Below are 57,671 nucleotides of genomic sequence, written 5' to 3' on the forward strand. Positions count from 1 at the left end.
TCTACCGCCACCTGCCCCGCCCTCAAATCACCGCTGAACAGCTCACACAAGCCGCTTGACGATCTATAGGAGCTTCCACAAAAATCCATCTCGCCTGCGACGACGGCAAAGGACGCCCGCTCGCCGTCCTCCTACGCCGGGCCAACGTCACGACAGCATCTGCGCCCGCTCTCTGCTGGAACGGATCCGCGTCCCCCGCATCGGCCTGGGCCGACCGCACTGCAAGCCCGACCGGGTCGTTGCAGAGAAGGCCTACAGCTCCCGCGGCTTCCGCGCCTACCTGCGTACCACGTTCTGGTCGTCCACGGCCCTGACCGCTACGCCGTCATCACGGAAATCGCCGCCCGCGACGGCCGCGTACTGCTGTTCCTCGACACAAGCACGCCGTCGACCGGCTCACCCGGCGTCTGCGGGCCAGCGGGGTGCACGCCGGGGCCCTGCACAGCGGCAAGTCCCAGCCACAGCGCACACGGACCCTGGCGCAGTTCAGGAACAGCCAGATCACCGTTCTGGTGGCGACCAATGTCGTGGCCCGTGGCCTGCACGTCGACGACCTCAATCTCGTGGTCAACGTCGACCCGCCCACCGATGCCAAGGACTATGTGTACCGGGCGGGCCGCACCGCCCGCGCCGGTGAGTCCGGCAGCGTGGTCACGCTCGTGCTGGCGGGCCAGCGCCGCGCGACGAGCCGCATGATGGCCGGGGCCGGCATCGAGCCGACCGTCACCAAGGTGCGCTCGGGCGAGGCGGCGCTGAGCCGGATCACCGGCGCCAAGACTCCCTCCGGGATCCGGCTCGACGGCGAGCCCGCCCTCCCCCGACCCAAGAACACCAACGCTCCCTTCCGCGGCCTAGGCACCAGCAAGGGCACCTCCCGCGGCGCCGGCGGCAAGTCCCGAAAGGCCGGCGAGGCCCGCAAGCTCGCCGAGGCCCGCAGGGCCGCCCTCGTGCGTCGCAACGGCTGAGAGCCGTTGCCCTGCCAGCCTGGCCACGGGATCGACAACCCTCGGCCCGGCCCGAAGCCGTCATGTGCGCCTCACCTATGAAGTCAACGCCTTTGGCCGCGAGAGGGATACCCGCCGAAACGGAGCAGAATGATGTTGCCGGTGCCTCGCACTGCGCCCAGCATGACAAGCTGTGCTTGCCCACCCCCGAACCCAGGAGGTCCCCATGACCGCAGAGCCCGTATCTACGGAAGGTTCGGAGCCGGCTGCCCCCGAGACGTCCCCTCTGGAGCCGGACAGCGACGGCAACTACGACCTCAAGCGCAAGTTCCGCGAAGCCCTGGCGCGCAAGCGCGGTGCGCAGGCGGATGCCGCTGATATTGCCGCCAAGTCCGATGCATCGAAGGTGCGTTCGGCGCACGGCCCGGCTGCGAGCCAGCGGTCGTTCAGGCGCAAGAGCGGTGGCTGAGTCGATGAGCCCCGCGATCTAACCGCTTCACCGGCACTCGCGCTATCTATTCGCGCGTCCCGTGCAGTGGCCCGCGACGTGCGCATGCCCGTGCGCGCGTCGCGGGCGGGGCGTAGCCGGGGGACTCGCCTGGGGGAATGGCCCAGATGCGGTTGGCTCGGGTCGGTGGCGCCGCCGAACTGGAATTCCGGGATGAGGGCACTGCCTTGTCCGAGGGTACGCGGCCGGTGTTGCGCGCCTTGCGTGCCCCTGTATCGCTGTGAAAAACGACTGCGGCTGTCGTCAGTTCCTCGGCGTCCGGGCCTGAGGTTCGTACGGCGGGCCACAGCACCGTCTCTTCCACGAAGGCATGGCTGAAGACCAGCTGCACCGCTTGCTTCAGAACGCGTTCCCGCTGGTGAAGGTCGTCGAGGGTCAGGTGCAGAGCCGTCAGCCGCCGTTTCCTCGTGCTCACGGCGTTGCCGCGCCAGGATGCTGCTGTTGCCACCGAGCTGATCGACGGTCTGGTCCTTGATGGTCTTCGATATGGCCGCTCCCGTGCGTGCGCCGGAGACGGGCCGTGACGCTTGCCGGAGCCACCCTGATCTCCACGCCCGCCCGCACCATCTTTTGGGGGAGCAGCCCTTACGCTGGGCGCGCCCCCAAAGCTTCCCGAAACGTTGCGCTCCGGCTGGGCCAAAATCTGTGCCCGCGAGCTGAGGTTTCACCGGGACAGGCAGACAGATTCTCTATCGCATTAAGTGGGGGTGGGATTCTTCACCGCACACAGGACGCTTCGGCGTGCTACTGTCGATCTCAGTTGCAGTTGTGGTTCCCAAAACTTCAAGTGCCCTCCGGGCGGCGCCTGTGCCACTGGAAGCACTTTTGTTATCCGGTCTTTTTCCGGGCGGGGTGATCATCGCGGCGACACGGGGTCCGTGCAGTGCGGATCCCGATGCACTGCCCCAAAGGAGAAATGACATGGCTGCTGGTACTGTGAAGTGGTTCAACGCGGAAAAGGGCTTCGGCTTCATCGAGCAGGACGGTGGCGGCGCTGATGTGTTCGCCCACTACTCGAACATTGCCGCCCAGGGCTTCCGCGAGCTGCTGGAGGGCCAGAGGGTGACCTTCGACATCGCGCAGGGCCAGAAGGGCCCGACGGCCGAGAACATTGTTCTCGCCTGACGCTGACTGTCGCATACTTGTAGCTGGAGCCCGCGTCCTTCGGGGTGCGGGCCCCAGCTACTCGCATTTTCCCGCAGTGGTTTCGCCTGCGGACGACAACCAGGAAACCCGTAGGCTCACTGCATACGGGGCATCCTGCAGGGGTGCACGCATCCATTCATAGCTTCATCGCGGCGGACGCCCGAACATTGCGTCCGCTTCGCGCCACTCATTCCAGCTCCTGTGCCGCACGGATTTTTCGTCGGTCAGATTCGCTGTCGCATTCCACCGGTCCATTCTTGCAATTCTCTGTGCTGCTGATCGCTGCGGGAATTCCTTGATATGTGCCGCATCGAGGAAGGTTCCGCATGAACCGCACACGCACGAACGACCGCTTCACCCGCACCCGTAACGGCAGTGCCGAATCCGGAAGGGGCGGCAGCCGATTCGGTTCGTCGGCCAGGAGCCGCTCCGGCGGCCCGGGCCGTTCCGGTGGTTACGGCCGCCGGCCCGCCGCGGTCCAGGGAGAGTTCGCGCTGCCCAGGACGATCACTCCCGCGCTCCCCGCGGTGGAGGGCTTCGCCGATCTCGACATGCCCGGGGCGCTGCTGGGCGCGCTCAGCTCGCAAGGCGTGACCGTCCCCTTCCCGATCCAGGCCGCGACCCTGCCGAATTCCCTCGCCGGCCGGGACGTACTGGGCCGTGGCCGCACCGGCTCCGGCAAGACCCTCGCTTTCGGGCTGGCGCTGCTGGCCCGTACGGCCGGGCAGCGCGCCGAGGCCAGGCAGCCGCTGGGGCTGATCCTCGTACCCACGCGTGAACTGGCGCAGCAGGTCACCGACGCGCTCGCCCCGTACGCCCGCTCCGTGAGGCTGCGGCTGGCCACGGTGGTGGGCGGAATGCCGATCGGCCGACAGGCGAGCGCGCTGCGCGCCGGCGCCGAGATCGTCGTCGCCACGCCGGGACGCCTCAAAGACCTCATCGACCGTGGCGACTGCCGACTGAACCAGGTTTCCATCACCGTCCTCGACGAGGCCGACCAGATGGCCGACATGGGCTTCATGCCGCAGGTCACCGCCCTCCTCGACCAGGTCCGCCCCGAAGGCCAGCGCATGCTGTTCTCCGCCACTCTCGACCGCAACGTCGACCTGCTCGTGCGCCGCTACCTCAGCGACCCCGTCGTGCACTCCGTCGACCCCTCGGCCGGCGCGGTCACGGCGATGGAGCACCACGTGCTCCACATTCACGGCGCCGACAAGCACACGGCAACCACCCAGATCGCCGCACGCGACGGCCGCGTGATCATGTTCCTCGACACCAAGCACGCCGTCGACGGCCTCACCGAACACCTCCTGAACAGCGGGGTACGGGCCGCCGCCCTGCACGGCGGGAAGTCACAGCCCCAGCGCACCCGCACGCTGGCACAGTTCAAGACCGGACACGTCAACGTACTGGTAGCGACCAACGTCGCGGCGCGCGGCATCCACGTCGACAACCTCGACCTCGTCGTCAACGTCGACCCGCCGACCGACCACAAGGACTACCTCCACCGCGGCGGCCGCACCGCCCGCGCAGGAGAGTCCGGCAGCGTCGTCACCCTGGTCACCCCCAACCAGCGCCGCGGCATGACCCGCCTCATGGCAGCGGCCGGCATCGTCCCCCAGACCACCCAGGTCCGCGTCGGCGAAGAGGCCCTGCACCGCATCACCGGCGCCCAGGCCCCCTCCGGCATCCCGGTCGTCATCACCGCACCGGTGGTCGAACGCCCCAAGAAGCGCGGCGCCACCTCACGCGGCCGACGCCGCCCTGTCTCGGCGGCTCGCCGTGCGCCCGTACGGCAGTCCACCGCCGGTGCGGCGGCATAGAACCCTCGTGTCAGGAAGCCCGCCCAACTTCGCAGGAGGCACCCTTTGACGCTGGACCAGACGCAGTTCCGCTCAACACGTACCAACGCGGTGCAGACGGCGGCCGATCCCGCGGACGCGGCCGGACCGCAGGTCTGGGAGGACATGACCGTGGAGGTGGCACTGTCCGTGATGGCCGCCGCCCGTACAGGTCAGCTGGTGGTCTGCGACGAGGACGGTATGTGCACCGGCCTGGTCACCCGGGACCGGCTCACGGCCGTTCGTGACGGTGCCGGATACACGGACCGGATCCGCCTGCGTGACATCGCCGACGTCATCGGGCCCTTCGCCTCGCCGCTGGCCACGAGGGCCGAAGCCGAGCGTGCGATGCGCTGCCGCTGGCTCGGGGCCCCGCCGGTGGTCGACGGACACGGCAACGCTCTGGGCGTCCTCGCCCTCTCTCGCTGAACCGCTGTCACCCCTACCCGGCCCCGTCTTCTCTTCTCCCTGGAGGCATCATGCGCTGTGTCATCGCTCGCTTCCCGTTCGACCTGACCAAGAGCGGCGTGGTGGAATCGATGAAGGGCATCACACCTGAGCTGGTCACCGGTGAGTTCGTCATCATCGGACGACGCCACTACCCCGCCAAGCAGGTCGGCCAGGTCGTCACCCGCCAGGACCGGCGCGATTTCAGCACCGGCGAAGTCCTCAGGGCCATGACCCAACTCGGCTTCACCTGCCGCACCCGCCCTGCCGCCGCATCTGCGCCCCTGGCCGACCCGTACGGGCCGGCTTCCGCAACGCTCGGCACTCTGCCTGTCCGCCTGACTTACGGACAGGTGTGAGCCGAACAGAGCAGTGAGGCCCCACCGGCGTGGGCGAATTCCAGGGGTCGTAGCAACACTGCGGTGAGTTGATCAAGCCGCGAGCAGTTTAGACAGACGCTCGGCTGGGGTCTCCCAGCCGAGCGTTTTGCGTGGGCGGCTGTTGAGTTCGGTGGCGGCGGCGTCCAGATCCTCGCGGGTGTGGCGGGATAGGTCGGTGCCCTTGGGTGTCGGGAAGTACTGCCGCAGCAGGCCGTTGGTGTTCCCGTTCGAGCCGCGCTGCCAGCGGCTGGGCGGGTCTCAGAAATAGACCGGGATGTCCGTGGTGATGGTGAAGGCGCGGTGGGAGGCCATCTCGATGCCCTGGTCCCAGGTCAGGGACCGCATCAGGTGAGGTGGGAGGGTCTGGACGATCTCGGTGAGCGCGTTGCGGACAGCGGCCGCGCCGTGGTCGCGTAGGAGGTGCACGAGCATCAGGTAGCGGGTGCTGGCGAGTGGACTGCGTTCGACCACGGTGCCGATGGCGGAGCCGTTGTTCTTGCCGACGATCAGGCCGCCTTCCCAGTGGCCGGGGACAGCCCGGTCGGCGGCCTCGGCGGGCCGTTCGCTGATCATGACCATGGGGTGCACGAACCGCACTCGGCGGGCCGCCGAGTGCCGGTGCGGGCGGCGTATCGCGCGTCCGGTCCGCAGGGCCCGGGTCAGCTCGCGCCTCAGTTCCCCGCGGCCTTGGTCGTAAAGCGCCTGGTAGATCGTCTCGTGGACCACGTGCATCTCCGACTGGTCGGGGAAGCGTGCCCGTAGAGCGTGGCAGATCTGCTCCGGGCTCCACCGCCGGGTCACGTGGTCCTGGAGAAAGTCCCGCAGCCTGGGGTTCTGGCCGATCTTGCCGGGCTTGCGGCGCGGTTCGCGGGCGTCCGCGCGGCGCTGGGCGGCGTACGGACGGTAGGGCCAGCCGCCGTTGGGCATGAGCGTGCGGTTGCGGCGATCTCCCGGCTTACGCTGGAGGGACTGCGGCCAAGCTCGGCCGCGACGGCCCGGACGGACGCCGTCTCCCGGAGCCGGTCAGCGATGTGGATGCGGGTCGGCCTCGGTGAGGTAGCGCGACGGGCCGACGAGTTCCCCAGGGTCAGCCGGGGGTTCGGGCGCTTGCCAGGGCAGCCCCGTGTCCACGATGGGCGGGGCTACCCTGTACCTCCCGGATGCCTGCCGGCCGTAGAGTCAACGCTTGCCGGTGCGGCGGTTGATGCCGATGATCCGGCAGGCTTCCGTGTTCCCTATTCCAAGATCCACGAGCCGAAGGTGTTCCTCCCGCTCAGGGTCCGACCTCCTGAGCCCCTGAGGCCGTCGATCCTTCCGGATCTCGAAGTCCATCGCACCCCTTGGACTGGGGTGTTGCGACGATCACTAGAACGGAAGCGCGCCGGTGGGGCCTCTGTGTGCCGTGGGTCGGTGAGTCAATGGTCGGAGTAGCTGAAGTCGCCCACGGTCCAGGCACTGACGTCCTCGATCGCGACGCGGTACATCCCGCCTGTCTCCGGGATCCCCACCGCCCCCTGCAGGATCCGGGCCACGTGGAAATGCAGATGCGTGGGCGCTCCGTCCTTCCTCGCGGGGTTGTCGAAGACGGCGGAGAACTCGCCCAGGTCGGCGGAGTCCGTCAGCACCTCGGACACCCTCTGCCTCCACATGGCTTCCGGAGCCAGCCGACCGGTGATGACAGCACCACTGGTGACCACGGTCAGGGACATCTGATTGCTCTGCCCGGACTCCACAAGGGCAGCTATCGCAACGAGCAGCTCGTCAGGCTTCGACATGGGATCGGATTCTATGCATCGGTCCGCACGGGCGGCTTGAACGATGGCGCAACCGGGCGAGACGGGTGCATACGGCTCCCCTGGTACCGCACGACAGGCCGGGGGTGCGCATGTGCGGCGGCTGCGAGCGAGGGGCGTGCTTCGAGGCATTGGGCGGCTGCCGTTTCGGCTGCCGCAGGTCTTCGATGAACGCTTGTGCGGTATCGCGTGCGTCGGCAACGGCCGCGTGGAACGGGGCAGCTGTGGCGTTGACGGACATTGTGTTCATCAGGGTCACCCTCGTCCGCGGATCGTTCATGCCCGGCCCTTGCCTACCCGACCCTGCCCCCGCCCGCCAACCCACCCGAGCCACCGTGCTCGCCGGAGGGGGCTGAGAAGCGCCGGTCGACGCGCCGCGCCGGTCGGCGCCGCCACGGGAAGCTCCGCGGGCGGCTCTGGGTCTCATCCGTGCGTCGGACCTGTGCTGCGGACAGCCCCCAGTAATCGCAGATCGGCTCAGCCGGAGACTTCATCGTCGAGCCGCAGTAAATCTATACTCGCTGGAGTAGACTTCGATGTCTCAGTGATTATGGTTTCTTTCGTAGACGAGATCGAGCAAGGCCCGGCAGACACGAACTGCCGGGCAGCAGTCCACGTATGACGGTGCGGTGGTGGAGTTCCGAAGCCAGGTTGTTGTGCGACGGCGACGGGACTGACGACCGGACCGGGTGGCCCGAAGTGATGAGGGGCCGCCGTGAGCAGGACCGCAGTTGACGCGGTTGCAGTACCAGTAGTACGCAGTCCCTGTTTGCAAGTGATTGGTTCCGAGGGAAGAACGGAGGAGTCGAGCACCATCAGGATCGCCCGGGCGGAAGACGCGAGCCCGGGTACCGCAGGACATCGATAGGTAGGTGGTCTCCGGTCACGCATCCGCGATCCCCGCACCCCCGCCGGAGTATCAGGCGACCGGGCGGACACAGAAGGCCGGCGCAGCACTAGGGTCGGCAGATGGTGTTGCAGTTCCTTCGGGGCCTTGGTGCCAAACGGCACCAAGGCCCCTCCACGCGTTCCGCAGAGAGGTGAGATGACAGCAGACGAGTCGCTAAGCCGTCTCGACGACGACGACTACCCCGCCTACACGATGGGCCGGGCCGCCGAGTTGCTCGGTACCACTCCCGGCTTTCTCCGCGCCATCGGCGAAGCGCGGCTGATCACACCACTGCGCTCCGAGGGCGGACACCGCCGCTACTCCCGCTACCAACTGCGCATCGCGGCCCGCGCGCGTGAGCTCGTCGACCAGGGCACCCCGATCGAGGCCGCATGCCGGATCATCATCCTCGAAGACCAGCTCGAAGAAGCCCAGCGCATCAACGCCGAATACCGGCGCACCGGCGGATCGTCCAGTCCACCGGCCGCAGCCTGAGGTGATCGGGCCCGCCGGTATCGGCGGGCTGTCACACCCGCGCGTGGCCGGGCTGCGGCGCGCAGAGATGATCCTCGTGTCCGAACGGCTCCACCGTCAGTAGACGGCGAGGGAGATGGCGATGTAGTGGGCGGTGAAGGCCGCCACGGTCAAGGCGTGGAACACCTCGTGGAAGCCGAACCAGCGGGGCGAGGGGTCGGGGCGTTGGACGGTGTAGACCACCGCGCCCGCGCTGTAGAGGAGACCGCCGGTCACTGTCAGGGTGACCACGGCCGCACCGCCGGTGTGCAGGAAGTCAGGCAGGTAACGCACCGGTGCCCATCCCAGGGCCAGGTAGCAGGGGGTGTACAGCCAGCGGGAAGCGTTGACCCACAGCACGCGGAAGGCGATACCGGTCAGCGCGCCCGTCCATACGATCCACAGCAGCAGGTTTCGCCGGTCGGGAGGGAGGAGGAGCACGGCCAGAGGGGTGCTGGTCCCGGCGGTGATCAGGAAGATGTTGGCGTGATCGAGGCGACGCAGGACGGCCTCGCCCATCGGCCCCCAGGTACCGAGGTGGTAGACGGCGCTCGTCCCGAACAGCAGCCAGGCGGTGACGGAGTACACGGTGCAGGCCAGGGCCGCCTGCTGGGTCCGAGCCAGGCAGACGAGGACGATGCCGGCGCTCACCGAGGCAGGGACCATCGCGGCATGGAGCCAGCCACGCAGCTTCGGCTTGACCGGCTCGACCAGGTCGGCCGCCCACTCGACCAGGTCGGCAACCGGGTGAAACTCCTCCCCGGCATTGCCATGATGTGATCCGCCGGAGAGACCGGCTACGGCGTCCCCAGACACAACTTCCCGTCCTGTCCCGTTCTTCTGGGCATCATCGGCAACCATCCGATCATGCTAAGAGCCTGCCCGTGACAGCGTCCGTCGAGGTCGGTCTCGCCACCAACTGGGCCCGCGGTGGCCGCCACAGGAAGTCACGCCGGGCGGGGGCCGGTCGTGCGGATGCGTGCCATGCCGTTTCGGGGGTATTCGTGCGCCATAACCGGGTTGCTCAGGATGAGGGTGGCGGTGTGCGCCCGGTGGTGCACGAAAACGAGGACCAGCCGCTGGCCCGCCGCCCGATACTGTCGGCCCTCGCCTTCGAGGCGGCGAACCGATCGCCGGGCCCGCAGCGCGGCCTGCCGCCTCCTGACCGACGTACAGGCAGTACACGGCATCCCGGTCTCCGACCGCGCGATGGGCACCGTGCAGCTGGCCGTCAGCAAGCTGGTCACCAACGCCTACAAGTACGCGCCAGGCCCCTGCCTACTGGACCTGGAGGTCAGCGAAAGCGCCGTCCAGATCAGCGTCTGGGACACCGACCCGGCACTGCCCGCGGCCTGCCCCGCAGACCCGGGCCGGGCCGGGCAGCACAACCTGGAGATCATCATGGCCGTGTGCCAGAGCTTCGAGGTGCGCCGCGAGCCGGTGGGCAAGCGAGTCAGGGCCGCCATCGTGCCGGCCGACGACCCCGGCGGAGATCCGGCCGGCCGCCTGCTGTGACCGTCCCTGGGCGCCGGAACCTGCCGCAGGTGTCTACCGGCCCGCCAGGTAGCCGGCGCCCCGCTCGGCTACCTCATGGAGAGTCCGCCGCCGGGCCGGTGGCCGATCCCGCCAGCCAACGCCCTCCAGGTCGTCGGCTGCCCACTGAGCAGCCTCCTCCAACGACCGCCGCCGCGGCCCCCTGCTGCGGCGAGCCTCCCGCCGTCGTTCATGGATGCAGGCCAGCCAGCCTCCGCGCGCACCGGAACCCTGCGGATCACTCACGGGACAAGACCATCCCATGGCCCGTTTGGCGCGTACCTCGGCGGCCCGGGGGCGGCGGCAGCCCTCAACTCAGGGCCGTGATCAATCTCAGCGCCAACGGCTGTACCGAGGTAAAGGCCGGTCTCCATTGGCGGTCATGCGCTGTCCCCCCACCTGGATCGGTTCTGTGCCTCCAGGCCCAGCATGTGGTTGCCGAGCCGGGAAGCAACCCGGGACAGCACTCTTCCGGGTGTATCTGCCGAAGAACTCCAGACACTAACCATGGAGAAAACCTGTCGTGACAACAGTAGACATTGGCCCGTAGCAGGGTTACTGTCTTTGTCGTACCCAGGAAGTCGAAGTGGGCACGGCAGACACGAACTGCCGTGCCGGCAGGTCAAGCAGGACACGGCCCAAGAGGGTCGTGAGCAGTACCCGCGGTAATCCAGCAGTATCACCGAGTAACCGAAGGTAAGGAGCGAGACGCCATCAGGATCGCCCGGGCGAGGAAGCAGTCCGCCCGGGTACCGCAGGCCCCGGATTGGAAGGTGGTCCCCGGTCACGCATCCGCGATCCCCGCAGTCCCGCCCTCCCAGGCGGACCCTGCGGACATACAAGGCCGGCGCAGTTCGCCGGTAGATGGTGTTGAAAGCTCGGGGCCCGGGTGCCAGTACGGTGCCCGGGCCCCCCGACGCGTCCCCCGGAAGAAGAGGTCTATGCCCCCTGGCAGTTCCCGCGCCGTCACCCCTCTCGATGACGACGACTACCCCGCCTACACCATGGGCCGGGCCGCCGACATGCTCGGCGCCACCCCCGCCTTCCTGCGCGCCCTCGGCGAACACCGCCTGATCACACCTTTGCGTTCCGAAGGCGGCCACCGCCGCTACTCCCGCTACCAGCTGCGCATCGCTGCCCGTGCCCGCGAACTCGTCGACCAGGGCACCCCCATCGAAGCTGCCTGCCGCATCATCGTCCTCGAAGACCAACTCGAAGAAGCGCAGCGCATCAACGAGCAAATGCGCACACAAGGCCCCGAGCCGCAGTCGAAGACCTCAGCCTGACCGGACGCCGGCACGAAGACACGGACGACGCTCCCGGCCCGCCACCGACTGGACCCCACCCTCGCCCCTGAAACGAGCGCCCCTTACTTCCACAGGGCAGGGACGCCGGCGATCACCACGCTGGGGTCCGTCTCTGTCCGAGACGGTTCCACCAGTCCCGGGCCGGAGCCCTGCCAGCGCGCCGGTTGCCCATCGGCGGCCTGCCAGGCCCAGTGAGGCACATGCTTGCCGTGTCGACATCCGTGCCGTCCCGCGCGCCTGGCACGATGGTTCTCATGCAGCCGCTGCCGGCTCCCTGCCCCGCCGACCTCATTCCCGACGCGACGGGGCATGCCGGCCTCGGCAGGCCGAGGAGCAGGACGCCGTCGTCGTCGCCATCGAGTCTATGGGCGAGCACCGGACGGCGAGGGCAGACATGATCACCGCCCCGCAGCGCGCCGTCGCCGACTCGGTGTACGACGCCATCCGCGCCGCGGTCATCCACATGATCCGCGCCGGCGAGATCCGCTCGGACTCCTCCGCGGGGCCGGTCTACTTCGTACTGCACGACGTGGCAGGCGAGAGCCGGGCCCGCGAACTCGCAGCCGCCCTGTACGGAAACCTGGCGCCGCTCGCCCGCGCGATGCCTACCGCATCCTGACCCGCCGCCTTCAGGACTCCAAGATCATCTCCTGGCGGCTTTTGAGCTCACCTTGGCTGGACCCCGCCTTGATCCCTCCCTGTCCTGCCGCCGGCGTCATCGGATCGTCCCCGGATACCCGTTGTGGTGCCCCGACCCTGTCGGGAGGAGGTAATGGATCACCCTGTCCCGCTCTCCGGGTACCGTCAGGGTATGAGTCATCCACACCCCGAACTGAAAGCCGCCCCGCCCCTTCCCGAAGGAGGGCTGCGGATCATCGCCCTCGGCGGCCTGGGTGAGATCGGCCGCAACATGACCGTCTTCGAGCACGCGGGCAAGCTGCTCATCGTCGACTGTGGCGTGCTGTTCCCCGAGGAGACCCAGCCCGGTGTCGACGTGATCCTGCCGGATTTCACCTCGATCCGGGACCGGCTGGACGACATCGTGGCCGTGGTCCTCACCCACGGCCACGAGGACCACATCGGCGGCGTGCCGTACCTGCTGCGCGAACGGCGCGACATTCCCGTCGTCGGCTCCAAGCTGACGCTGGCGTTCCTGGAGGCCAAGCTCAAGGAACACGGCATCCGGCCGCGCACGGTGCGGGTGCGGGAGGGCGACCGGCGTCGTTTCGGGCCCTTCGACTGCGAGTTCGTGGCGGTCAACCACTCCATTCCCGACAGCCTCGCGGTGGCGATCCGCACTCGGGCCGGGATGGTGCTGCACACCGGCGACTTCAAGATGGACCAGTTCCCTCTCGACGACCGCATCACCGATCTGCGCGCCTTCGCGCGCCTCGGCGAGGAGGGCGTGGACCTGTTCCTCACCGACTCCACCAACGCCGAAGTACCCGGCTTCACCACATCCGAGCGAGAGTTGAACCCGGCGATCGAGCAGGTGATGCGCACCGCGCCGCGCCGGGTCATCGTCTCCAGCTTCGCCAGCCATGTGCACCGTATCCAGCAGGTCCTGGACGCCGCCCACCAGTACGGCCGCAAGGTAGCCTTCGTCGGCCGGTCGATGGTCCGCAACATGGGCATCGCCCGTGACCTGGGCTATCTGAAGGTGCCGTCCGGTCTGGTCGTGAGCACGAAGGAGCTGGAGAAGCTCCCGGATCACAAGATCACTCTGGTGTGCACCGGCTCCCAGGGCGAACCGATGGCCGCGCTGTCACGGATGGCCAACCGCGACCACATGATCCGCATCGGCAAGGGCGACACCGTCCTGCTCGCCAGCTCTCTCATCCCCGGCAACGAGAACGCCATCTACCGGGTGATCAACGGACTCACCCGGTGGGGCGCCCACGTGGTCCACAAGGGCAACGCCAAGGTGCACGTCTCCGGACACGCCAGCGCCGGCGAACTCGTGTACTGCTACAACATCGTCAAACCCCGCAACGTGATGCCCGTGCACGGCGAATGGCGCCACCTGCGGGCCAACGCCGACCTCGCCATCCGTACCGGTGTCGACCCCGACCGGGTCGTCATCGCCGAGGACGGCGTCGTCGTCGACCTGATCGACGGACGCGCGTCCATCACCGGCAAGGTTCCCGCCGGCAACGTCTACGTGGACGGCATGGAAGTCGGCGGAGCCACCGAGGCGTCCCTGAAGGACCGCCTCACCCTCGCCGCCGAAGGCGTGGTGACGGTGGTGGCGATCGTCGACGCGGACACCGGCGCCCTCGCCGAGGCCCCCGACTTCCTGGCCCGGGGCTTCGTGCACGACGACGCCACCTTCGAGCCGGTCATCCCCGTCATCGAGAAGACCTTGGCCACCGCAGCCGAGGAAGGTGTCGGGGACGCGCGCCAACTCGAACAGCTCCTCGCCCGGGCCGTCGCCAACTGGGCGTTCCGCACCCACCGCCGCAAGCCCCTCATCATCCCCGTCATCATCGACGCCTGAGCCACACCCGGGCAGGCGTCTGGGGGCGGACGCCGATGTCCTCCCGTCCACACACCTTGTGACGTGTTTCCGATGACGCATCACGTGGAGTGCGTGGCGATTCTGGAGCCCTGCGGACAAGAGCGCCTGACCTCGGGTTCGTGAGCCAGGTGCTTGTAACAATCAGGCGGCGACGAGCTCCTGCTCACGGTCCGGCGTCTTGACCTCGGGCTTCTTGTTCGGCAGCGAGAGCCCGAAGACCTTGCGCCACGCGGAGAACACCTGTTTGGGCAGCGGTCCGGTGACGTACTCCAGCTCGTACTTCTCGAACAGCGCGCGCACCTTCACCGCGACCTCGGCGTACCGGTTGCTCGGCAGGTCCGGGAACAGGTGGTGCTCGATCTGGTGCGACAGGTTGCCGGTCATGAAGTGCATGGCCCTGCCGCCGCTGATGTTCGCCGAGCCCATCATCTGGCGCAGGTACCACTGGCCGCGCGTCTCGTCCTTGATCGACCGGCGCTCGAAGACCTGTACGCCCTCGGGGAAGTGTCCGCACATGATCACCGAGTGGGACCAGATGTTGCGGACCAGGTTCGCGGTGAACGTGGCGGCGAGCGTGGTGAGGAAGGAGGGGCCCGACAGCATCGGGTGGAGCACGTAGTCCTTGAGCACCTGCTTGCGGATCTTGCGGCCCACGGCCTTGGCCCGCGCGCGGAACTCCGGGTTCTTGTAGCGCCGCTTGTGCAGGTTCTTGCCGAGCTCCAGGTCGTAAGCTGCGATGCCGTACTCGAAGAAGCAGGCGTTGATGAAGTTCCACAGCGGCTGGCCGAGGTGGAACGGGTGCCACTTCTGGTCCTCGTCGACGCGCATGATGCCGTAGCCGAGGTCGTTGTCCTTGCCGATCACGTTGGTGTACGTGTGGTGCAGCTCGTTGTGGGAGTGCTTCCACTGGTCGGCCGGCGAGACGTGATCCCACTCCCAGGTGGTGGAGTGGATCTTCGGGTCGCGCATCCAGTCCCACTGGCCGTGCAGGATGTTGTGGCCGATCTCCATGTTCTCCATGATCTTCGCCACGGACAGTCCGGCGGTCCCGAGCAGCCACGCGGGCGGGAAGATCGAGAACAGCAGCACGCCCCTGCTGACCAGCTCGAGCTTGCGCTGCGCCGAGATGACCTTACGGATGTAGGCGGCGTCTTTCTCGCCGCGGCCGGCGATCACCTCGTCGCGGATCGCGTCCAGCTCGCGGCCGAGCTCCTCGATCTGCTCCGCGGTCAGGTGGGCGGTGGGGTCGATGGCGGTCAAGGTGCTCCTACCGTTCGATGTCGCAGGGGCCCGCCGCGGCGGACACGCAGGTCTGGATGAGGACGCCCGGCTCGGCCTCGGTGATCTCGCCGGTGCGCAGGTCGCGGACGGCGCCCGCCTTGAGCGGCGTGATGCAGCCGAAGCAGATGCCCATGCGGCACCCGGAGGGCATGAGTACGCCGGCCTCCTCGCCGATGTCCAGCAACGGCGTGGCGCCGTCCGCGTCGACGGTCTTGCCGGTGGCGCTGAACGTGACCTCGCCGCCGTCGCCGGCGACGACGATGCTGGGGCGGAAGCGTTCGGTGTGCAGGCGCTCCGGTACGCCGTGCTCGCTCCAGTGCTCTTCGGCGGCGTCGAGCAGGCCAGCGGGCCCGCAAGCCCAGGTCTCGCGCCCGGCCCAGTCGGGCACGAGTTCGTCGAGACGGGAGAGGTCGAGCATGCCGTCCGTGTCGGTGTGCACCTCGGTGAGCCGCAGCTTCTTGACCGCGACCAGGTCGTGCAGCTCGTTGCGGAAGATCACATCTTGCGGCCGTGGCGCACTGTGGACCATGACGACGTCGTCGAACTCGGTGTCGCGCAGCATGCCCATCACGGGTGTGATGCCGCTGCCGGCCGTCAGGTAGAGCACCTTGGCGGGCGTGGCCTGCGGCAGCACGAAGTCACCGGTCGGCTGATCGAGCTGGATCAGCGTGCCCGGCTTCGCCCTGCGGACCAGGTGGTTGCTGACCTTGCCGTCCGGGATCGCCTTCACGGTGATCGTGACGCGGCCGTCCGGCCGGTTCGTCGGCGAGGTGAGGGAGTAGGCACGCCACAGGCGCACCCCGTCGACGTCGACCCCGATCCGCACGTACTGACCGGCCCTGTGGCCGCGCCAGCCCCGACCCGGTCTGATCACGATGGTCGCGGCGTCACCCGTCTCGAGGTGCACGGCCTCGATGCGCCCCCGCAGATCGGCGCCCGCACGCAGCGGGCTGACCAGGTCGAGGTAGTCCGACGGCAGCAGCGGCGTCGTGACCATCTCCAGCAGTTTCCACGCCCTGCCGCGGAGGGCCGCACTCATCATGACTCCAGCTTGCTGCGCCTCAGGGCGTAAAGTCCTGACCGCAGGACGTGAATCTGGTCGGTTGAATTGTTCGCAGGGAACAAAGACGTGAGCCATGCAATCCGGAGGGCCAGCGAACTGGCCCTGGACGAGACGACGGTCACCGCACTTCGGGCCGCGCTGAGGACCACCGCCGACGAGGTCGTCCAGGCGATCATCGACGAGGTCCCTTCCTACGCCAACGCCCTTTCGGGCAGCATGGGCGGCACCATCCGCCGAGCCGTCCGCACCGCCCTGGGGCACTACCTGGACCTCGCGAGCGGGAACGCCACAGGCGGCGACGCCAGCGACGCCGCCTACGAGCTGGGCCGCGGCGAGGTGCGCGACGGCCGTTCGATGGACGCCCTGCTCAGCGCCTACCGCGTCGGCGCCCGCGTGGCCTGGCGATGCCTGGCAGCAGGTGCCGTGCCCGCAGGTCTGCCCGCCGCCGAGGTCGCCAAGTTCGCCGAGCTGACCTTCGCCTACATCGACGAGCTCTCCGCCGCGAGCGCCGCGGGCCACGCCGACGAACTGGCCGCCCGGGGCAGGGCCCACGAGCGCCACCTGGAACACCTGGCCCGCGACCTCCTCGCCGGCGTGAGCCCGGACGTGCTGCTGGCCTCTGCTCAACGGGCCGGATGGCAGCCTCCGGATTCGCTGACGGCGGTCCTGCTGCCCGCCGCCCAGGCCCGGCCTGCCTACCGCGCGCTCGACCCGAGCACCCTCGTCCTCGACGATCTGCCGGACGCCACCGGTGTGCTGCTCGTCCCCGATGCCGACCGATCACATCTCTTGCGGCAGCTGACCGACCGCACCGCCGTGGTCGGCCCGGCCCGGCCATGGACTCGTGCGTCGGCCTCGTACGCACGAGCCGTACGCGCGCGCTCCCTCTCCTCTGATATTCGCGACACCGAGGACCACCTGCCCGAGCTGGTGCTGAGCGCCGACGTGGACGCGTTCGCAGACCTGCGTGCCCGAGCCCTCGCACCGTTGCGGACCTTGCCTGACGCGACCGCACGGCGGCTGGAGGAGACGTTGCGGGCGTGGCTGCTGCACCAGGGCAGGCGGGACGAGGTGGCGGCGGCGTTGTTCGTCCATCCCCAGACAGTCCGGTACAGGATGTCGCAGCTGCGGGAGCTGTTTCCGGATCTCGCATCGCCACACCGGGTCCTTGAACTGACGCTGGCGGTCGGTCTTCGGGCCAGTTGACGCGTACTTCGACCGTCCACGAACTCCCGGCGGATCCCGGCATCATGCTCGGTGTCTACCTGGACGTCCTTGCAGCCGGGACGGTTCGGGTGAGCGACGCGATCAAGGTGCAGCAGGTCGGCTGACAGGGAGCGTTCCACCAGGAGTCGCCCACCTGCCGATCCGTCAGGCCCGCGTCTCGCACGACCAGCCACACCCGGTCGCGACTGAGTGGGAGTTGGCCGAGGAGGACGCCGGTCGCGTCGAGCAGGGTGTTGGCGAAGGCTGGAGCGACCGGGTTGAAAGGGCGGACTGTCGGCCGTGACGCCCGTTTGACTCCCTGGACACCCACATGCATGGCGATGGGCCACGAAATGGGATCTGACCTCGGGTTTTCCGAAGACCGCTCAGGTCGACATCTTTCCGATGACCCACCAGGTCGGTGTGCCGCGATTGAACCGGTCGCGAAGAGCTCCTGAACTGCGGTTGTGGGCGCACAATGTGCGGTGCGGGCGTTCAGTAGGTGGGGCCGTAAGGGCTCCAGTGCCCGAGGAAGGGTTTCAGGTCGTCGGCTTGTGGCTTGGGAATATCGGGCAGCCGGGGCGGTGTGTTCAATGGGTCGAGGCGTTCAACGGTGGGCGCTGCCCAGCTGATCCATTCCTCGGCGTCGGTTCTGGCCTGGCCCGGAGGCATGTCCTCGACTCGCGTGCGTACGGTGCTCACGTATTGGGTCAGTCGGGTGGCGTGGCGCCATGCCGCTTCCTGAGCTTCTAGGTGCCTGACGCGGTACGCCTCCGCGTACCGGATGCGGGCTTGTTCCATGGCGGCTTCCCAGCGGATGCGCTTCTGGCGTGCCGCTTCGGCCTCGTCCTGGCGTCTGCGTTCGGCGGCTTCGCCGCGAAGTGTGACCTCCTGTGCGATCTCGGCGAGCTGCTCTTCGAGGGCGCGGCCGGGAGCGTCGGCCCATTCGCTCGCCCGGTGTGGCTGGCGCCGCTGAGGATGATGCTGAGGCGTTCGGACGGGGTGTAGTCGAAGCGGGGGACTCTGACCCAGGAGTGCTTCTCGGCCTCGGCGAGTTCCTTCTCGGTGGCGACGTGCTCGGCCGGTCCTGTTCCTGGAGGACAAGAAACCCCACTGGCTGGCCCTGTGCGGTGATGGTGAAGTGAGGATGTGCCCTGCGGCGGCGATGAGACGGGGGTGCGAAGCCGGTGTGCCCGGGCGCCCAGGTGTGTCCTTCGGCCTCGGCGGCGGTGATCAGTGCCTGGATGAGTCGGAGAACGCGTCCTTGGACGGGCTTGGTCAGGCCGAGCGGCTGACGTTCGTTCTGCATGGCCCGGATAACGGTGTGCGGCCGAGTGAGCCGCGAGGGCACGGGGACGGGGTCGAGGACGGCAAGGCGCCAGGCGGGGATATCGACGAGCTTGATCTCGTACCCGCCATGGCACCAGCTTCCGTACAGCTCCTTCGTCTCCGCAATCCTTCCGGATCTGCGTGCGGCGGCGACGCGGGACGGCCACTTCTCCAAGCCGGGACCGCTGCCGCTCTTGACGATCCTGCCGCCGGCCTCCGCGAGCTCCTGCAACAGTTGCTCCGTGAACGTCACACGAGGCTGTAATGGAGGGCCTCCTGGCTTCCGCTAGTGCCGACCGGCGCTCGTCAGGGCGACGCTCCACTGCCCGCTCTTCCGGGAGACCGTCACCAGGCCCCGGTTGTGCAGTGCCTGGCATGTGGTCTTGTAGGAGGTGGTCTCCCATACGCCAGCAGGGCACCCGGCTCCCACCCACTGCAACACCGAGAGCTGCCGCTCATTGACCTGCCGTTCCAATGGTCCGCCTTCGACTCGAAGTGAAGTACGAGGGCGGCATGGTGCCAGTCTTGCTCGTCGGCGACGGGCGGTTCGAGTCAATTCGCTCGAACGAGCGGGCTGACGTGGCTGGAAGCCGGTTAGACCGAGAACTGTAGGTTGGGTGCTGTTCTGCGGCGGGGTCTGACTCCTGAGGTGTCTGACCGGGGTGTCCTGCTCACACTGTGTCGACCACCAGCCGGGGTACGGTGCGTTGCTGGTTTCGGACTGAGCGGGCGTGTCTCGATAGGGGCTTGCCGGACAGGCGCCATCACGATTCTGACCGTCCCCGCGGCCCGGTGCCGGCTAGGCGATGAGCCGTTGGGCTGGAGGGGGAATGAGCATGATCGGCACGTCCTCCGCTTCGCGTTCTCGTCGGCGTCGGCCGGCGGGGGATGTGGTCCTGGGAGTGGACACGCACCGGGATGCCCATGTGGCCGCTACCGGGATGCCCATGTGGCCGCTGTGCTCTCCCTGGTGGGGGAAGTGATCGGCACCGAGGAGTTCCCGGCCACCGCGGCTGGATACCGAGACCTGCTGGGGTGGGCCAGGGCGTCGGGTACGGTGCGCCGGGCCGGAGTGGAAGGTACCGGTTCCTTCGGGGCTGCCCTGTCCGCTACCTGCTGGCCCAGGGCGTGGACGTTTTCGATGTCAATCGGTTCGACCGGGCCGACCGCCGTCGGCGCGGCAAGTCCGACCCGCTCGATGCCGAGAACGCGGCCCGGGCGGTGCTGAGCGGGCGAGCGCGTGCCCAGGCCAAGGCAGGCGACGGACCGGTGGAGATCGCCCGGATGTACAAACTGGCCGAGGACTCGGCGGTCAAGGCCCGCACGCAGGCGATCAACCAACTCAGGGCTGTCCTCATCCGTGCCGATCCGCAGCTGAGAGAGGAACTTGCCGAGCTGGGCAACGCAGAACTCTTCCGCACCTGCGCCGGGCTCGTCGACGACAGCCTGAACCACGATGCCGATGAAGGGGCGGTGCTCCATGCCACCCACGTCACCCTGGGTCTCCTGGCCCGGCGCATCAGGCAGCTCAGCGACGAGGTCCAGGACTTGGAAGGCCGCCTGCCCCGGCTGGTGGAGCGCCACGCTCCGCAGCTGCTCGAGGTGGTGGGCATCGGTCCGGACACGGCCGTCACTTTGCTGATCACGGTGGGGGACAACCCGGAACGCCTGGGCAGTGGGGCGTCCTTCGCGGCGCTGTGCGGGGTCAGCCCGGTCGAGCGTTCTTCGGGTAGCCGGCAGTACCGTCGCCTCAACCGCGGCGGCGACCGGCAAGCGAACGCGGCCCTGCACCGGATCGTGCAGACCCGCCTGCGCGTCGACCCACGTGCCCAGGAGTACTACGAACGCCGCAGCAAGGAGGGCAAGACCCGGCGCGAGATGGTCCGAAGTCTCAAGCGCTACGCGGCGCGGGAGGTCTTCCACCTGGTCAGACCTGTGCAGTCGCAACCCTCGTCATAGGGGCAGTCGTGAGACGTGAGAGGGTCTGGGGCGTGAGTGAGACACCACCGAACACCCTGCAATACCGCTTTGACGGGCCAGAAGACGCTCCGGTCCTGATCTTGGGTCCCTCACTGGGTACCACATGGCACATGTGGGACCGCCAGGTTCCCGAGCTGGCCCGGCAATGGCGGGTCTTCCGGTTCGACCTGCCGGGCCACGGCGGCGCCCCCGCGCACCCGGCGGGTTCCGTCGCCGACCTCACGACCCGGCTGCTGGCCACGCTGGACGGGCTCGGTGTGCAGCGCTTCGGCTACGCGGGCTGCGCGCTGGGCGGCGCCGTGGGGCTCGAGCTGGCCCTGCGCCACCCCGAGCGCCTCTCCTCGCTCATCCTGATCGCGGCCTCACCCCGCTTCGGCACGGCCGACGAGTTCCGTCAGCGCGGCGTGATCGTCCGCACGAACGGGCTCGACCCGATCGCCCGGACGTCCCCCGAGCGCTGGTTCACCGGAGGATTCGCCGCCGCTCAGCCGGCGATCACCGAGTGGGCCGTGCAGATGGTGCGCACCACCGACCCCGGCTGCTACATCGCGGCCTGCGAGGCGCTCGCAGCCTTCGACGTCCGGGCCGAACTGGGCCGCATCGGTGTACCGACCCTGGTCCTCGTCGGCTCGGAGGATCAGGTCACCGGCCCCGCCGAGGCCCGCACCCTGGTCGCCGGGATCCCGGACGCCCGGCTCGCGGTCGTCCCCGGCGCCTCCCATCTGGTGCCCGTGGAGCAGCCCGCGGCGGTCACCGATCTGCTGGTCCATCACTTCTCCACCGCCTGGCAGCCCGCGTTCGACGCGACGACCGGCCAGATGGCGGCGATCGTGGCGCCTCCCGTCAAGCCGGTGCTCGCCGCCCCCGGCCCCGTGGCGCCGGTGGCCGAGATCGCCCCGGCCGTCGTGGCGCCCGAGGCCGCGGGCAGGCGCGACTCGTACGACGTGGGGCTCAAGATCCGCCGGGAGGTGCTCGGTGACGCGCACGTCGACCAGGCACTGGCCTCGGCGGACGACTTCTCCGGGGACTTCCAGGACCTCGTCACCCGGTACGCGTGGGGCGAGATCTGGGACCGGCCGGGCCTGGACCGGCGCGCCCGCAGCTGTGTCACGCTCACCGCGCTGGTCGCGGGCGGCCATGTGGAGGAACTCGCCGCCCACACCCGGGCGGCCCTGCGCAACGGACTGACCCCGGACGAGATCAAGGAGGTGCTGCTCCAGGCGGCGGTCTACTGCGGCGTACCGGCCGCGAACAGCGCGTTCAAGGTGGCGCAGCAGGTCATCCGCGAGGAGACGACCCCGCAGGAGTGAACGTCAGCCGGGTGGTGAGAGCACCATGCCGAAGGAGGCTCCGGGCGTCCGGGCGGGGGCAGGATGGAGCCCATGAAGCTCACGAAGAAGTCGCACGCCTGCATCCGGCTCGAGAAGGACGGGCGCAGGCTCGTCATCGATCCCGGCACCTTCAGCGAGGAGGACGCCGCGGTCGGCGCCGAGGCCATCCTGGTCACGCACGAGCACCTCGACCACTTCAACGAGGAGCGGCTGCGGACCGCCATGGAGTCCGACCCGGGCGCCGAGATCTGGACCCTCGCCTCCGTGGCGGAGAAGATCTCGGCGGCGTTCCCGGGCCGCGTGCACACCGTCGGCCACGGCGACACCTTCACGGCCGCGGGCTTCGACGTCCAGGTCCACGGCGAACTGCACGCGGTGATCCACCCGGACATCCCGCGCATCACGAACGTCGGCTATCTGATCGACGGAGGCAAGGTCTTCCACCCGGGCGACGCACTCACGGTCCCCGACCACCCGGTGGAGACGCTGATGCTCCCGGTGATGGCGCCCTGGAACAAGATCTCCGAGGTGATCGACTACGTCCGCGAGGTCAAGCCGCGGCGTGCGTACGACATCCACGACGCCCTGCTGACGGACCTCGCGCGCCCGATCTACGACCACCAGATCGGTGCGCTGGGCGGCGCGGAGCACATGCGGCTGGCACCGGGCGCCTCGGCGGACGTCTGACGGCCGCGAGGCCCGGCAGGGGAGGCGGTGGCCGCGATCGTGCGGCCACCGCCCCGGCGCCCGGGCCCACCGCCTCCCCGCGGCCGGGCCCGCGACCGCACCACCCGGTTGTCGTACCCGCCGGGTAGGTTGTGAGGCATGCGCATCGCGACCTGGAACGTGAACTCGATCACCGCCCGTCTCCCGAGGCTCCTGGCCTGGCTGGAGAGCAGCGGCACGGACGTGCTCTGCCTCCAGGAGGCCAAGGTCGCCGAGGACCAGTTCCCCCACGACCAGCTGCGCGAGCTGGGCTATGAGGCGGCGGTCCACGCCACCGGCCGGTGGAACGGCGTGGCGGTGCTCTCCCGCGTCGGCCTCGACGACGTGGTCAAGGGCCTGCCGGGCGATCCCGGCTACGACGGCCTCCAGGAGCCCCGCGCGATCTCCGCGACCTGCGGCCCGGTCCGCGTCTGGTCGGTGTACGTGCCCAACGGCCGTGAGGTGGACCACCCGCACTACGCGTACAAGCTGCAGTGGTTCGAGGCGCTGAAGGCGGCCGTGGCGGGCGACGCCGGGGGCAGCCGCCCGTTTGCGGTGCTGGGCGACTACAACGTCGCGCCGACGGACGACGACGTCTACGACATCGCCGCCTTCGAGGGTGTGACCCATGTCACCCCCGCCGAGCGGGCCGCCCTGACCTCCCTGCGTGAGACCGGTCTCACGGACGTGGTCCCGCGCCCGCTGAAGTACGACCGCCCCTTCACCTACTGGGACTACCGCCAGCTCTGCTTCCCCAAGAACCGCGGCATGCGCATCGACCTGGTGTACGGCAACGAGCCGTTCGCGACGGCGGTCAAGGACGCATACGTGGACCGGGAGGAGCGCAAGGGCAAGGGCGCCTCGGACCACGCGCCGGTCGTGGTCGACCTGGCGCCGTAGCTCGTCTGCGCCGGGGGAGGGGTGGCCGGAGTCCGCGCGCCCTGTAGTGCGCGCCGTGGCGCTGGTGACACGCTGGGTGTATGAACATCCACTTCCTGGGCAACTGGCGCAAGAAACGCGGCCCCGCCCGCGGTGTCGCGGTGTTCTCCGACGGTGACCCCGACCCGAGCAGCGTCGTCGAACTCCTCTCCGAGTGTGAGCTGCTGCGCTCCCAGGCCGGGCAGGCGGGCGTCGAACTGGACGACTCGGCGGCGTCGTTGGAGGCGCTCGACCAGGTCGTGCCGCGCTGGCGGGACGACGAGGAGACCCTGCCCTGGCTGGGGAACGACGCGGGCCTGTATCTGGGCACGGTGATCGTGCGTACGGTGCCGGGCGCGAGCTGGGCGGTCTGGCCGAGCGGTCACCCCGTGGTACGGCTGGCCTCCGGACGCGAGATCGACGTGGTCGACGCGGGCCACGCCTGGGCCTCCACGGGCGCCCCCGAACTGACGCACGTCTACGCCGAAGCGTCGGAGATCTAGGCCCCGTCCCCCGGGGGTCCGCCACCCGGAACCTCGTACTAGGATGGGCCGTTCGTCCCCGCGGTCACGCCGGCCGTGGGGCACCCCCCACGGTCCCGGGGACCGCAGGGGGAGGGAAGCACCAGCTCACCGGGGTGTGCCCGGCCGGTGGCAGCCGAAGATCACTGCTCGCGCAGCGGAATGGACACGTAGGACGGGTCCTCCGCGGGGGAGGAGAAGGTCAGCTGCGCGCCGGACGGGTTGTGCTCGATGTAGAGCGGGTCGACCGTGTCGACGACCAGCGCGAGCCGGTGCCCGGCCGGGACGTCGTAGGCGGTGGAGAACAGGTCCAGGTCGACGCCGAACGGTTTGCCGGGTGTCTGCCCGTACCAGCTGTACGGCGCGTTGCTGACCAGTTTGCCGAGGCCGAGCGGGCCCACGTCGTAGAGGTACGCGACGAGGGTGCCGCTCTCCTTGGTGCCGGTGACGGTGGTGTGCAGCTTCGCCGTGCCGCGGATGTGCTGGGCGGTGGCGTATTTCTCCGACTGCCACACGGCGGCCCATCGGCGCGGCAACAGCGGGATGGAGGCCACCGGCGGCACCTGGATCAGCTGGTCGAGGATGCTGGAGAGAAGGACGATCCCGCCGTCCGCCCCCGAGTCGACGTTCGCATGGATCGTGGTGGTGCCGGCGAGGTCGATCTTCCTGCTGGTCGCGGCCACCGACTTCCAGTCCGGATAGCCCTCGTAGCCGCCCCCGTAGCCGCCCTTGGAGCGGGACTTGAGCTGCACCGGCTGCTCCCGGTCGATCCCGTTGTCCTCGCCCTTCAGGTAGTGGTCCAGCCATCGCTCGGTGTCGGTCCAGACGTCGTTGGGCAGCCCGAGCAGCCCGATGATCTCGGGCGTGGCGTGGTCGCCCGGCCGCAGCTCCAGTCTCTTCGGGACCGTGAGCTTCTCGTAGAAGTCCGTGTAGGAGTTGGCCGGGAAGACGGTGTCACCCCAGGCGTTGGCGAGCATGATCGCGGCGCCGTTGCGGTTGAGCTGGTCGAGGTAGGTCTCGGCGGATCGTTTCTTCCCCCAGGCGATGAGGTCGGACTCCTTGGCCACGTCGCCGGCGAAGAAGTCGTCGAACGCCTGGCGGGTCTCGGGGCTTTCGCGGCCGGTGACCGTCGCCGCGCCCCTCAGCAGAGCGGCCGCCTGGACGTGCTGGGTGCGTCCCGAGTAGATCGAGTGGACCAGGTCCGACCAGCCGCTCATCGAGGCGACGGCCTTGATGCGCTTGTCGTGCGCGGCTGCCAGCAGGCTGATGCCGGCGCCGTAGGAGACGCCCGCCATGCCGATGTGCCGGGCGTCGGACGGGGTGTTGGCGAGCGCCCAGTCGATGACCTTGGAGGCGTCGGCTATGTCGGGCGGTCCCGCCACTTCTATCTCGCCGCCGGACTGCCAGAACCCCCGCACGTTGTACGTGACGACGACATAGCCGGTGTCCGCGAGCTTCTGGGCCTGGACGAGATACTCGGCCTGCGGCAGGCCCCAGCTCGTGGGGAGCACGATGAGCGGATAACGGCGTGTGCCGTCGGCGTCCGCGGGCGTGACGACGTTCCCCTTCAGCACCGTCCCGCCGTCCCCCGTGATGTCGACGAAGCGGACGCCGTTCGACGTCGCCTGGGCGGCCGGGGCGAGCCCGAGGGCGCTGCCGGCGATCAGCGTCGCCGAGACGGCACCCACGGCGGTCGTACGCAGGGCCTTGCGGTGGTTTCCCACGGGTCACTCCTCATATGTCAGAGCAAAGTGACCTGACGGTAACCTCGCCTCCATACCGTAGGTAACCCGTCGGTAAGTTACGTGCGGGTAAAGATAGTTGATGTGTAAGCAGAATCAGGAGGGACGGGAGGAGTCGTGTGCGGCTTCCTCCGGCGCGGGAGCCTGCGCGGCCCGGGTGACGTCTCCCACCAGCTCGACCACGTCCGGTCCGTACGCCTGGGAGTTGACGACCTTCAGCAGCAGGACGAAGGAGCCGCTCCCGTACTTGCGGGCCAGCCGCTCGTGGTGGCGCGCGAGATAGCGGGTAGCCGCCTGGTTGGTGATCGCGGTCTGACCGCAGAAGAGGAAGACGGGGCGTGCGCCGCGGCCCAGGTCCGCCGTGAGCCGGGCGAGGATCACATGCTCGGACCGGCCGGGCTCCAGCAGATGGCGCTCGCTCCCGATGTCGAACGCCCAGCGCTCCGGACCGCGTTCCGCGTCGGTGTTCACCCGTATCCCCGGCAGAAGCGACTGGAGATGGGCGGCCATCCGGCGGTTCGACGCCGGGCCGCCGAGGCAGAACTCCGTGCGCTCGCCGAATCCTTGCCGGGCTGCGTCGTGCGCGACGACCTGGGCGTGGGCGCCGCAGTCCTTGATGAGGGCGGACAGCTCCAGCAGTGCGAACACATCCTGGCGCACCACCGTCAACTCGGGGCCGCCCGCGTCCCGGTTGACCACCAGCAGTGACTCCGAGTTGTCCGGGAGCCCGAAGAACGCCTGCTTGCGGCGGAGTTTGCGTTTCCACAGATACGTCCGGGCGAGCCAGCCGAGCGCGGCGCTGATGCCGGCCGCGATCACCCCCAGGGCGATATTGCGCACGTCGTCGTTCATGGCCGGGCATGGTAGCGGGCCGCTGTGAACCGGTGTTCGATGGGACTGACGGGACCATGGCAATGCGGTTACGCTGCGTGGAAGGAAGTCGACTGGAGGTACGCATGCAACGTCCTGTCCGGCGGAATCTGGCGGTGCTGGCGGTCTCGGCGGCCGTGGTGTCGGTGGGAGCGGCGGCACCGCCGTCGTCCACCCCGGCACCGGAGAAGGTCCCGGTGGCCGTGGGCTACGGCGGGGCCGTGGCGAGCGTCGACGCGGACGCCTCCGCCGCCGGGATCGAGGTCCTGAAGAAGGGCGGCAACGCGGTGGACGCGGCCGTCGCCACGGCCGCCGCGCTGGGCGTCACCGAGCCCTACTCTGCGGGCATCGGCGGAGGCGGCTACTTCGTCTACTACGACGCCAAGTCCCGCACGGTCCACACCATCGACGGCCGTGAGACCGCCCCGCTCACCGCGGACGAGGGGCTCTTCGTGGAGAAGGGCAAGGCGCTCCCCTTCGCCGACGCGGTCAGCAGCGGCCTGGGCGTCGGCACCCCGGGCACCCCAGCCACCTGGCAGAAAGCGCTGGACGAGTGGGGCACGAAGCGGCTCGGCACGGTCCTGAGGCCGGCCGAGCGCATAGCGCGCGACGGCTTCACCGTCGACGACACGTTCCGCTCGCAGACCGCGTCCAACGAGGCCCGCTTCCGCTACTTCCCGGACACGGCCAAGCTGTTCCTGCCGGGCGGCGCGCTCCCCGCCGTCGGTTCCACGTTCAAGAACCCCGACCTCGCCCGCACCTACGCGGAACTGGGCCGGAAGGGCATCGGCGCGATCTACCACGGCGATCTGGGCGACGACATCGTCGCCACCGTCGAAAAGCCACCGGTGGACCCGGCCTCGGGCTGGAACGCCCGCCCCGGCAAGCTGTCCGACAAGGACCTCGCGGTCTACCGGGCCGAACTCCAGGCGCCCACCAAGACCTCCTACCGCGGCCTCGACGTCTACTCCATCGCCCCGTCCTCCTCCGGCGGCACCACGGTCGGCGAGGCGCTCAACATCCTGGAGAGGACCGACCTCTCGAAGGCGAGCGAGGTGCAGTACCTGCACCACTTCATCGAGGCGAGCCGCATCGCCTTCGCCGACCGCGGGCGCTGGGTCGGCGACCCCGCCTTCGAGGACGTGCCGACGAAGGACCTGCTGTCGCAGAGGTACGCCGACTCCCGCGCCTGCCTGATCAAGGACGACGCGGTGCTCACCAGCCCGCTCGCGCCCGGCGACCCGCGCCACCCGGCGGCCTGCGGCGCCCGGGGAACGGCGGCCCCGACGACGTACGAGGGCGAGAACACCACGCACCTGACCGTCGCGGACAAGTGGGGCAACGTCGTCTCCTACACGCTGACCATCGAGCAGACCGGCGGCAGCGGCATCACCGTCCCGGGCCGCGGCTTCCTCCTCAACAACGAGCTGACGGACTTCTCCTTCACGCCCGCCAACCCGGCCGTGCACGACCCGAACCTGCCCGGTCCGGGCAAGCGCCCTCGTTCGTCCATCTCGCCGACGATCGTGCTCGACAAGCACGGCCGGCCCGTCGTCGCCCTCGGTTCACCCGGCGGCGCGACCATCATCACCACCGTGCTGCAGACCCTGACCGGCTTCCTCGACCGGCACCTGCCGCTCGTCGACGCGATCGCCGCCCCGCGTGCCAGCCAGCGCAACGCGGCCCAGACCGAACTGGAACCCGGCCTCTACGACAGCGCTCTGAAGGCCCGGCTCGAGGCGATCGGGCACTCCTTCAAACCGAACCCGGAGATCGGCGCGGCCACGGGCGTGCAGCGGCTGCCCGACGGCAGGTGGCTTGCCGCCGCCGAGAAGGTGCGGCGCGGCGGTGGATCCGCGATGGTGGTGAAACCGGCGCCGTAACGGCCACGCGGTTCACTCCGGGCGGGTGGCCCCGTTCCCCTCCGGGCGGGCCGTCTCGCCGCCCTGCACGGCGGGCGGTGCGGCGGCCTCGCCCGAGCCGGTGGGTGCGGCCGGAGCCGGCGCCGTGGCGGTGTCCCCGCCCTCTCCCGCGGGAGCGGCGCCCGTCTCCGCCCGCCTCGCGGCGGGCGGCTCGGCCCGGAAGGCCAACTGCCCGTCCTCGACGCCCACCTCGACCCGGCCGCCCCGCTCGATACGGCCGTCCAGCAGCAGCCGGGACAGCTGGTTGTCGACCTCCCGCTGGATGGTCCTGCGCAGCGGGCGGGCACCGTACTCCGGCTGGAACCCACGCTGCGCCAGCCAGTCGACGGCCGCGTCGTCGAACGTGACGTCGATGTCCTGGGCGTGCAGCCGGCGCCGCGTCTTGTCGAGCATCAGGTCGGTGATGCGCCGCAGTTGATCCGAGGTGAGCTGCCGGAACACGACGATCTCGTCGATGCGGTTGAGGAACTCCGGCCGGAAGTGCTGGCGCAGCGGGCGCAGGATCCGCTCCCTGCGCGCCTCCTCGTCCGCCTCGGCGCCGCCCGCCCCGAACCCGATGCCGGCGCCGCGCCGGGTGATCGCCTCCGAGCCGAGGTTGCTCGTCATCACGATGACCGTGTTGGCGAAGTCCACGGTCCGGCCCTGGGCGTCGGTGAGCCGGCCGTCGTCGAGGACCTGAAGCAGGATGTTGAAGACGTCCGGGTGCGCCTTCTCCACCTCGTCGAGCAGTAGCAGCGAGTACGGATGCCGCCGTACGACCTCGGTGAGCTGGCCGGCCTCCTCGTGGCCGACGTACCCGGGCGGGGCGCCCACCAGGCGGCTGACGGTGTGGCGCTCCTGGTACTCGCTCATGTCGAGGCGCACCATGCGCTCCTCGCTGCCGAACAGCACCTCGGCGAGTGCGCGGGCCAGCTCCGTCTTGCCGACGCCCGTCGGGCCGAGGAAGAGGAAACTGCCGATCGGCCGGTCGGGACTGGACAGGCCGGCGCGCGAGCGCAGCACCGCGTCGGCGACCACGCTGACCGCCTCGTCCTGCCCGATGACCCGCTGGTGCAGATGCTCCTCCAGCCCGAGCAGCCGCTCCTTCTCCTCCTCGGTGAGCCGGCTGACGGGGACGCCGGTCTGCCGTGAGACCACTTCGGCGATGGCCTCCGCGGTGACCTCCAGGTGCTGACCCTCGTCGGCCTCGGTCTCCCCGGAGGCCTCCCCGATCCGCTCCTTCAGCTCGTTTATGCGGTCGCGCAACCGGGTGGCCTGCTCGTACTGCTCGTCGGCCACCGCCTGGTCCTTGTCCCGGGCCAGCTGCTCGACCTCGCGCTCCATGGCCCGTACGTCCGTGCCCTTGGTCCGGGCGCGCAGCCGCACCCGGGCGCCGGCCTGGTCGATCAGGTCGATCGCCTTGTCCGGCAGATGGCGGTCGGTGAGATAGCGGTCCGAGAGCTCCACGGCGGCGACCAGCGCCTCGTCGGTGTAGCGGACCTGGTGGTGGGCCTCGTAGCGGTCGCGCAGCCCGCGCAGGATCTCGATCGCGTCCGGGACGCTCGGTTCGGGCACGAGGATGGGCTGGAAGCGGCGGGCCAGCGCCGCGTCCTTCTCGATGCGGCGGTACTCCTCCAGCGTGGTGGCGCCCACGATGTGCAGCTCACCGCGGGCCAGGGCGGGCTTGAGGATGTTGCCCGCGTCCATGGACCCGCCTTCCGTGCCGCCCCCGCCCGCTCCGACGACCGTGTGCAGCTCGTCGATGAAGACGATCAGCTCCTCGGAGTGCGCGCGGATCTCGCCCACGATGGTGGTGAGCCGCTCCTCGAAGTCGCCGCGGTAGCGGGTACCGGCGACCACCCCGGCCAGGTCCAGGGCGAAGACCCGGCGGCCGAGCAGGACGTCGGGCACGTCCCCGTCGGTGATGCGCTGGGCGAGTCCCTCGACGATGGCGGTCTTGCCGACGCCCGCGTCGCCGATGAGCACCGGGTTGTTCTTGCCGCGGCGGGAGAGCACCTCGATGGTCTGCTCGATCTCCTCGTCCCGCCCGATCACCGGGTCGATGCGGCCCTGACGTGCGAGGTCGGTCAGATCACGGCCGTACTTGTCCAGGGTGGGGGTCGGGGCGGGGCGCGGCCGCTCCGGTCGCGCCGCCGGGGCGGCCTCGGCCGTCTCGGCCGGCAGGGAGGGCGGTGCGAAGTGCGCCGAATGCAGGATGTGCCCGGCGGCGGAGTCCGGGTTCGCGGCCAGCGCGGTGAGCACATGCTCGGGTCCGATGTAGCCGGCGCCGGTCGACCGGGCCAGGTCGTGCGCGTCCAGCAGGGCGCGCTTGACGGCGGGGGTCAGCGAGAGCGAGGCGGGGGGCGGAGCGTCCTCGGAGACGGGCTGGACCGGCCCGGAGCGCTGGTCGATCTCCGTTGCCAGCGTGTCCGGGTCCGCCCCGGCCCGGCTCAGCAGACTCCGGGTCGGTTCCGCCGCGAGTGCGGCGCGCAGCAGATGCTGGGTGTCGAGGTCGCGGGCACCGTGCTCGACGGCGTACCGCGCGGCGCCGGCGACCAGCTGCCGGGCGGGCTCGCTCAGCAGCCGTCCCAGGTCGATCTGGCGCGGACCGGGGCGCGGTCCGCCGCCGAAGATGCGTCGGAAGAACTCTTGGAAGGGGTCCGAGCCGTAGCCCTGCGGACCGTTGAAGCCGCTGGTCATGGCCATCCGTTCCGGCGTCCCGGCGGGGCCCGGGACACGCTCGTTGATCGACGTGCCGGTGCCGGGTGCCCGGACGGGGCCCGGTTACACCTGTGGGGCGCGCGCGGCGCTCGTAGACCCACGATGGCACGAACGCACTCCGGCGGCATGTCCAGAAACGCCGCTCACCTCGTCCGCGGCGCGGCGCTTGGCGCCGGGGACACCGTCTGCCCGCGGAGTGCATGAACGAGGCCAGCGGCTCGGGCGGTTGCCCTGGTGAGGGCCGGGGCGGTCGCGATACGGCGCGGCGGAGGAGGCCGAGGGCGCCGGGGTCCCGGCCGCGCCTCTCCCCGGGACCGACACCGGATGCGGAGCGCCCTGCGTCCGGTCCGAAAACTCCACGTAGTCATCCCGTAACACAACTGGTGTTATCTATGGGTCGGAGTACTCCAGTCGGGCGGGAGCTGGGCAATGGATGTGGAACAACTCCCGGTGCAGGTACGGGAGTTCGCGGTCTACCTGAACGGGCTGCTGGCGCGGCTCGACCAGGACGGCGGCTGGTGCGGAGTCTTCTGGCAGCGCGATCCCGACGGCATGCGGGCCTGCCTCGACGGCCGGGAGGTGCCTCCCTGGGACGTCTTGGAGGCGCTGCTGCACGACCTCGCCGCGGCCTACGGGCCCGCGAGCGCCGCGCAGGAGGCCGAGCGGGCGCGGGCGCTGCACGGTGCCTCGATGGCCGCGTACGACGCCCGGCCGGGCGGCCGCGACTCCCTCGTCGACCGGCTCGACGTGATGCTCCGCGAACAGCGCTACGCGGCCGAGCGCCAGGCGGAGCTGGTGCGCCGGCTGGAGTCGGCCCCGACCCGGGAGGAAGCCGAGTCGCTCCGCCTCGACCTGGCCTGGGCCCGGGACGACCACGAACGCGCCACCGCCCGCTGCGTGGAACTCCGCCGCCGCATGGCGGCCCTCGACCACCGTGCCCTGCGCCCGCCGGCGCAGGGCACGCGGTCTTTAGGAGCGCCCGGGCCGGCCTGGCGTCCGGGGGCCGGCGAGCGCCCCGGCGGCACGGCCGACCCGGGCCCGGAGGCACCGCCCGGCGTCCGCCCGGACGCCCCGCCTGCCGCGCCCCACGGCCCGCTCGAACAGCACGCCCCGTTCGAGCGGCAGGCCCCCGTCGAGGAGCACGCTCTGTTCGAGCGGCAGGCACCCGTCGAGGAGCACGCTCTGTTCGAGCGGCAGGCACCCGTCGAGGAGCACGCTCTGTTCGGGCGGCAAGCCCCTGTTGTGCCGCCCCACGATGCCGCTTCCGGCACCCCGGCCGCCTTCCGCACCCGAGCGGCGGGCCAGGAGTCCCTAGCCGCGGATCCCGCCGCGCCGGGCCCGGCCCCCTCGGGCCCCGCCCCGGCGCCCTCGGCCAGGCAGCGCTCCAGGCGCCGCCCCCGCGGCAGTGCCCGGTTCGCCGGGATGATGGACATCCAGGAGGCTTCCACGGGCGCCGTGCCCGCCCCCGCCCCCGCCTCCGCGCCCGCCCCCGGCCGCGGGGGCCCGCGCGGCGCCCGGTTCGCCGGAGCCGGGGACACCGGCCCCGAGGCGGTGCGTGAGGAGCGACCTGAGGAGGCCCTGGACCAGGCGGGCCGGCGGATCATCGCGGAGACCGTCGCCGCGCTCGTCCGGATGCGCGCCGAGGGTCGCAGCGGCGAGGCCCACGCCCTGCTCGCCGAGGCCGCCCACTGGCCCGCCGCCCGCTACCCCGCGCTCGCCGCCGAACTGCACCGCGCGGGCCTCGGCGCCGACTGGGCCACCCTCCTGTGGGAGACCGCCGCGCTGCCCGCCGACCGCCTCGTCGCCGCCGCGGACGCACTCACCGCCGCGGGCCGCACCGCGGACGGGGAGCAGATACTGCGCCAGGGCGTGGTACGGCCCGCGGGCGAGATCGGCGAGGCCGTGCTGGGCCTGAACGCCGACGGCCGGCACCGTGAGGTCCGCGCTCTCCTCGACGCGTATGTGCGCGTGCGTACGCCCGAGGAAGCGGCCCGCAGTGTCGCGGCGGATCCGGGGCTGCTCCTGCCGCTCCTCCTCGAGGCGGCCCGGGGTGTCTCCGACGAGCGGCACTGGGACCTCGTCCACGCCCTGAGAGTCGCCGGATTCACCATCTGAGCGGCCCGTCGACAATCCGACCACTTCACCCGCAGGGGTGCGAAACGTGATCGACTCCGCGGGTTGGCGACGATGGTCTTGGCAAGGCCTCCCGCGAGGCTTACGTTCGAGCCTCTACCACCTGTTTCTACGGGCGTAGAGGCTCGCTGACGTCCTCACCGGGACTTGAGGCAAAGGAGCGGCATCATGGCCCACGTCGTACGCGCCGCACTGGTCCAGGCGACCTGGACCGGCGACACCGAATCCATGATCGAGAAGCATGTGGCGCACGCCCGCGAGGCGGCCCGGCAGGGCGCGCAGGTCATCGGCTTCCAGGAGATCTTCAACGCCCCCTACTTCTGCCAGGTCCAGGAGCCCGAGCACTACCGCTGGGCCGAGCCCGTGCCCGACGGACCCACCGTCACCCGGATGCGGGAGCTGGCCCGTGAGACCGGCATGGTCATCGTCGTCCCCGTCTTCGAGCTCGAGCAGTCCGGCTTCTACTTCAACACCGCGGCGGTGATCGACGCCGACGGCTCGTACCTCGGCAAGTACCGCAAGCACCACATCCCTCAGGTCAACGGCTTCTGGGAGAAGTACTACTTCAAGCCGGGCAACCTCGGCTGGCCCGTTTTCGACACCGCGGTCGGCAAGGTGGGCGTGTACATCTGCTACGACCGTCACTTCCCGGAGGGCTGGCGGCAACTCGGTCTCAACGGTGCCCAGTTGGTGTACAACCCGTCCGCCACCTCGCGCGGCCTGTCGGGCTACCTCTGGCAGCTGGAGCAGCCCGCGGCCGCCGTCGCCAACGAGTACTTCATCGCCGCGATCAACCGCGTGGGCCGCGAGGAGTACGGAGACAACGACTTCTACGGCACGAGCTACTTCGTCGACCCCCGCGGCCAGTTCGTGGGGGAGCTCGCCAGCGACAAGGAGGAGGAGCTCGTCGTCCGGGACCTCGACTTCGACCTCATCGAAGAAGTGCGGCAGCTGTGGGCGTTCTACCGCGACCGCCGCCCCGACGCGTACGAAGGACTGGTGAAGCCGTGACCGACCTGTACGCCCGCCACCGGGCCGTCCTGCCCGACTGGCTCGCGCTGTACTACAAGGACCCCCTGGAGATCACCCACGGCGAGGGCCGCCACGTCTGGGACGCCGACGGCAGGAAGTACCTGGACTTCTTCGGCGGGATCCTCACCACCATGACCGCGCACGCCCTGCCCGAGGTCACCAAGGCGGTGAGCGAGCAGGCCGGGCGGATCATCCACAGCTCGACCCTCTACCTGAACCGGCCGATGGTGGAACTGGCCGAGCGTATCGCCCGGTTGAGCGGCATCCCGGACGCCCGGGTCTTCTTCACCACATCCGGCACCGAGGCCAATGACACCGCGCTGTTGCTGGCGACCACCTACCGGCGGAGCAACCAGGTCCTGGCGATGCGCAACAGCTACCACGGCCGCTCCTTCAGCTCGGTCGGCGTCACCGGCAACCGCGGCTGGTCCCCCACCTCGCTGTCACCGCTGGGGACCCTCTACGTCCACGGGGGCGTCCGCACCCGCGGCCCGTTCGCCCACCTGAGCGACGCGGACTTCATCGCGGCCTGCGTCGAGGACCTGAAGGACCTGCTCGGGCACATCCGGCCGCCCGCCGCGCTGATCGCCGAGCCCATCCAGGGCGTGGGCGGCTTCACCTCGCCGCCGGACGGGCTGTACGCGGCCTTCCGCGAGGTGCTCGAGGAGCACGGCATCCTGTGGATCGCGGACGAGGTGCAGACCGGCTGGGGCCGCACCGGTGACCACTTCTGGGGCTGGCAGGCCCATGGACAGAGCGGCCCGCCGGACCTCCTCACCTTCGCCAAGGGCATCGGCAACGGCATGTCCATCGGCGGGGTGGTCGCCCGCGCGGAGATCATGAACTGCCTGGACGCGAACTCCATTTCGACGTTCGGCGGCACCCAGATCACCATGGTCGCAGGGCTCGCCAACCTCACCTATCTGCTGGAGCACGACCTCCAGGGCAACGCCCGCCGGGTGGGCGGAGCGCTCCTGGAGCGGCTGCGGGCGGCGACCGCCCGGCTCCCGGTCGTCCGCGAGGTGCGCGGACGCGGCCTGATGATCGGCGTCGAGCTGGTCAGGCCCGGCACGGACGAGGCCGACCCGGAGGCCGCGGCCGCCGTGCTGGAGGCCGCCCGCGAGGGCGGACTGCTGATCGGCAAGGGCGGCGGGCACAACACCAGCGTCCTGCGCATCGCCCCGCCGCTCACGCTGACCGCGCCGGAGGCGGAGGAGGGCGCCGCGATCCTCGAGCACGCCCTCGGGAGCGTCCGGTGACCCGCGTCCTCCGACAGCGTCGTCACGAGGTGTCCCCGTCGACGAGCCGATGACCTGAGCAAGGGAACGCCGCCATGTCCACCGCCCTGGAACCAGCCCTGTCGGTACGCCAGGTCCTCACCCTGGACCGGGTGCTCGCCGGAGAGCCCGAGGTGGTGGCCGGCGCCGGGCATCTCGACCGGCCGGTGCGCTGGGTGCACGTCGCCGAGGCACCCGACGTCGGAGTGATGCTCAGCGGCGGCGAGATGGTCCTCACCACCGGGGTGCTGCTCGCCGGCGACGTGGAGAAGCAGGCCGAGTACATCCGGTCCCTGCACCGCGCGGAGGCCGCGGCCGTCGTCCTCGGACTCGGCCGAGCCTTCCCCACGCCCCCGGACGTGATGCGCCGGGCCGCCGAGCGCTGCGGACTGCCCCTGGTGGTCCTGCACCGGCCCTTCCCCTTCGCGGAGCTGACCGAGGAGGTCCAGTCCCGGCTGGTGCGGCGCAAGTTCGCGGCCGTGAGCCTGTCGGAGTCGGTCCGTACGGCCCTGACGGGACTCATCACCGCGGGCGCCCCGCTCCAGCGGCTGCTCGACGAGATCGCCGTACACGCCGCCTGTCCCGTGGTTCTCACCAACCTCGCCCACCGGGTGCTGGCCACCGCGGGGGAGCGGTCCGCGGTCGACGACGTGCTGCGGGACTGGGAGCGCATCGCCCGGCAGGCCGGCGGCAGCGAGGGCGACGGCTGGGTCCGCGCCGAACTGGGCGGACGCGGCGAGCGCTGGGGCAGGATCGTGCTGTGCGGCTACCGCGGTGACAGCCCCATCGGGCGCCTGCTCGCCGAACGCGCCGCCGAGGCGCTCGTGCTGCACCGCATGCTCGGCGGGCCGGCGCACTCCTGGGAGGAGCAGTCCGCGCAGGGCCTGCTGACCGACCTGGTCTCCGGAGTCGTACCGGCCCGTCAGCTGCTGCCGAGGGCCCGGGCGGCCGGGTTGCCCGTCAACCGCCGTACCTTCGTCCCTCTCGTCGTACGCGACGGCGAACCGGCCGGACTCGACCGCGTCCTGCGTCTGCTGGGGCTGTCCGGACTCGTCGCGGACCTCGCCGACGGGGCCACCGCCATCCTGCTCAGCCTCGCCCGGGACCAGGACGCCGAGGCGCTGACCGCACACTTCGCCGCCCGGCTGCGGACCGAGTCCGGCACACTCGGAACCGTGGTCGCGGCCGCCGACGCGCGCACCGCCTGGGAGGACGTGCCCGCGGGGCTGCGGGAGGCCCGGCACGTGGCGGACGCCGTCGCCGCCCACTCCGCCGCCCAGGACCTGCCGGCCGTCGTACGGCTCAAGGACGTCCATCTGCGCGGCCTGATCCGGCTGTTGCGTGACGACCCGCATGTGCAGTCCTTCGCCGAACGGGAGCTGGACGGCCTGCTGTGCGGACGCCACGCCGAGCAGGAGCTGCTGCCCGTGCTGCGGACCTATCTCGCCACCGGCCGCAACAAGTCCCGCACCGCCCAGCTGCACCACGTCAGCAGGCCCGCGCTGTACCGCCGCCTGGAGGCCATCCAGGCCCTCCTGGGGGTCGACCTGGACGACTTCGAACAGGCCGCCTCCGTGCACATCGCGCTGCTCGCGCACGACGCCCAACAAGGGTGAGACACCATGGGAACCAGCGGGAAACCGCACCGGACGGGCCGGGGTGACACCGTGGAACGCGGCGCGCCCGCAGACGTGACACGGTGCCACTCAAACCGGTCCGCCGGGCTTCCTAAGCTCGCCGCACACCGAGCGACCGGAGGTCCCGATGAGCAGAGTGGTCCGTGCCGCCGTCTTCCAGACCGCCTGGACAGGCGACAAGGAATCGATGATCCAGGTCCACGAGCAGGCGGTCCGCGACGCGGCCGCTCAGGGCGCCGAGGTCCTGTGCTTCCAGGAGCTGTTCTACGGGCCGTACTTCTGCCAGGTCCAGGACCCCGCGTTCTACGAGTACGCCGAGCGGATCCCGGACGGCCCGGTCGTCAAGCGCTTCCAGGCGCTGGCGAAGGAGTTGGGCATCGTGCTGGTCCTGCCCATGTACGAGGAGGAGCAGCCCGGCGTCCTCTACAACACCGCGGCGGTGATCGACGCCGACGGCTCGTACCTCGGCAAGTACCGCAAGACCCACATCCCGCAGGTGAAGGGTTTCTGGGAGAAGTTCTACTTCCGCCCCGGCAACTCAGGCTGGCCCGTCTTCGACACCAAGGCCGGACGGATCGGTGTCTACATCTGCTACGACCGCCACTTCCCCGAGGGCTGGCGCGCCCTCGGCCTCGCGGGCGCGGAGATCGTGTTCAACCCGTCGGCGACCTCCCGAGGGCTGTCCGGCTATCTGTGGCAGCTGGAGCAGCCGGCCGCGGCCGTCGCCAACGAGTACTTCGTGGGCGCGATCAACCGGGTGGGCGTCGAGGAACTGGGCGACAACGACTTCTACGGCACCTCCTACTTCGTGGACCCGGAGGCGCAGTTCGTCGGCGAGGTGGCGAGCGACAAGGAGACCGAGCTGGTCGTGCGCGATCTCGACCTGGCGAAGCTGCGGGAGGTGCGCGACCGCTGGCAGTTCTACCGCGACCGCGCCCCGGGCGCGTACAGGCCGCTGACCGCTCCGTGACGGGCGGAGCCGCCCGCGCCCCGAAAGGGGCGCGGGTCAGCGGTCCGGCACGCGACCGGGCCGTGTGGGCGCCCCCCACCACAGACAACCCGCACTCCTCACGACCGCCGTCAACGCCCGGAGGGTGAGCATGACTCGTACCGTCATCCGCGGTGGCCTCGTCATCACCGCGTCCGACGAGATCCACGCCGACGTCCTGATCGAGGACGGCCGCATCGCCGCCCTCGCCGCGTCCGGCACCCCGGCCGCCGCGGCCTTCACCGCCGAGCGAAGCGAGATGGGGGCACCCCCGCCCGAAGGGTGGGGGAGGACCATCGACGCCACCGGCAAGTACGTGATCCCGGGCGGCGTCGACGCCCACACCCACATGGAGCTGCCCTTCGGCGGCACCTACGCCTCCGACACCTTCGAGACCGGCACGCGGGCCGCCGCCTGGGGCGGAACGACGACGATCGTCGACTTCGCGGTGCAGAGCGTCGGCCACACCCTGCGGGAGGGCCTGGACGCGTGGCACGCCAAGGCCGAGGGCAACTGCGCCATCGACTACGCCTTCCACATGATCGTCTCCGATGTCAACGCGGAGACACTGAAGGAGATGGACCTGCTGGTCGAGGAGGGCGTCACCTCCTTCAAACAGTTCATGGCGTACCCCGGCGTGTTCTACAGCGACGACGGCCGGATCCTGCGCGCCATGCAGCGCTCCGCCGAGAACGGCGGACTGATCATGATGCACGCCGAGAACGGCATCGCGATCGACGTGCTGGTCGAGCAGGCGCTGGCCCGCGGCGAGACCGACCCCCGCTACCACGGCGAGGTCCGCAAGGCGCTGCTGGAGGCCGAGGCCACCCATCGCGCCATCAAGCTCGCCCAGGTCGCGGGAGCGCCCCTGTACGTCGTGCACGTCTCGGCACAGGAGGCGGTGGCCGAGCTGGCCCGGGCGCGCGACGAGGGGCTCAACGTCTTCGGCGAGACCTGCCCCCAGTACCTGTTCCTGTCCACCGACAACCTCGCCGAGCCGGACTTCGAGGGCGCCAAGTACGTGTGCTCGACGCCCCTGCGGCCCAAGGAGCACCAGGCGGCCCTGTGGAGGGGCTTGCGCACCAACGACCTCCAGGTGGTCTCGACCGACCACTGCCCCTTCTGCTTCGTGGGACAGAAGGAGCTGGGCCGGGGCGACTTCTCCAAGATCCCCAACGGTCTCCCGGGCGTGGAGAACCGCATGGACCTGCTGCACCAGGCCGTCGTCGACGGGCACATCTCGCGCCGCCGCTGGATCGAGATCGCCTGTGCCACCCCGGCCCGGATGTTCGGCCTCTATCCGAAGAAGGGCACCATCGCCCCGGGTGCGGACGCCGACGTCGTCATCTACGACCCGCACGCCGAGCAGGTCATGTCCGCCGAGACCCACCACATGAACGTCGACTACTCGGCCTATGAGGGCAGGCGCACGACCGGCCGGGTCGAGACCGTCCTGTCGCGCGGTGAACCCGTCATCACCGAGCGGGAGTTCACCGGGCACGCCGGACATGGCGTCTACACCCCCCGCTCCACCTGCCAGTACCTCAACTAGGAGTGGCGCACATGGACTTCGGACTCGTCCTGCAGACCGACCCGCCGGCCTCGCGGGTCGTCAGCCTGATGAAGAGGGCCGAACGCAACGGCTTCCGTTACGGCTGGACCTTCGACTCGGCCGTGCTGTGGCAGGAACCGTTCGTCATCTACAGCCAGATCCTGGCGAACACGGTGAAACTGACGGTCGGCCCGATGGTGACGAACCCGGGCACCCGCACCTGGGAGGTCACGGCCTCCACGTTCGCCACCCTCAACGACATGTTCGGCAACCGCACGATCTGCGGCATCGGCCGCGGCGACTCCGCGATGCGCGTCGCGGGCCGCAAGCCCAACACACTGGCCCGGATCAGCGAGGCCATGAAGGTGATCCGGGCGCTGGGCCGCGGTGAGGCCGCCGATCTCGGCGGCGGCACGGTCGTCAGGTTCCCGTGGATCAAGCCCGGTGCCGAACTGCCGGTGTGGATGGCCGCCTACGGCCCCAAGGCGCTGAAGATGGCCGGGGAGGAGGCCGACGGATTCATCCTCCAGCTCGCCGACCTCTATCTGACCGAGTACATGGTCAAGGCCGTCAAGGACGCGGCCGCGGCCGCCGGGCGCAACCCCTCCGACGTCAGGGTCTGCGTGGCCGCACCCGCGTACGTCACCGCGGACGACTCGCCCGAGGCGCTCGCCCACGCCCGGGATCAGTGCCGCTGGTTCGGCGGCATGGTCGGCAACCACGTGGCCGACCTCGTCGCCAAGTACGGCGAGCACTCGGCCGCCGTACCGGACGCGCTCACCGACTACATCAAGGCCCGGGAGGGCTACGACTACGCGCACCACGGGCGCAGCGGCAACCCCGACACCCAGTTCGTGCCCGACGAGATCGTCGACCGGTTCTGTGTCATCGGCCCGGTCGAGAAGCACATCGAGAAGCTCACCGCGCTGCGTGACCTGGGCGTCGACCAGTTCGCCGTCTACGACATGCACGACGCGCAGGAGGCCGTCATCGACGCCTACGGATCGCAGGTCATCCCGGCGGTCAACGGCTAGCCGGGGGCCTCCGGGTCCCCCGGCCCCGCTCGTCCCCTTCCCGCTCCCCCGGGAAGGGGGCCAAGGCGCTCCCTGTTGCCTCGTCCTCCGGGGCGCACCCCCCATCGGCGCCACCCGCACGGCGTTTCCCACCCCACCTCACGATGGGCCTGCCCATGACCGACACCGCCCCTCCGGCCATACCGATGTCCGCCCAAGTCACCCGTCCCGACGGCCGCGTGGAGTTCGCCCCCGGCTCTCCACCGCCGAGCGGTCCCTACGCCAACAAGGACCTGCTGCCGGTCCCCGTGGACAGGCGCACCTGGACCACGTACAACTTCTCCGCGCTGTGGGTGGGCATGGCCCACAACACCGCCTCCTGGACGCTGGCCTCCGGTCTGATCGCCGTGGGCATGGACTGGAAGCAGGCGGTGTTCACCATCGCCCTGGCCAATGTGATCGTGCTGGTCCCGATGCTGCTCACCGGGCATGCGGGACCCAAGTACGGCATCCCCTTCCCGGTCTTCGCCCGATCCTCCTTCGGCGTGCGCGGCGCCAACCTGCCCGCCGTCGTACGGGCCCTAGTGGCCTGCGGCTGGTTCGGCATCCAGACCTGGATCGGCGGCGAGGCGATCTACTTCCTCGCCGGGAAGCTCATCGGCGGCAGCTGGGTGAACGCCTCCGAGGTGGGCGGCCAGCCCTGGACGATGTGGCTGTCCTTCGCGATCTTCTGGGTGATCCAGGTCGCCATCATCTACCGGGGCATGGAGACGATCCGGCGGTTCGAGAACTGGGCGGCGCCCTTCGTGCTCGTGGGTGCGTTCGTGATGCTCGGCTGGATGGCCAGCAAGGCCGGCGGCCTCGGCCCGCTGTTCGACCAGCCGTCCAGGCTGGGCTGGGGAGCGGACTTCTGGAAGCTGTTCGCGCCCTCCCTCATGGGCATGATCGGTTTCTGGTCCACTCTGTCGCTGAACATCCCGGACTTCACCCGGTACGGCAAGAGCCAGAAGGCCCAGACCTGGGGCCAGGCACTGGGTCTGCCGACCACGATGACCCTGTTCGCGTTCCTGTCGGTACTGGTCACCTCCGGCTCGCAGGCGGTGTACGGCAAGCCGGTCTGGGACCCGGTGCAGCTGGCGGCCAAGACGGACAGCGTGGTCGGTCTGCTGTACGCGCTGGTGACGGTGCTCGTGGCGACACTGTCCGTGAACGTCGCGGCCAACCTGGTCTCGCCGGCGTTCGACTTCTCCAACATCGCGCCCCGGAGAATCAGTTTCCGCACCGGCGCCCTCGTCACCTGTGTGCTCGGGGTGCTGATCTTCCCGTGGAAGCTCTACTCCGACCCGCGGGGCTACATCTTCACCTGGCTCGGCCTCGTCGGCGGTCTGCTCGGGACGGTGGCCGGCATCCTCGTCGCCGACTACTGGATCCTGCGCCGCGCCCGCCTCGACCTCGCCGACCTCTACCGCGCGGGCTCGGGCCGGTACTGGTACGCGGGCGGCTGGAACTGGCGGGCCGTCGTGGCCCTCGTGATCGGCGGTGTACTGGCGATCGGCGGCGCGGACTTCCACCCGCTGATCGACGGCCGCCCGATCCCGGCCCTGAGGTCCCTCGCCGACTACGGCTGGGCGGTGGGCCTGGGCACCTCCATGGCGGTGTACCTGGCGCTGATGCTGCCGCGGCGCCGCGAGGAGGCCGCCGACTGATGTCCCGGCCGCGCGTGGAGGACGGTCAGCTCTGCTTCCGGCCGTTCTCCAGCGCGGTCACCGCTTCCCGGGCCGCCTTGATCGCACCCTTGTTGATCTCGTCGGTCCCGGGCGCCTTCTTCGTCTCGAAGTCGCTGCCGTTGTACGTGACCGACACCAGCGCGTTGGACGAGCGGACCAGCACCACACCCTCGCGGGTCTCCTGCTTGTCCTCAGTGCTCAGGTTCACCACCGAGTAGCCGGCGTCGCCGATACCGGGGACCGCGCCTCCGCCGCTCTTCTCCGCGGTGCGCTGGGTGTACGCCTTCTGGGCGGCGGCCTGCGAGTCCGTGATCTCGAAGGTCACGTCGAGCCATCGGTAGTCGAAGCCCTTGAGCGCGTTCCAGGAGCAGGTGCGGCGGATGGACGCGTCCGTCGACGGGATCTCCTTGCCGGCCGTCTTGGCGCCCGGGACGAGTGATGTGATCGTGCTCTTGGCCAGGGTGCCGCACGGCGCGGGTGCGGTGGCGTACGCCTTGGCCGTCGCCGCAGGGTTCGCGGACGACGCGGACCCCGGGGAGCCGCTCTGCGCGTCCTGCGTGCCGGGGCTTCCCTGCGCCGACTTACCGCCGGTGGCCGGGGCCGCGGCGAGCGGACCGGACGACAGGGCCCAGCCCGCCGAGGCGAGTACGGCGACCGGCAGCAGGCGCGCGGTCAGGGCGAGCGGCAGAGGCAGAGAAAGCACGGCGCACTTCTCGTGGGGGACGGTGCGGAGGGAGTCCGCACTGCGGACGGGACGCCAGTGTCACATGACTCACTGTGAGGCGGAAGGGCGAACTCGCTCCGTGCCCGCGCGATGACAGCACTCGATGTTGACGGCGTGTGAGTTTCTCTGCGCTCGCCACAGTGTGCCCGTTATGTCCTCGCCTCCGCGGCAAGCGCGGAGGGGACCCGGGCAAGGCTCGGAAGGGGCGGACACCCAAGGCTCGGAGGGCGGACCGTCGCCGCCCTCCGGGTCCTGCCCCGTGCACGGGGCGTTCGCAGCGGACTATCGGAAGATCAGTGCCAACGCGTAGGCCAGGAAGAATCCGGCCACCAGCACGGTGAGAAACATGATCGCGATCAGTGGGCCCTTGCCCCAGCCGCGCGTCCGGTCGTAGACCACGTTCGGGGAGGCACCCGAGGTGCTGCCCTCGCCGGGCGGGGTCTCGCCCGGCGGAACCCCGCCCGGCTCCACGCGGGGTGTCTTCGCCGGCTCGGGCTCGGGGCCGCCGTACTGCCTGTCCCGCATGCCGTCTTCCTTCCTGTCCCGGTCGATACCCTTCCTGCGTCACCGAGTACCCCCGTAATAGCTACTTATTCGGGCAGTACGGGCAAAAGGGGTCGATGGCCGGGGAGGGTCAGGTCTCGCGGGACTCCTCCAGACAGCCCCTCGCCACCGCGCCGGCACGGCTCAGCCAGTCGGCGAGGACGGCGATCTCCTCCTGTGTGTAGTCGGCGAAAAGTCCTTCGAGCAGCGCATGGCAGGGCTCGTGGACGGTCCGCACACGCTCGGCGGCGGCCGGGGTGGCGGCCACGATCACCCGGCGCCGGTCGGCCGGATCCGGCCGCCGGGTGACGAACCCGCCGCGCTCCAGGCGGTTGATGATGCCCGTCACCGCCCCGGTGGTGACGTGCGCGCGCCGGGCCAGGTCGCCCGCGGTGACCGGCGAGTCGCCGGCCCCGGCGATGTACGCGAAGCAGACCAGGTCCGTGACGCTCAGACCGAGGGTCCGGGCGAACTCCTGCCGTCCGATGATGCTCGTCGCGATGAGGTCGTCCAGGGCGGCGAGCGCATCCGTGGCGGAGCCGGGGAGGCGAAGTCTGCCCTCCACTGGGTTTCCCTTAGTGCCTAAGTCGAATTCCTTACTTACCAAGACACCACGGTCCGGCACCGGTGGTGCGGTCATGGCATGCCGTGACGCAGTCCGGGTGGCCGTGGCGCGCGGCGCGGTCCCGTAGCGTCGGACCCCACTCGCCGGCCGGGTGACCCGGCGTCAGGAACCCTGCCGGGTCGGCAGGCCCTTGGACCGCAGCACGGCGTAGCCGATGCCCATGCCCACCGCCAGCGGCCATTCGAGGGCGCCCACCACCGCCAGCGCGCCGAGGCCGGCGTACACGGGCAGTCCGCGTCGGGCGGTCAGCGCGCGGCGGGCGATGGCCACCGGACCCGCGACGGCGTCGACCGCCCAGGTCGCCGCCTCACCGAGGCCCGGGAGAGTGACGGTGATCGTGCGCCCTCCGGACGCGGCGGTGGCAGTGCCCTTCGGTGACTTCCCGGCCGGTCCGGCCCCGGGGCGCCGCGTCTTCTCCGCCCCGGACGGCTTCTTGGCCTCCGACACCCTGGCCGTCCCGGACGGCTTCTTCGCCTCGGGCGTCGCCGTCTCCGAGGCGGGCTGCGACGCCTTGGCGGTGGCTGTGGTCGGGCGCTTCTCGGCAATCCTCGGCGTGGTCACGGCTCACATCCGTTCGTGGGGTCCGGAACATCGCCCCCCGGCGAGGCCAAGCTACCTGCGAACAAAGAGCCCTGCGAGCCGGGAAGCCGTTCGGACCAGCATTCCGGGCGGGCGGTGCCCGGGGGGCTCATGCTGATCGCAAAGGACGAAGGAACGGCCTGCTGCGGAGGTGGCACGCGGATGTCGTTGTTGTCCGGGGTGCTTTCGCCGCTGTCCACACCGCTGTCCCGAAGCCTGGCGGGCGGGCTGGCCGCCGGTGTTCGCGAGGCCGTGGACGGGGCCACCCGGCTGCTCGGGGTACACAGGCGCGACGTGTGGTCCCGCCCCGGGCGCTGTCATATCGATGTGCGAGGGGTGCGCGGGCCGCGGGGCATGTGGGTGGGCCGGATCGTGGAGCGCGCACTCGAGGAGCATCCGGGCGTGGTGTGGGCACGGGTGAACGCCCCCGCGGAACGGGTCGTCGTCGAACTTGCCTCGCCGCCACCGCCCCGGCAGGAACTGCTGCGGATCATCGCCCACGCGGAGGCCCACGGCGCCGCCGCGACCGCGGATCCCGGCGGGTCCGACCCGTGGTGCCCCGAGCCGCACCATCCGTGCGAGGGGCGCCGCACACGGCCGGCGCTTCCGGTCCTCGCGGCGGACGTCGCGGGACTGCTGCTCACGCTGGCCACACGCCTGTCACCGTGGACCCCGCTCCCCGCCGAAGTGGGGGCCCTCGTCTCGGCCGTCCAGTGCCACCCTCTTCTGAACCGGTTGGCGGCATCGGTCCTCGGCCACCGGGAGCGTCCGGAGGCAGCTATTCCGGTGCTCAACGCGATCGTGCAGGGCGTGGCCACCCGCGGCGGTGGGCTGGTCCTCGATGCCGCGCAGCGTCTGGCGCAGTGGCGGGAGGCCAACGCGGCCCTGGAGGCGTGGGCGCGGGCGGAGCCGCGGTTGGTGCGGGGCCCGGAGGACGCGCGGGCCGAGCCGACCGTGACACAACGGCCCCGGGAGCACCAGGACGTGACGGAGCGCTATGCCGCGCGGGCCATGGGGGCGGGCGCGGCCGTCGGCGCCCTGGCAACCCCCGGCGTGGGGCCGAGGCGCGCGCTCGCGGTGGCGTTGTCCAGCATGCCGAAGGCGCCGGAGACCGGGCGGGAGGGCTTCGCCACCACCCTGGCCCGGTTCCTCGCGCTGCGCGGCGTCGTGGCCATGGACCGCGGTGCGCTGCGCCGCCTGGGCCAGGTCGACACCGTGCTCCTGGACGTGGACGTACTGCGCAGCGGACGCCATGAACTGACCGATCTGGAGCTGCTGGGCGGCGCCGAGCCCGCGGACGTCTCCGACCGGCTGTTCGCGCTGTTCGACCCCGCCGCACTCGCCCGCGTGCACCAGGACGACGACGGCTGGGCACTCGGTCCCCTGGAGCGCCTGGATCTAACGGGCCGCACCGGCCGGCGGGCCGCGGACCGGCTGCGGCACCGAGGCAGCGAACAGGTGCTGGGCCTGTCCTGCCGGCGCCGCCTGGTGGCCGTGGCGGGGGTGGCGGCGCAGACGCTGCCCGGCGCGCAGGCCCTGGCGGCCGCGGCCCGCCGCTCGGGGATCCGCGTGGTCCTGGCCGGCGACCGGCCGTATCCGGAACTCGGCTTCGTCGACGCGATGGTGCCGACGGGGAGCCGTCTGGTGGCGTCCGTGCGCGGGTTGCAGGCGGACGGTGCGGTGGTGCTGCTGGTGTCGGGCAACCGCCGTGCGCTGGGCGCGTCCGACTGCGGCATCGGAGTGCACCGCGAGGGAGAGCCACCGGCCTGGGGCGCCCACCTGCTGGTCGGCACCGACCTGGACTCGGTCGCGCTCATCCTCACCGGCGTCGGCGTGGCCCGTCATGTCGACCGGGACAGCGCGGTGCTGGCCGCGAGCGGCAGCGGCATCGGCGCGGTGGCGGCCCTTCGGGCACCGGCCGCCGAGGCGTGCTCGCGCGGACAGGCGGCGTGCAACACCGCCGGGGGCATCGCCTTCGCCCTGGGGGTCTGGCGCGCACGGCAGCTGTGCTCGCGCCCCGTCAGCCCCTCCGTGGAGACGGTGCCCTGGCACCTGATGCCGCCCGCTCAGGTGCTGGGGCGGCTGCGCACGAGCATCGACGGACTGTCCGCGCAGGAGGCCGACGCACGGGCCAAGGAGCCGTCACGGACGGGTGTGACCCCGCGTACGACGCTGCCGTCGGCGTTCGTCGAGGAGCTCGCCAACCCGCTGACACCCGTGCTGGCCGGCGGTGCGGCCCTGGCCGCCTCCGTGGGCTCACGGGCGGACGCCGTTCTCGTCGCCCTGATCACCGCGACCTCGGCGCTGGTCGGCGGCGTTCAGCGGGTGCGGACCGAACGGGCCCTCGCCGAGCTGACCGCCCGTTCCGCCGTGGGCGCCCGGGTACGGCGGGATGGGGCCGAGCGGCTGGTCACCGCGGAGGACCTGGTGCCGGGAGACGTCATCCTGCTCCGGCCCGACGATGTGGTCCCCGCCGACTGCCGCCTGCTTCAGGCCCAGGGCCTCGAGGTCGACGAGTCGTCGCTGACGGGCGAGTCCCTGCCCGTGGCCAAGGACCCGGTTCCCGTGGTCGCCGCGCATCTCACCGACCGCCGCTCGATGCTCTACGAGGGCACCACCGTCTCCGCCGGAGAAGCGGTCGCCGTGGTCGTGGCCACCGGGGCGGCCACCGAGGTCGGGCGCACCATGGCCACCGCCAGGGAGGCGGCACCGGCCACCGGTGTCGAGGCACGGCTGTCGTCCCTCACGAAGGCCAGCCTGCCCCTGGCGACGGGCTCCGCGGCGGCGGTCGCCGGGGCCGGGCTGGTGCACGGGCGTCCGATCGCCGAGAGCCTGGCCTCGGCGGTCAACCTGGCGGTCGCCTCGGTCCCCGAGGGGCTGCCGTTCCTCGTCAACGCGGCCCAGCTGGCCTCCGCGCGCCGGCTGGCCGAACACGGTGCGCTCGTACGCAATCCGCGCACCATCGAGGCGCTCGGCCGGGCCGATGTGCTGTGCTTCGACAAGACCGGCACCCTCACCGAGGGCAATCTGCAACTCGTGGCCGTCAGCGACGGGGAGCGCACGCTCCCCGTCGGCCGGCTCGGCCCGCGGCACCGGACGATCCTGGCCGCCGCGCTCCGCGCCACCCCCGCCGCCCGCCAGTCGGAGCCGATGGCCCATCAGACCGACCGCGCGGTGGACGCCGGGGCCCGCCGGGCCCGGGTTCCGGTCGGCTACGGCGCGCCCCGCTGGCGGCGCACCGGCACCCTGCCCTTCGACCCGTCCCGCGCCTACCACGCCACAGCCGGCCGCACCGCCGGCATCACCCTGCTCAGCGTCAAGGGCGCCCCGGAGGTCCTGCTGGCCCGCTGCCGGCGCAGACGCCTGAACGGGGTGGAGACCGCACTCGACGACGCCGGGCGCACGGCGCTCACCGGGATCACCGAGAAGCTGGCCGGAGCAGGCCGCCGCGTCCTCGCCGTGGCGGAACGCACCATGGAGCCGGGCGAGGAGCTCACCGACGACATGGTGCGCGATCTGAACTTCGTCGGATTCGTCGTCCTGGCCGACCCGGTGCGCCCCGGTGCGGCCCCGGCCACCAGCCGGCTGCGCGCGGCCGGGGTGCACACGGTCCTGCTCACCGGGGACCACGCCGCCACCGCCGAGGCCATCGCGGCCTCCGTCACCGGCGACCGGGACCAAGCCGTGTGCACGGGGCCGGAGCTGGACGAGCTGGACGACGACGCGCTCGACGCGCTGCTGCCGACGGTGGATGTGATCGCCCGGTGCACCCCCCACCACAAGGTCCGTATCGTCGAGGCGTTCCAGCGTCTGGGCCGGGTCGTGGCGATGACCGGCGACGGGGCCAACGACGCCCCCGCCATCCGTCTCGCCGACGTCGGTATCGCGCTGGGGCGACGAGGCACTCCGGCCGCCACGGCCGCCGCCGATCTGGTCATCGGTGACGACCGCCTGGAGACGATCGTCACCGCCCTGACCGAGGGCCGGGCGATGTGGACCTCGGTCAGGACCGCGCTGGCCATCCTGATCGGCGGCAACCTCGGCGAGGTCACCTTCAGCGTGCTGGCCTCCGCACTGTCCGGCAGCTCGCCGCTGAGCGCCCGTCAGATCATGCTGGTCAACCTGCTCACCGACCTGGCCCCCGCCCTCGCCATCGCGGTGCGCACCCCGGCCGAGAGCACCGGGGAACAGTTGCTGCAGGAAGGCCCCCATCAGTCGCTGGGCACCGCGCTCACCCAGGAGATGCTGCAACGAGGGCTCACCACCGCCCTGGGTTCGGGGCTGGCCTGGACGGCCGCCCGCTTCACCGGCACACAACGCCGCGCCGGAACGGTGGCACTGGCCGCGGTGGTGGGCACCCAGCTCGCCCAGACGCTCACCAGCGGCGGTGCGGACCGCCAGGTGCTCGCCGCCACCATCGGCTCGGCCGCGATACTCGTCGGCATCATCCAGACCCCGGGCATCAGCCGGTTCTTCGGATCCACCCCGCTGGGACCCGTCGGCTGGGGCGTCGCCCTGGCGGCCATCATCACCGCCACGCTCCTCCACGCGAGGCTGGAGCCCCTGGCCCGTCGCCTGGCCGGCACGGGCTGGCTGCCCTCGGAGACAGCGGAGTCCGGCGACATCGGGGACACAGCGCCGTCCTCCTCGGCCGCGGCCGCCCTCGCGACGGGCGCGCTGACCTGGGTGAGCGGCGCGCTGTCCCGGCTCGGGCTGCCCACACCGGACCTCGGCCTGCTGACTGTCTGAGGGGCGCCCGTACGAGGACGGCCTCCACCGCGGTGCTCAGTCCACGGGCGGCAGGGCCGCGGACTCCGTGCCAGGTGGCCCGTGTCCAGGCGCGACCGCCACAAGTTCCGGCGGCGGGCGGCCGTGAGCGCGGCCTCGAGCGGTGAGGGCGGCACCGCCAGGACGGGGCAGTCCGCGTGCGCGAGGCAGTAACGGCCGACCGACGGCCCGAACGCGCGGTGCCATCGGCCGCGGTGGCCCGCGCCGACCACCAACACGTCGGCCTCACGGTCCGCGATCGACACCAGCGCCGGGTCGGGGGAGCCCCGGGCGATGAGCGCCCGCATCGGCAGCCCGGTGCCCTCGGCGCCGAACATGCCGTCGAGCGCCTCGAGCAGCCTCTCCCCCGCGCCAGGCGCTCCCACTCCGGCACCATGACGGATGCCGCCGGCGACCGGCGGGAGGCAAGGTCCCTGCGCCTGCCCGGAAAGCAGCGCGATCGGTAGCCTGCCGGGGGAGCAGCGTGATCGGCAGCCTGCCCGGGCATCAGGCGAACCCGAGCCGACCAAGCGGACCGACGCGCGTACACAACGAGGTGAGACGCCAGATGTTCACCACCCGGCCCACGCTCCAGGGCACCTTCGGCATGGTCTCCTCCACCCACTGGCTGGCCTCGCAGTCGGCGATGGCGGTACTGGAGGACGGCGGTACGGCGTTCGACGCGGCCGTCGCGGGAGCGTTCGTCCTGCACGTCGTGGAACCGCATCTCAACGGGCCGGCCGGCGAGGTCCCGATCCTCCTGGCCCCGGCGGGCGGCGAGGTGCGGGTGCTGTGCGGGCAGGGCGTGGCACCCGCCGGGGCCACGACCGCGCACTACCGGGACCTGGGCCTGGCACTCGTACCCGGCACCGGGCCGCTCGCCGCGGCCGTTCCGGGTGCGTTCGACGCCTGGATGCTGCTGCTGCGCGACCATGGCACGAAGTCTCTCGCCGACGTCCTGAAGTACGCCATCGGCTACGCCGAGCACGGGCACCCGCCCGTGGAACGCGTCGGCGAGACCGTGGAGAGCGTACGGAAGCTGTTCGAGACCGAGTGGAGCTCGTCGGCCGAGGTCTACCTGCCGGGCGGCCGGGCGCCCCGGCCCGGTGTGCTGCTGCGCAATCCCGCACTGGCCGCCACCTGGAAGCGGCTGCTCGCCGAGGTGTCCGGAGCCGGGGGCCGGGTGGCGCAGATCGAGGCCGCCCGCGAGGTGTGGCGGTCCGGATTCATCGCCGAGGCCCTTGTGCGGCAGGCGCGGCGGCCCACCATGGACGTGACCGGCGAGCGGCACACCGGCACCCTCAGCGCCGACGACCTCGCCGCCTGGTCGGCGTCCTACGAGGCGCCGGCGTCGTACGACTGGAACGGCTGGACGGTGTGCAAGCCCGGTCCCTGGAGCCAGGGCCCGGTCCTCCTCCAGCAGCTCGCCCTTCTCCCGCCCGAGCTGCCCCGGTACGGCACCGCCGACTACGTCCACCTGCTGATCGAGGGCTGCAAGCTCGCCATGGCCGACCGCGAGGCCTGGTACGGCGACGCGGCCGAAGTGCCGCTGGACGAACTGCTGTCGGACGCCTACAACGCCGGACGGCGCGCCCTGATCGGTGACACGGCGTCGTACGAGCTGCGCCCCGGTACCCCCTCGGGCCGGGTGGCACGGCTGAGCGTGCACGCGCGCGTGGTGGCCCCCGACGAGCGCGGCTTCGACCCGATGGGCGTGGGCGAGCCGACGCTCGTCCGGCACCCGGCGCCCGCGGTGCCCGGCGATCCGGACGCCGGCGCCGACGGGGCGACCCGCGGCGACACCTGCCACCTCGACGTCGCCGACCGCTGGGGCAACATGGTCGCGGCCACCCCCAGCGGTGGCTGGCTGCAGTCGAACCCGGTCGTGCCCGAGCTGGGCTTTCCGCTCGGTACCCGGCTCCAGATGGCCTGGCTGGACGAGGGCCTGCCCAACTCCCTGACGCCCGGGCGCCGCCCCCGCACCACCCTCACCCCCTCCATCGCGCTGCGCGACGGTGTGCCCGTGCTGGCGTTCGGCACGCCCGGCGGCGACCAGCAGGACCAGTGGCAGCTGCACTTCTTCCTCGCGGCCGCCCTGCGCCCGCCGGTCCGCGGCGGCCTCGACCTGCAAGGCGCCATCGACGCCCCGAACTGGCACAACGACAGCTTCCCCGGCTCCTTCTATCCGCGCGGCATGCGGCCCGGCAGCGTCACCGTCGAGTCCCGCACGGACCGCGCGGTCGTCGAGGAGCTGCGCCGGCGCGGTCACGACGTCACGGTCGGCGGCGCATGGTCCGAAGGGCGGCTGTGCGCGGTCGCCCGCGACCAGGAGACCGGCGTGCTGTCGGCGGCGGCGAATCCGCGCGGGATGCAGGGGTACGCGGTCGGGCGCTGACTCAGGCCGACGGGCGACGCCCCCGGCCGACGGGCGACGCCCCCGGTGGAAGATCAGGGCACTCGGTGTTCATGTCGATTCCACCACTTGTACACCGGACCGGTAGGGATTGTCAGTGCCGCATGCTCTCATGGAGGCATGATCGGAGACACCGAAACCATCGACGAGTTTCTCGCCCACCGCACGTCCGACGTGGAGGAGGCCGTCCGCACGGCGGCCGCCACCGAGATCATGCCGCGCTTCCGCCGCCTCGCCGCTCACGAGATCGACGAGAAGAGCGGCCCCCACGACCTGGTCACGGACGCCGACCGCAAGGCCGAGGCGTATCTCACGGAGGCGCTCGGCAAGCTGCTGCCCGGCTCGGTCGTGGTGGGCGAGGAGGCGGTGCACGCCAATCCGGCGACCTACGACGCGATCCGCGGCGAGGCACCCGTGTGGATCGTCGACCCCGTCGACGGCACCCGCCAGTTCGTCCACGGGGACCCCGGATTCTGCACCCTGGTCGCGCTCACCCAGGGCGGCGTCGTGCACGCCTCGTGGACCTATGCACCGGTCCACGACCGGTTCGCCACGGCGATACGGGGCGGGGGCGCGTTCCTCGACGGCAGGCGCCTGCACTCCGGCTCACCCGTCGCGGGCCGTGACCTGGAGGTGGCCACGTCCCACCCGTTCTACACGACGGACGACCAGAAGCGTGCGCTCCTCGGCCTCCAGACGGAGGGCGTCCGCCCGCGCTCGTGCGGATCGGCGGGCCTGGAGTATCTGCAGATCGCCCAGGGCCTGCTCGACGCGACGGCCTTCTGCTGGGAAGCGGCCTGGGACCACGCCGCGGGCCTGCTGCTGGTCCAGGAGGCGGGCGGCAGCCACCTCACGATCGCGGGCGAGCCCTTCCGCATCACCGGGGGCAACACCCTGCCCTTCACCGCGGCCCGGGACGAGGCCACGGCGCGCCGGGTGGTGGAGCTGCTGTCCCGCGGGACCTGACCGCCCGCGCCGACGGGCGAGAGCGCCCTGCCGGGCGCCGGAAACGGAACCGTAGCCTCACCCGATGGCCGCCCCCCGCGCCGCAGCCGCGCCGGAACTCCGGCATATCCTGATGCCCAGTGGCCGTCGGCTGACGAAGGAGTCCGAAGGTGCCGTCGATGCTCGATGCGGTCGTGGTGGGGGCCGGGCCCAACGGACTGACGGCTGCCGTGGAGCTGGCCCGCCGGGGCTTCTCCGTGGCCGTCTTCGAGGCCCGCGACACCATCGGGGGCGGCGCCCGCACCGAGGAGCTGACGCTGCCCGGTTTCCGGCACGACCCGTGCTCCGCCGCACATCCCCTCGGCATCAACTCGCCCGCGTTCAGAGCACTGCCCCTGGAGCGGTACGGCCTCGAATGGCTGCACGCAGACCTGCCCATGGCGCACCCCTTTCCCGACGGCACGGCCGCGGTGCTGTCCCGCTCCGTGGCCGAGACGGCCGCCTCGTTCGGCCCCCGGGACGCGGGCGCCTACCGCCGGCTGGTCCAGCCCTTCCTGAGGCACTGGGACACGCTGGCCCGGGACTTCATGTCCCTGCCGCTCACCGCCCTCCCACGCGACCCGGTCACCCTGGCCCGCTTCGGCCTCGTCGGCCTGCCGCCCTCGACGTGGCTGATGCGCCGCTTCCGCGACGAGCGGGCCAAGACCCTGTTCGCCGGGCTCGTCGCACATGTGATCGCTCCGCTGGACGGCTTCGCCACCGGCGCGATCGGCCTGGTCTTCGCGCTGGCCGCGCACGCCCGCGGCTGGCCCGTGGCCCGCGGCGGCTCCCAGTCCGTCTCCGACGCGCTGGCCGCGTATCTGAAGGACCTGGGCGGCACCGTCCACACCGACTACGAGGTCAAGCGCCTGGACGACCTCCCGCCGGCCCGCGCCTATGTCTTCGACACCTCGCCCACCGCCCTGGCCCGTATCGCGGGCCTCGGGCGGTACTACGACAAGTACCGCTACGGCCCCGGCGTCTTCAAGATCGACTACGCGCTGGACGGCCCGGTGCCGTGGACCGCGCGGGAGCCGCGCGTCGCCGGCACCGTACAGATCGGGGCGGACAGCGCGGAGATCGGCACCGCCCTGCGCGCCGCGTCCCGGGAGGGCCGCGCCCCCGAACGGCCGTTCCTCATCAGTGTCCAGCCCAGCGTCGCGGATCCCGGCCGCGCCCCGGCCGGCAAACACGTCTTCTGGGTGTACGGCCATGTGCCTCATGCCTGGCGCGGGGACCTCACCGACGCCATCGAGCGCCAACTGGAGCGCTACGCCCCGGGCTTCCGCGACCGCGTACTCGCCCGTGCCACCGCGGGACCGCCCGAACTGGCCGCCCGCAACGCCAACTACATCGGCGGCGACATCGCCTCCGGCGCGACCTGCGGACTCCAGCTGCTGCTGCGCCCGAAACCGTCCCTGTTCCCGTACCGCACCCCGCACCCGGCGGTGTTCATCTGCTCGTCGGCCACCCCGCCGGGTCCCGGCGTGCACGGCATGTCCGGCCACAACGCGGCGAAGGCCGTATGGCGGAGGCTGAGGCAGTCATGACCACCCTCACGCTGGTACAGGGTGACATCACCCGGCAGAGCGTCGACGCCATCGTCAACGCGGCCAACTCCTCGCTGCTGGGCGGAGGAGGCGTGGACGGCGCGATCCACCGGCGCGGCGGACCGGCGATCCTCGAGGAGTGCCGCGGACTGCGCGCCTCCCGGTACGGCAGGGGCCTGCCCACGGGCCAGGCGGTGGCCACCACGGCGGGTGAACTGGACGCGCGCTGGGTGATCCACACGGTCGGACCCGTGTACTCCGCGACACAGGACCGCTCGGATCAACTGGCCTCCTGCTACCGGGAATCGTTGCGCGTCGCCGACGAACTCGGCGCCCGTACCGTCGCGTTCCCCGCGATCTCCACCGGCGTCTACCGGTGGCCGATGGAGGACGCCGCCCGCATCGCGGTGGAGACGGTGCGCGCCACGGACACGGCGGTCGAGGAGATCAGGTTCGTCCTCTTCGACGAGCGGGCCTACACGGCGTTCGCCGCACAAGCCGGCTGACGGCGCAGACACCCTCGGTCGGCGGGGCGGGGAGAACGGCAGGCAGGCCCAGGTCCATGTCGGAATTCCGCCAGCCCCGGACGCCGCCCGTGACCGATGCTGAAGTCATGCGGAACGGAATGCACACCGACAGGGAGCGCTGTGTGCGCGCGGTCCAGTCCAAGGACGCGCGCTTCGACGGCTGGTTCTTCACGGCGGTCCTGACCACGCGGATCTACTGCCGTCCCAGCTGTCCGGCGGTACCGCCGAAGCCGGAGAACATGACGTTCCACCCCAGCGCGGCCTCCTGCCAGCAGGCCGGGTTCCGCGCCTGCAAGCGGTGCCGCCCGGACACCAGCCCCGGCTCGCCCGAGTGGAACCAGCGTGCCGACCTCGTCGCCCGCGCCATGCGGCTCATCGCCGACGGAGTCGTCGACCGGGAGGGGGTCCCCGGCCTCGCCGCCCGTCTCGGCTACAGCACCCGCCAGATCGAGCGCCAGGTCCTCGCCGAGCTGGGCGCCGGGCCCCTCGCGCTCGCCCGGGCCCAGCGCGCCCAGACCGCCCGGCTGCTCATCGAGACGACCGCACTGCCGATGGCCGACATCGCGTTCGCGGCCGGCTTCTCCTCGATCCGCACCTTCAACGACACCGTCCGCGAGGTCTTCGCGCTCTCCCCGAGCGAGCTGCGCGGCCGCCGCCCGAAGAACACGGTGACCGTTCCCGGCGTCCTGAGCCTCAGGCTGCCGTTCCGGGCCCCGCTCAACCCCGACAACCTCTTCGGCCACCTCGCGGCGACCGCCGTCCCGGGCGTGGAGGAGTGGCGGGACGGCGCCTACCGGCGCACCCTCGGGCTGCCCTACGGCCATGGGATCGTGGCGCTCACCCCCCGGCCCGACCACATCGCATGCCGGCTCACCCTGAGCGACCTGCGCGACCTGCCCGTCGCCATCAGCCGCTGCCGTCGCATGCTCGACCTGGACGCCGACCCGGTCGCGATCGACGACCAGCTGCGCACGGATCCGGTGCTGGCCCCCCTCGTCGACAAGGCGCCCGGCCGCCGGGTCCCGCGGACCGTCGACGAGGCGGAGTTCGCCCTCCGCGCCGTCCTGGGCCAGCAGGTCTCCACCGCCGCGGCCCGCACCCACGCGGCCCGCCTGGTCACCGCGCACGGCGAGGCGGTGAAGGACCCCGAGGGCGGCCTCACCCACCTCTTCCCGGCCCCCGAGGCGCTGGCGGCGCTCGACCCCGAGTCGCTGGCGATGCCCCGCACACGCCGTACGACCTTCACCACCCTGGTACGCCAACTCGCCGACGGAACGCTCCACCTGGGCGCCGAGAGCGACTGGGAGGACAGCCGCGCCCGGCTCCTCGCCCTGCCCGGTTTCGGCCCCTGGACGGTGGATGTGATCGCGATGCGCGCCCTCGGCGACCCGGACGCGTTCCTGCCGACCGACCTCGGCATCCGCCGTGCCGCGCGGGAGCTGGGACTGCCGTCCACCCCGGCCGCGCTCACGGCCCGCGCGGTGGCCTGGCGGCCCTGGCGGGCGTATGCGGTCCAGTACCTGTGGGCGACGGACAGCCACCCGATCAACTTCCTTCCCGTCTGAGGACATCCGTTCCAGAACATCCGTCCGAGAACATCCGTCCGAGGACATCCAGCTGAGGACATCCGGTGAAACAGCACACTGTCATCGACAGCCCCTACGGCCCGCTCACCCTCGTCGCCGACGACGGGATGCTGTGCGGCCTGTACATGGCCGGCCAGCGCCACCGCCCGCCGGAGGAGACCTTCGGCGAGCGTGACGCGAGCCCCTTCGGTGAGGCCATGGACCAGCTGACGGCCTACTTCGCGGGCGAGTTGCGGGAGTTCACCCTCGAACTGCGCCTGCACGGCACACCGTTCCAGCGCGGCGTATGGGACCGGCTCCGCCGCATCCCCTACGGTGAGACCCGCTCGTACGGCGAACTGGCCGCCGCCCTGGGCAACCCGGGCGCCTCCCGCGCGGTCGGCCTCGCCAACGGCCGGAACCCCGTCGGCATCATCGTCCCCTGCCACCGCGTCATCGGAGCGGGCGGCGGTCTGACCGGCTACGGCGGCGGACTGGACCGCAAGCGCCGGTTGCTGGACTTCGAGCGGGGAACAGCGTTGTTCTTCTAGTCCTGGCGCAGCCCCGAGCAGCCCCCAGCAGCTTCGGCGGCGCCGTGCCGGCGGGCTCCCGTACGGTCTCGTCGGCGCGGTCGTCGTATGGGGTCGG

At 71.0% G+C, this 57,671-nt stretch carries 46 protein-coding genes and 4 pseudogenes (1 of these 50 running past the window's edge); 34 read left to right on the forward strand and 16 right to left on the reverse strand.

Features of this window, described 5'->3' with window-relative positions:
- Positions 1–285: 285 nt before the first annotated feature.
- The 6 genes and pseudogenes from LZ604_RS29320 to LZ604_RS29345 all read left to right on the forward strand — a co-directional run.
- Positions 286–965 (forward strand): annotated as a pseudogene (locus tag LZ604_RS29320) (helicase-related protein); the annotation flags it as partial.
- 205 nt (positions 966–1,170) lie between these two features.
- Complete coding sequence (locus tag LZ604_RS29325; protein WP_134028265.1) at positions 1,171–1,413, forward strand: DUF5302 domain-containing protein; 243 nt, start codon at positions 1,171–1,173, stop codon at positions 1,411–1,413.
- Positions 1,414–2,373: 960 nt separating this feature from the next.
- Positions 2,374–2,577, forward strand: coding sequence for a cold-shock protein (locus LZ604_RS29330; RefSeq protein WP_234518787.1), 204 nt, complete (start codon positions 2,374–2,376; stop codon positions 2,575–2,577).
- A 347-nt stretch (positions 2,578–2,924) separates the two neighbouring features.
- The gene (locus tag LZ604_RS29335; RefSeq protein WP_234518788.1) at positions 2,925–4,421 is read left to right on the forward strand and encodes a DEAD/DEAH box helicase; all 1,497 of its coding nucleotides are present in this window, start codon (positions 2,925–2,927) and stop codon (positions 4,419–4,421) included.
- A gap of 45 nt (positions 4,422–4,466) precedes the next feature.
- Complete coding sequence (locus LZ604_RS29340) at positions 4,467–4,868, forward strand: CBS domain-containing protein (protein WP_234518789.1); 402 nt, start codon at positions 4,467–4,469, stop codon at positions 4,866–4,868.
- 50 nt (positions 4,869–4,918) lie between these two features.
- Positions 4,919–5,245 (forward strand): SCO5918 family protein, encoded by a 327-nt coding sequence (locus LZ604_RS29345; protein WP_234518790.1) that lies wholly within the window; start codon positions 4,919–4,921, stop codon positions 5,243–5,245.
- A 72-nt stretch (positions 5,246–5,317) separates the two neighbouring features.
- On the opposite strand, the pseudogene LZ604_RS29350 reads toward LZ604_RS29345, so the two are convergent.
- Both LZ604_RS29350 and LZ604_RS29355 read right to left on the reverse strand, forming a co-directional pair.
- Positions 5,318–6,598 (reverse strand): annotated as a pseudogene (locus LZ604_RS29350) (IS30 family transposase).
- A gap of 83 nt (positions 6,599–6,681) precedes the next feature.
- The gene (locus LZ604_RS29355; protein WP_234518791.1) at positions 6,682–7,041 is read right to left on the reverse strand and encodes a hypothetical protein; all 360 of its coding nucleotides are present in this window, start codon (positions 7,039–7,041) and stop codon (positions 6,682–6,684) included.
- 1,063 nt (positions 7,042–8,104) lie between these two features.
- Between LZ604_RS29355 and LZ604_RS29360 the strand changes: the two genes are divergently transcribed.
- Positions 8,105–8,443, forward strand: a complete 339-nt coding sequence (locus LZ604_RS29360; protein WP_234518793.1) for a MerR family transcriptional regulator — start codon at positions 8,105–8,107, stop codon at positions 8,441–8,443.
- Between the two features lie 96 nt (positions 8,444–8,539).
- Here LZ604_RS29360 and trhA read toward each other — a convergent pair whose 3' ends face one another.
- Entirely contained in the window at positions 8,540–9,277 is a 738-nt protein-coding gene (trhA, locus tag LZ604_RS29365; RefSeq protein WP_234518795.1) for a PAQR family membrane homeostasis protein TrhA, read from the reverse strand.
- Between the two features lie 281 nt (positions 9,278–9,558).
- On the opposite strand from trhA, the pseudogene LZ604_RS29370 reads away from it, so the two are divergent.
- The 4 genes and pseudogenes from LZ604_RS29370 to LZ604_RS29385 all read left to right on the forward strand — a co-directional run bounded on the left by LZ604_RS29370 (position 9,559) and on the right by LZ604_RS29385 (position 13,798).
- A pseudogene (locus tag LZ604_RS29370) lies at positions 9,559–9,976 on the forward strand (ATP-binding protein).
- Positions 9,977–10,935: 959 nt separating this feature from the next.
- Complete coding sequence (locus LZ604_RS29375) at positions 10,936–11,280, forward strand: MerR family transcriptional regulator (protein ID WP_234518797.1); 345 nt, start codon at positions 10,936–10,938, stop codon at positions 11,278–11,280.
- A 385-nt stretch (positions 11,281–11,665) separates the two neighbouring features.
- Positions 11,666–11,920, forward strand: a complete 255-nt coding sequence (locus LZ604_RS29380; protein WP_234518799.1) for a hypothetical protein — start codon at positions 11,666–11,668, stop codon at positions 11,918–11,920.
- Between the two features lie 192 nt (positions 11,921–12,112).
- Positions 12,113–13,798, forward strand: coding sequence for a ribonuclease J (locus tag LZ604_RS29385; protein ID WP_234518800.1), 1,686 nt, complete (start codon positions 12,113–12,115; stop codon positions 13,796–13,798).
- 162 nt (positions 13,799–13,960) lie between these two features.
- Here the strand turns inward: LZ604_RS29385 and LZ604_RS29390 are convergent, their stop codons facing one another.
- Together LZ604_RS29390 and LZ604_RS29395 are read right to left on the reverse strand one after the other, a co-directional pair.
- Entirely contained in the window at positions 13,961–15,079 is a 1,119-nt protein-coding gene (locus LZ604_RS29390) for a fatty acid desaturase family protein (protein WP_234518801.1), read from the reverse strand.
- 7 nt (positions 15,080–15,086) lie between these two features.
- The gene (locus LZ604_RS29395; RefSeq protein ID WP_234518802.1) at positions 15,087–16,142 is read right to left on the reverse strand and encodes a ferredoxin reductase; all 1,056 of its coding nucleotides are present in this window, start codon (positions 16,140–16,142) and stop codon (positions 15,087–15,089) included.
- An 87-nt stretch (positions 16,143–16,229) separates the two neighbouring features.
- Here LZ604_RS29395 and LZ604_RS29400 point away from each other — a divergent pair, with 87 nt between their 5' ends.
- Positions 16,230–17,369, forward strand: coding sequence for a PucR family transcriptional regulator (locus tag LZ604_RS29400; protein WP_234518803.1), 1,140 nt, complete (start codon positions 16,230–16,232; stop codon positions 17,367–17,369).
- Positions 17,366–17,494, forward strand: a complete 129-nt coding sequence (locus LZ604_RS35845) for a hypothetical protein (protein ID WP_263232865.1) — start codon at positions 17,366–17,368, stop codon at positions 17,492–17,494. The genes LZ604_RS29400 and LZ604_RS35845 overlap by 4 nt, the downstream gene beginning before the upstream one ends.
- 370 nt (positions 17,495–17,864) lie before the next feature.
- Here the strand turns inward: LZ604_RS35845 and LZ604_RS29405 are convergent, their stop codons facing one another.
- Together LZ604_RS29405 and LZ604_RS29410 are read right to left on the reverse strand one after the other, a co-directional pair.
- Complete coding sequence (locus LZ604_RS29405) at positions 17,865–18,170, reverse strand: hypothetical protein (RefSeq protein WP_234518804.1); 306 nt, start codon at positions 18,168–18,170, stop codon at positions 17,865–17,867.
- 814 nt (positions 18,171–18,984) lie between these two features.
- Positions 18,985–19,173 (reverse strand): hypothetical protein, encoded by a 189-nt coding sequence (locus LZ604_RS29410; RefSeq protein ID WP_234518805.1) that lies wholly within the window; start codon positions 19,171–19,173, stop codon positions 18,985–18,987.
- Positions 19,174–19,826: 653 nt separating this feature from the next.
- Here LZ604_RS29410 and LZ604_RS29415 point away from each other — a divergent pair.
- The 5 genes from LZ604_RS29415 (at position 19,827) to LZ604_RS29435 (ending at position 24,135) form a co-directional block, all read left to right on the forward strand.
- Positions 19,827–20,657, forward strand: coding sequence for a transposase (locus tag LZ604_RS29415; RefSeq protein WP_234518806.1), 831 nt, complete (start codon positions 19,827–19,829; stop codon positions 20,655–20,657).
- Between the two features lie 32 nt (positions 20,658–20,689).
- Positions 20,690–21,988: a bifunctional 3-oxoadipate enol-lactonase/4-carboxymuconolactone decarboxylase PcaDC gene (gene pcaDC, locus LZ604_RS29420; RefSeq protein WP_234518807.1), complete on the forward strand. Its 1,299-nt coding sequence runs from the start codon at positions 20,690–20,692 to the stop codon at positions 21,986–21,988.
- A 72-nt stretch (positions 21,989–22,060) separates the two neighbouring features.
- Positions 22,061–22,696, forward strand: coding sequence for an MBL fold metallo-hydrolase (locus LZ604_RS29425; RefSeq protein ID WP_234518808.1), 636 nt, complete (start codon positions 22,061–22,063; stop codon positions 22,694–22,696).
- Between the two features lie 138 nt (positions 22,697–22,834).
- On the forward strand, positions 22,835–23,614 hold the full coding sequence (locus tag LZ604_RS29430) for an exodeoxyribonuclease III (protein ID WP_234518809.1): 780 nt from the start codon (positions 22,835–22,837) through the stop codon (positions 23,612–23,614).
- 80 nt (positions 23,615–23,694) lie between these two features.
- On the forward strand, positions 23,695–24,135 hold the full coding sequence (locus LZ604_RS29435) for a DUF6278 family protein (RefSeq protein WP_234518811.1): 441 nt from the start codon (positions 23,695–23,697) through the stop codon (positions 24,133–24,135).
- A gap of 161 nt (positions 24,136–24,296) precedes the next feature.
- Here LZ604_RS29435 and LZ604_RS29440 read toward each other — a convergent pair whose 3' ends face one another.
- A complete protein-coding gene (locus tag LZ604_RS29440) occupies positions 24,297–25,877 on the reverse strand; it encodes an alpha/beta fold hydrolase (RefSeq protein ID WP_234518813.1) in 1,581 nt (526 codons plus the stop codon).
- A 114-nt stretch (positions 25,878–25,991) separates the two neighbouring features.
- Positions 25,992–26,747, reverse strand: a complete 756-nt coding sequence (locus LZ604_RS29445; protein WP_234518815.1) for a hypothetical protein — start codon at positions 26,745–26,747, stop codon at positions 25,992–25,994.
- A 104-nt stretch (positions 26,748–26,851) separates the two neighbouring features.
- Here LZ604_RS29445 and ggt point away from each other — a divergent pair, with 104 nt between their 5' ends.
- Positions 26,852–28,648, forward strand: coding sequence for a gamma-glutamyltransferase (gene ggt / locus LZ604_RS29450; protein WP_234518817.1), 1,797 nt, complete (start codon positions 26,852–26,854; stop codon positions 28,646–28,648).
- Between the two features lie 12 nt (positions 28,649–28,660).
- Here the strand turns inward: ggt and LZ604_RS29455 are convergent, their stop codons facing one another.
- The gene (locus LZ604_RS29455) at positions 28,661–31,366 is read right to left on the reverse strand and encodes an ATP-dependent Clp protease ATP-binding subunit (protein WP_267971982.1); all 2,706 of its coding nucleotides are present in this window, start codon (positions 31,364–31,366) and stop codon (positions 28,661–28,663) included.
- A 450-nt stretch (positions 31,367–31,816) separates the two neighbouring features.
- On the opposite strand from LZ604_RS29455, the gene LZ604_RS29460 reads away from it, so the two are divergent.
- The 8 genes from LZ604_RS29460 (at position 31,817) to LZ604_RS29495 (ending at position 42,725) form a co-directional block, all read left to right on the forward strand.
- Complete coding sequence (locus LZ604_RS29460) at positions 31,817–33,502, forward strand: hypothetical protein (RefSeq protein WP_234518819.1); 1,686 nt, start codon at positions 31,817–31,819, stop codon at positions 33,500–33,502.
- Positions 33,503–33,688: 186 nt separating this feature from the next.
- Positions 33,689–34,531, forward strand: coding sequence for a nitrilase-related carbon-nitrogen hydrolase (locus LZ604_RS29465; RefSeq protein ID WP_234518821.1), 843 nt, complete (start codon positions 33,689–33,691; stop codon positions 34,529–34,531).
- On the forward strand, positions 34,528–35,811 hold the full coding sequence (locus LZ604_RS29470) for an aspartate aminotransferase family protein (protein WP_234518823.1): 1,284 nt from the start codon (positions 34,528–34,530) through the stop codon (positions 35,809–35,811). Before LZ604_RS29465 ends, LZ604_RS29470 begins: the two co-directional genes overlap by 4 nt.
- Before the next feature lie 74 nt (positions 35,812–35,885).
- The gene (locus LZ604_RS29475) at positions 35,886–37,445 is read left to right on the forward strand and encodes a PucR family transcriptional regulator (RefSeq protein WP_234518824.1); all 1,560 of its coding nucleotides are present in this window, start codon (positions 35,886–35,888) and stop codon (positions 37,443–37,445) included.
- Positions 37,446–37,593: 148 nt separating this feature from the next.
- Complete coding sequence (locus tag LZ604_RS29480) at positions 37,594–38,436, forward strand: nitrilase-related carbon-nitrogen hydrolase (RefSeq protein WP_234518826.1); 843 nt, start codon at positions 37,594–37,596, stop codon at positions 38,434–38,436.
- Between the two features lie 130 nt (positions 38,437–38,566).
- Complete coding sequence (gene hydA, locus LZ604_RS29485) at positions 38,567–40,006, forward strand: dihydropyrimidinase (protein WP_234518827.1); 1,440 nt, start codon at positions 38,567–38,569, stop codon at positions 40,004–40,006.
- Between the two features lie 11 nt (positions 40,007–40,017).
- Positions 40,018–41,040, forward strand: coding sequence for a TIGR03842 family LLM class F420-dependent oxidoreductase (locus LZ604_RS29490; RefSeq protein ID WP_234518828.1), 1,023 nt, complete (start codon positions 40,018–40,020; stop codon positions 41,038–41,040).
- Between the two features lie 155 nt (positions 41,041–41,195).
- A complete protein-coding gene (locus LZ604_RS29495; RefSeq protein ID WP_234518829.1) occupies positions 41,196–42,725 on the forward strand; it encodes an NCS1 family nucleobase:cation symporter-1 in 1,530 nt (509 codons plus the stop codon).
- A gap of 25 nt (positions 42,726–42,750) precedes the next feature.
- Here the strand turns inward: LZ604_RS29495 and LZ604_RS29500 are convergent, their stop codons facing one another.
- The 4 genes from LZ604_RS29500 to LZ604_RS29515 all read right to left on the reverse strand — a co-directional run bounded on the left by LZ604_RS29500 (position 42,751) and on the right by LZ604_RS29515 (position 45,199).
- Positions 42,751–43,449, reverse strand: coding sequence for a hypothetical protein (locus tag LZ604_RS29500; RefSeq protein ID WP_234518830.1), 699 nt, complete (start codon positions 43,447–43,449; stop codon positions 42,751–42,753).
- 303 nt (positions 43,450–43,752) lie between these two features.
- A complete protein-coding gene (locus LZ604_RS29505; RefSeq protein ID WP_234518831.1) occupies positions 43,753–43,995 on the reverse strand; it encodes a DUF6480 family protein in 243 nt (80 codons plus the stop codon).
- A gap of 109 nt (positions 43,996–44,104) precedes the next feature.
- Positions 44,105–44,578 (reverse strand): MarR family winged helix-turn-helix transcriptional regulator, encoded by a 474-nt coding sequence (locus tag LZ604_RS29510; protein WP_234518832.1) that lies wholly within the window; start codon positions 44,576–44,578, stop codon positions 44,105–44,107.
- Positions 44,579–44,740: 162 nt separating this feature from the next.
- The gene (locus LZ604_RS29515) at positions 44,741–45,199 is read right to left on the reverse strand and encodes a hypothetical protein (RefSeq protein ID WP_234518833.1); all 459 of its coding nucleotides are present in this window, start codon (positions 45,197–45,199) and stop codon (positions 44,741–44,743) included.
- 180 nt (positions 45,200–45,379) lie between these two features.
- Here LZ604_RS29515 and LZ604_RS29520 point away from each other — a divergent pair, with 180 nt between their 5' ends.
- Positions 45,380–49,966, forward strand: a complete 4,587-nt coding sequence (locus tag LZ604_RS29520; RefSeq protein ID WP_234518834.1) for a cation-translocating P-type ATPase — start codon at positions 45,380–45,382, stop codon at positions 49,964–49,966.
- Positions 49,967–50,175: 209 nt separating this feature from the next.
- Here the strand turns inward: LZ604_RS29520 and LZ604_RS36125 are convergent.
- A pseudogene (locus tag LZ604_RS36125) lies at positions 50,176–50,322 on the reverse strand (universal stress protein); the annotation flags it as partial.
- Between the two features lie 230 nt (positions 50,323–50,552).
- On the opposite strand from LZ604_RS36125, the gene LZ604_RS29530 reads away from it, so the two are divergent.
- The 6 genes from LZ604_RS29530 (at position 50,553) to LZ604_RS29555 (ending at position 57,574) form a co-directional block, all read left to right on the forward strand.
- Positions 50,553–52,379, forward strand: a complete 1,827-nt coding sequence (locus LZ604_RS29530) for a gamma-glutamyltransferase family protein (RefSeq protein WP_234518835.1) — start codon at positions 50,553–50,555, stop codon at positions 52,377–52,379.
- Between the two features lie 138 nt (positions 52,380–52,517).
- Positions 52,518–53,363, forward strand: coding sequence for an inositol monophosphatase family protein (locus LZ604_RS29535; RefSeq protein ID WP_234518836.1), 846 nt, complete (start codon positions 52,518–52,520; stop codon positions 53,361–53,363).
- Positions 53,364–53,521: 158 nt separating this feature from the next.
- Positions 53,522–54,931 carry a phytoene desaturase family protein gene (locus LZ604_RS29540; protein ID WP_234518837.1) on the forward strand — a complete coding sequence of 470 codons (1,410 nt, stop codon included), beginning with the start codon at positions 53,522–53,524 and terminating at the stop codon, positions 54,929–54,931.
- A complete protein-coding gene (locus LZ604_RS29545) occupies positions 54,928–55,437 on the forward strand; it encodes an O-acetyl-ADP-ribose deacetylase (RefSeq protein WP_234518838.1) in 510 nt (169 codons plus the stop codon). The genes LZ604_RS29540 and LZ604_RS29545 overlap by 4 nt, the downstream gene beginning before the upstream one ends.
- Before the next feature lie 107 nt (positions 55,438–55,544).
- The gene (locus tag LZ604_RS29550) at positions 55,545–57,023 is read left to right on the forward strand and encodes an AlkA N-terminal domain-containing protein (RefSeq protein WP_308283680.1); all 1,479 of its coding nucleotides are present in this window, start codon (positions 55,545–55,547) and stop codon (positions 57,021–57,023) included.
- 65 nt (positions 57,024–57,088) lie between these two features.
- On the forward strand, positions 57,089–57,574 hold the full coding sequence (locus LZ604_RS29555) for a methylated-DNA--[protein]-cysteine S-methyltransferase (RefSeq protein WP_234518839.1): 486 nt from the start codon (positions 57,089–57,091) through the stop codon (positions 57,572–57,574).
- On the opposite strand, the gene LZ604_RS29560 is transcribed toward LZ604_RS29555, so the two are convergent.
- Positions 57,477–57,671, reverse strand: the 3' end of a protein-coding gene (locus tag LZ604_RS29560) for an SIR2 family NAD-dependent protein deacylase (RefSeq protein WP_234518840.1). Its footprint extends 597 nt past the window's final position; the window shows 195 of its 792 coding nt (coding positions 598–792); its start codon lies off the right edge, out of view — the gene reads right to left on this strand; the stop codon is at positions 57,477–57,479. The genes LZ604_RS29555 and LZ604_RS29560 overlap by 98 nt on opposite strands.

The organism is Streptomyces glomeratus (assembly GCF_021462825.1).
Classification (GTDB): domain Bacteria; phylum Actinomycetota; class Actinomycetes; order Streptomycetales; family Streptomycetaceae; genus Streptomyces; species Streptomyces glomeratus.

What these genes read in the sequence shown, in the direction of transcription:
- LZ604_RS29445 (WP_234518815.1), bottom strand. Translation starts at nt 26,747, where the DNA reads ATGAACGACGACGTGCGCAATATCGCCCTGGGGGTGATCGCGGCCGGC.
- LZ604_RS29520 (WP_234518834.1), top strand. Translation starts at nt 45,380, where the DNA reads ATGTCGTTGTTGTCCGGGGTGCTTTCGCCGCTGTCCACACCGCTGTCC.
- LZ604_RS29455 (WP_267971982.1), bottom strand. Translation starts at nt 31,366, where the DNA reads ATGACCAGCGGCTTCAACGGTCCGCAGGGCTACGGCTCGGACCCCTTC.
- LZ604_RS29395 (WP_234518802.1), bottom strand. Translation starts at nt 16,142, where the DNA reads ATGATGAGTGCGGCCCTCCGCGGCAGGGCGTGGAAACTGCTGGAGATG.
- LZ604_RS29550 (WP_308283680.1), top strand. Translation starts at nt 55,545, where the DNA reads ATGCGGAACGGAATGCACACCGACAGGGAGCGCTGTGTGCGCGCGGTC.
- LZ604_RS29380 (WP_234518799.1), top strand. Translation starts at nt 11,666, where the DNA reads ATGGGCGAGCACCGGACGGCGAGGGCAGACATGATCACCGCCCCGCAG.
- LZ604_RS29475 (WP_234518824.1), top strand. Translation starts at nt 35,886, where the DNA reads ATGTCCACCGCCCTGGAACCAGCCCTGTCGGTACGCCAGGTCCTCACC.
- LZ604_RS29345 (WP_234518790.1), top strand. Translation starts at nt 4,919, where the DNA reads ATGCGCTGTGTCATCGCTCGCTTCCCGTTCGACCTGACCAAGAGCGGC.
- hydA (WP_234518827.1), top strand. Translation starts at nt 38,567, where the DNA reads ATGACTCGTACCGTCATCCGCGGTGGCCTCGTCATCACCGCGTCCGAC.
- LZ604_RS29535 (WP_234518836.1), top strand. Translation starts at nt 52,518, where the DNA reads ATGATCGGAGACACCGAAACCATCGACGAGTTTCTCGCCCACCGCACG.
- LZ604_RS29375 (WP_234518797.1), top strand. Translation starts at nt 10,936, where the DNA reads ATGCCCCCTGGCAGTTCCCGCGCCGTCACCCCTCTCGATGACGACGAC.
- LZ604_RS29460 (WP_234518819.1), top strand. Translation starts at nt 31,817, where the DNA reads ATGGATGTGGAACAACTCCCGGTGCAGGTACGGGAGTTCGCGGTCTAC.
- LZ604_RS29355 (WP_234518791.1), bottom strand. Translation starts at nt 7,041, where the DNA reads ATGTCGAAGCCTGACGAGCTGCTCGTTGCGATAGCTGCCCTTGTGGAG.
- LZ604_RS29385 (WP_234518800.1), top strand. Translation starts at nt 12,113, where the DNA reads ATGAGTCATCCACACCCCGAACTGAAAGCCGCCCCGCCCCTTCCCGAA.
- LZ604_RS29465 (WP_234518821.1), top strand. Translation starts at nt 33,689, where the DNA reads ATGGCCCACGTCGTACGCGCCGCACTGGTCCAGGCGACCTGGACCGGC.
- LZ604_RS29505 (WP_234518831.1), bottom strand. Translation starts at nt 43,995, where the DNA reads ATGCGGGACAGGCAGTACGGCGGCCCCGAGCCCGAGCCGGCGAAGACA.
- LZ604_RS29495 (WP_234518829.1), top strand. Translation starts at nt 41,196, where the DNA reads ATGACCGACACCGCCCCTCCGGCCATACCGATGTCCGCCCAAGTCACC.
- LZ604_RS29330 (WP_234518787.1), top strand. Translation starts at nt 2,374, where the DNA reads ATGGCTGCTGGTACTGTGAAGTGGTTCAACGCGGAAAAGGGCTTCGGC.
- LZ604_RS29425 (WP_234518808.1), top strand. Translation starts at nt 22,061, where the DNA reads ATGAAGCTCACGAAGAAGTCGCACGCCTGCATCCGGCTCGAGAAGGAC.
- LZ604_RS29430 (WP_234518809.1), top strand. Translation starts at nt 22,835, where the DNA reads ATGCGCATCGCGACCTGGAACGTGAACTCGATCACCGCCCGTCTCCCG.
- LZ604_RS29335 (WP_234518788.1), top strand. Translation starts at nt 2,925, where the DNA reads ATGAACCGCACACGCACGAACGACCGCTTCACCCGCACCCGTAACGGC.
- LZ604_RS29530 (WP_234518835.1), top strand. Translation starts at nt 50,553, where the DNA reads ATGTTCACCACCCGGCCCACGCTCCAGGGCACCTTCGGCATGGTCTCC.
- ggt (WP_234518817.1), top strand. Translation starts at nt 26,852, where the DNA reads ATGCAACGTCCTGTCCGGCGGAATCTGGCGGTGCTGGCGGTCTCGGCG.
- LZ604_RS29405 (WP_234518804.1), bottom strand. Translation starts at nt 18,170, where the DNA reads ATGGAACAAGCCCGCATCCGGTACGCGGAGGCGTACCGCGTCAGGCAC.
- LZ604_RS29545 (WP_234518838.1), top strand. Translation starts at nt 54,928, where the DNA reads ATGACCACCCTCACGCTGGTACAGGGTGACATCACCCGGCAGAGCGTC.
- LZ604_RS29480 (WP_234518826.1), top strand. Translation starts at nt 37,594, where the DNA reads ATGAGCAGAGTGGTCCGTGCCGCCGTCTTCCAGACCGCCTGGACAGGC.
- LZ604_RS29490 (WP_234518828.1), top strand. Translation starts at nt 40,018, where the DNA reads ATGGACTTCGGACTCGTCCTGCAGACCGACCCGCCGGCCTCGCGGGTC.
- LZ604_RS29360 (WP_234518793.1), top strand. Translation starts at nt 8,105, where the DNA reads ATGACAGCAGACGAGTCGCTAAGCCGTCTCGACGACGACGACTACCCC.
- LZ604_RS29325 (WP_134028265.1), top strand. Translation starts at nt 1,171, where the DNA reads ATGACCGCAGAGCCCGTATCTACGGAAGGTTCGGAGCCGGCTGCCCCC.
- LZ604_RS29540 (WP_234518837.1), top strand. Translation starts at nt 53,522, where the DNA reads ATGCTCGATGCGGTCGTGGTGGGGGCCGGGCCCAACGGACTGACGGCT.
- LZ604_RS29435 (WP_234518811.1), top strand. Translation starts at nt 23,695, where the DNA reads ATGAACATCCACTTCCTGGGCAACTGGCGCAAGAAACGCGGCCCCGCC.